54 protein-coding genes and 1 pseudogene (1 of these 55 running past the window's edge) are annotated in these 57,671 nt (G+C 52.1%); 40 read left to right on the top strand and 15 right to left on the bottom strand.

What is annotated here, in order from left to right; all coding sequences use genetic code 11:
- Positions 1-2,195 carry the 3' portion of an ATP-dependent Clp protease ATP-binding subunit ClpA gene (clpA, locus tag FDW92_RS05260; protein WP_042307424.1) on the top strand. Its footprint begins 82 nt before the window's first position, so 2,195 of the gene's 2,277 nt are visible here — the last part of the coding sequence; its start codon lies beyond the left edge, outside the window; its stop codon occupies positions 2,193-2,195.
- Positions 2,196-2,399: 204 nt separating this feature from the next.
- Here the strand turns inward: clpA and FDW92_RS05255 are convergent, their stop codons facing one another.
- Both FDW92_RS05255 and FDW92_RS05250 read right to left on the bottom strand, forming a co-directional pair.
- The gene (locus FDW92_RS05255; RefSeq protein WP_049002085.1) at positions 2,400-3,407 is read right to left on the bottom strand and encodes a tyrosine-type recombinase/integrase; all 1,008 of its coding nucleotides are present in this window, start codon (positions 3,405-3,407) and stop codon (positions 2,400-2,402) included.
- A 96-nt stretch (positions 3,408-3,503) separates the two neighbouring features.
- Positions 3,504-3,803 (bottom strand): helix-turn-helix transcriptional regulator, encoded by a 300-nt coding sequence (locus FDW92_RS05250; RefSeq protein ID WP_048234962.1) that lies wholly within the window; start codon positions 3,801-3,803, stop codon positions 3,504-3,506.
- Between the two features lie 122 nt (positions 3,804-3,925).
- Between FDW92_RS05250 and FDW92_RS05245 the strand changes: the two genes are divergently transcribed.
- From FDW92_RS05245 to FDW92_RS05225, 6 genes and pseudogenes are all read left to right on the top strand, one after another.
- Entirely contained in the window at positions 3,926-4,201 is a 276-nt protein-coding gene (locus FDW92_RS05245) for a regulatory phage cox family protein (RefSeq protein ID WP_071684349.1), read from the top strand.
- 13 nt (positions 4,202-4,214) lie between these two features.
- Complete coding sequence (locus tag FDW92_RS23035; RefSeq protein ID WP_170976156.1) at positions 4,215-4,385, top strand: hypothetical protein; 171 nt, start codon at positions 4,215-4,217, stop codon at positions 4,383-4,385.
- On the top strand, positions 4,382-4,882 hold the full coding sequence (locus FDW92_RS05240; RefSeq protein WP_029139596.1) for a hypothetical protein: 501 nt from the start codon (positions 4,382-4,384) through the stop codon (positions 4,880-4,882). The genes FDW92_RS23035 and FDW92_RS05240 overlap by 4 nt, the downstream gene beginning before the upstream one ends.
- Positions 4,883-4,948: 66 nt before the next feature.
- Entirely contained in the window at positions 4,949-5,158 is a 210-nt protein-coding gene (locus tag FDW92_RS05235) for a DUF2732 family protein (RefSeq protein ID WP_137400579.1), read from the top strand.
- Positions 5,159-5,188: 30 nt separating this feature from the next.
- Positions 5,189-5,464, top strand: a complete 276-nt coding sequence (locus FDW92_RS05230; protein ID WP_119921966.1) for a DUF5405 family protein — start codon at positions 5,189-5,191, stop codon at positions 5,462-5,464.
- A pseudogene (locus FDW92_RS05225) lies at positions 5,454-7,668 on the top strand (replication endonuclease). Before FDW92_RS05230 ends, FDW92_RS05225 begins: the two are co-directional and overlap by 11 nt.
- A gap of 181 nt (positions 7,669-7,849) precedes the next feature.
- On the opposite strand, the gene FDW92_RS05220 reads toward FDW92_RS05225, so the two are convergent.
- The 4 genes from FDW92_RS05220 to FDW92_RS05205 form a co-directional block, all read right to left on the bottom strand.
- Entirely contained in the window at positions 7,850-8,509 is a 660-nt protein-coding gene (locus FDW92_RS05220) for an HNH endonuclease (protein WP_249357156.1), read from the bottom strand.
- On the bottom strand, positions 8,506-9,741 hold the full coding sequence (locus FDW92_RS05215; RefSeq protein ID WP_137400578.1) for an AAA family ATPase: 1,236 nt from the start codon (positions 9,739-9,741) through the stop codon (positions 8,506-8,508). Before FDW92_RS05215 ends, FDW92_RS05220 begins: the two co-directional genes overlap by 4 nt.
- Before the next feature lie 434 nt (positions 9,742-10,175).
- Positions 10,176-11,192, bottom strand: coding sequence for a phage portal protein (locus FDW92_RS05210; protein ID WP_137400577.1), 1,017 nt, complete (start codon positions 11,190-11,192; stop codon positions 10,176-10,178).
- 1 nt (position 11,193) lies between these two features.
- Positions 11,194-12,963, bottom strand: a complete 1,770-nt coding sequence (locus FDW92_RS05205; protein WP_137400576.1) for a terminase ATPase subunit family protein — start codon at positions 12,961-12,963, stop codon at positions 11,194-11,196.
- Positions 12,964-13,129: 166 nt separating this feature from the next.
- Between FDW92_RS05205 and FDW92_RS05200 the strand changes: the two genes are divergently transcribed.
- The 28 genes from FDW92_RS05200 (at position 13,130) to FDW92_RS05065 (ending at position 34,857) form a co-directional block, all read left to right on the top strand.
- Complete coding sequence (locus tag FDW92_RS05200) at positions 13,130-13,984, top strand: GPO family capsid scaffolding protein (protein ID WP_137400575.1); 855 nt, start codon at positions 13,130-13,132, stop codon at positions 13,982-13,984.
- 61 nt (positions 13,985-14,045) lie between these two features.
- Positions 14,046-15,113, top strand: a complete 1,068-nt coding sequence (locus FDW92_RS05195) for a phage major capsid protein, P2 family (protein ID WP_127791805.1) — start codon at positions 14,046-14,048, stop codon at positions 15,111-15,113.
- A 3-nt stretch (positions 15,114-15,116) separates the two neighbouring features.
- Positions 15,117-15,872 (top strand): terminase endonuclease subunit, encoded by a 756-nt coding sequence (locus tag FDW92_RS05190; RefSeq protein ID WP_137400574.1) that lies wholly within the window; start codon positions 15,117-15,119, stop codon positions 15,870-15,872.
- Between the two features lie 99 nt (positions 15,873-15,971).
- Entirely contained in the window at positions 15,972-16,478 is a 507-nt protein-coding gene (locus FDW92_RS05185; RefSeq protein ID WP_137400573.1) for a head completion/stabilization protein, read from the top strand.
- Positions 16,478-16,681 carry a tail protein X gene (locus FDW92_RS05180; RefSeq protein WP_137400572.1) on the top strand — a complete coding sequence of 68 codons (204 nt, stop codon included), beginning with the start codon at positions 16,478-16,480 and terminating at the stop codon, positions 16,679-16,681. The genes FDW92_RS05185 and FDW92_RS05180 overlap by 1 nt, the downstream gene beginning before the upstream one ends.
- Positions 16,672-16,893, top strand: a complete 222-nt coding sequence (locus FDW92_RS05175; protein ID WP_016153631.1) for an HP1 family phage holin — start codon at positions 16,672-16,674, stop codon at positions 16,891-16,893. The genes FDW92_RS05180 and FDW92_RS05175 overlap by 10 nt, the downstream gene beginning before the upstream one ends.
- Positions 16,877-17,389, top strand: a complete 513-nt coding sequence (locus FDW92_RS05170; protein WP_127791799.1) for a lysozyme — start codon at positions 16,877-16,879, stop codon at positions 17,387-17,389. The genes FDW92_RS05175 and FDW92_RS05170 overlap by 17 nt, the downstream gene beginning before the upstream one ends.
- Positions 17,386-17,817 (top strand): DNZ54_00345 family protein, encoded by a 432-nt coding sequence (locus FDW92_RS05165; protein ID WP_137400571.1) that lies wholly within the window; start codon positions 17,386-17,388, stop codon positions 17,815-17,817. The genes FDW92_RS05170 and FDW92_RS05165 overlap by 4 nt, the downstream gene beginning before the upstream one ends.
- Positions 17,799-18,227: an Rz-like lysis system protein LysB gene (gene lysB, locus FDW92_RS23175; RefSeq protein ID WP_137400570.1), complete on the top strand. Its 429-nt coding sequence runs from the start codon at positions 17,799-17,801 to the stop codon at positions 18,225-18,227. Before FDW92_RS05165 ends, lysB begins: the two co-directional genes overlap by 19 nt.
- Positions 18,115-18,360 (top strand): Rz1-like lysis system protein LysC, encoded by a 246-nt coding sequence (lysC, locus tag FDW92_RS23115; protein ID WP_249357155.1) that lies wholly within the window; start codon positions 18,115-18,117, stop codon positions 18,358-18,360. Before lysB ends, lysC begins: the two co-directional genes overlap by 113 nt.
- The gene (locus tag FDW92_RS05150; protein ID WP_137400568.1) at positions 18,323-18,790 is read left to right on the top strand and encodes a phage tail protein; all 468 of its coding nucleotides are present in this window, start codon (positions 18,323-18,325) and stop codon (positions 18,788-18,790) included. The genes lysC and FDW92_RS05150 overlap by 38 nt, the downstream gene beginning before the upstream one ends.
- Positions 18,783-19,229: a phage virion morphogenesis protein gene (locus tag FDW92_RS05145; RefSeq protein ID WP_137400567.1), complete on the top strand. Its 447-nt coding sequence runs from the start codon at positions 18,783-18,785 to the stop codon at positions 19,227-19,229. The genes FDW92_RS05150 and FDW92_RS05145 overlap by 8 nt, the downstream gene beginning before the upstream one ends.
- A gap of 331 nt (positions 19,230-19,560) precedes the next feature.
- Positions 19,561-20,550 (top strand): ATP-binding protein, encoded by a 990-nt coding sequence (locus FDW92_RS05140; protein WP_137400566.1) that lies wholly within the window; start codon positions 19,561-19,563, stop codon positions 20,548-20,550.
- 18 nt (positions 20,551-20,568) lie between these two features.
- Entirely contained in the window at positions 20,569-23,025 is a 2,457-nt protein-coding gene (locus FDW92_RS05135) for a S8 family peptidase (RefSeq protein WP_137400565.1), read from the top strand.
- A gap of 266 nt (positions 23,026-23,291) precedes the next feature.
- Positions 23,292-23,933 carry a phage baseplate assembly protein V gene (locus FDW92_RS05130; RefSeq protein ID WP_137400564.1) on the top strand — a complete coding sequence of 214 codons (642 nt, stop codon included), beginning with the start codon at positions 23,292-23,294 and terminating at the stop codon, positions 23,931-23,933.
- Positions 23,930-24,280 carry a GPW/gp25 family protein gene (locus FDW92_RS05125; RefSeq protein WP_137400563.1) on the top strand — a complete coding sequence of 117 codons (351 nt, stop codon included), beginning with the start codon at positions 23,930-23,932 and terminating at the stop codon, positions 24,278-24,280. Before FDW92_RS05130 ends, FDW92_RS05125 begins: the two co-directional genes overlap by 4 nt.
- Before the next feature lie 5 nt (positions 24,281-24,285).
- Positions 24,286-25,194 (top strand): baseplate assembly protein, encoded by a 909-nt coding sequence (locus FDW92_RS05120; protein ID WP_137400562.1) that lies wholly within the window; start codon positions 24,286-24,288, stop codon positions 25,192-25,194.
- Complete coding sequence (locus tag FDW92_RS05115; protein WP_137400561.1) at positions 25,187-25,717, top strand: phage tail protein I; 531 nt, start codon at positions 25,187-25,189, stop codon at positions 25,715-25,717. Before FDW92_RS05120 ends, FDW92_RS05115 begins: the two co-directional genes overlap by 8 nt.
- Positions 25,718-25,727: 10 nt before the next feature.
- Positions 25,728-27,551 (top strand): phage tail protein, encoded by a 1,824-nt coding sequence (locus tag FDW92_RS05110; RefSeq protein WP_137400560.1) that lies wholly within the window; start codon positions 25,728-25,730, stop codon positions 27,549-27,551.
- A gap of 16 nt (positions 27,552-27,567) precedes the next feature.
- On the top strand, positions 27,568-28,104 hold the full coding sequence (locus tag FDW92_RS05105) for a tail fiber assembly protein (protein WP_135911789.1): 537 nt from the start codon (positions 27,568-27,570) through the stop codon (positions 28,102-28,104).
- 135 nt (positions 28,105-28,239) lie between these two features.
- Positions 28,240-29,433 (top strand): phage tail sheath protein, encoded by a 1,194-nt coding sequence (locus FDW92_RS05100; RefSeq protein WP_137400559.1) that lies wholly within the window; start codon positions 28,240-28,242, stop codon positions 29,431-29,433.
- A 12-nt stretch (positions 29,434-29,445) separates the two neighbouring features.
- Complete coding sequence (locus FDW92_RS05095; RefSeq protein ID WP_041327772.1) at positions 29,446-29,964, top strand: phage major tail tube protein; 519 nt, start codon at positions 29,446-29,448, stop codon at positions 29,962-29,964.
- Between the two features lie 53 nt (positions 29,965-30,017).
- Positions 30,018-30,332, top strand: coding sequence for a phage tail assembly protein (locus FDW92_RS05090; protein WP_032942881.1), 315 nt, complete (start codon positions 30,018-30,020; stop codon positions 30,330-30,332).
- A complete protein-coding gene (locus FDW92_RS05085; protein ID WP_306308100.1) occupies positions 30,329-30,487 on the top strand; it encodes a GpE family phage tail protein in 159 nt (52 codons plus the stop codon). Before FDW92_RS05090 ends, FDW92_RS05085 begins: the two co-directional genes overlap by 4 nt.
- On the top strand, positions 30,477-32,918 hold the full coding sequence (locus tag FDW92_RS05080; protein WP_137400558.1) for a phage tail tape measure protein: 2,442 nt from the start codon (positions 30,477-30,479) through the stop codon (positions 32,916-32,918). Before FDW92_RS05085 ends, FDW92_RS05080 begins: the two co-directional genes overlap by 11 nt.
- Positions 32,919-32,931: 13 nt before the next feature.
- Entirely contained in the window at positions 32,932-33,396 is a 465-nt protein-coding gene (locus FDW92_RS05075) for a phage tail protein (protein WP_041327766.1), read from the top strand.
- Positions 33,393-34,562 (top strand): phage late control D family protein, encoded by a 1,170-nt coding sequence (locus FDW92_RS05070; protein WP_137400557.1) that lies wholly within the window; start codon positions 33,393-33,395, stop codon positions 34,560-34,562. The genes FDW92_RS05075 and FDW92_RS05070 overlap by 4 nt, the downstream gene beginning before the upstream one ends.
- A gap of 73 nt (positions 34,563-34,635) precedes the next feature.
- The gene (locus tag FDW92_RS05065) at positions 34,636-34,857 is read left to right on the top strand and encodes a DNA-binding transcriptional regulator (protein WP_047090157.1); all 222 of its coding nucleotides are present in this window, start codon (positions 34,636-34,638) and stop codon (positions 34,855-34,857) included.
- 662 nt (positions 34,858-35,519) lie between these two features.
- Here FDW92_RS05065 and yegQ read toward each other — a convergent pair.
- From yegQ to FDW92_RS05025, 7 genes are all read right to left on the bottom strand, one after another.
- A complete protein-coding gene (gene yegQ, locus FDW92_RS05055) occupies positions 35,520-36,881 on the bottom strand; it encodes a tRNA 5-hydroxyuridine modification protein YegQ (RefSeq protein ID WP_042307426.1) in 1,362 nt (453 codons plus the stop codon).
- A gap of 165 nt (positions 36,882-37,046) precedes the next feature.
- Entirely contained in the window at positions 37,047-37,769 is a 723-nt protein-coding gene (gene baeR / locus FDW92_RS05050) for a two-component system response regulator BaeR (protein ID WP_019077149.1), read from the bottom strand.
- Positions 37,766-39,169: a two-component system sensor histidine kinase BaeS gene (baeS, locus tag FDW92_RS05045; protein ID WP_042307430.1), complete on the bottom strand. Its 1,404-nt coding sequence runs from the start codon at positions 39,167-39,169 to the stop codon at positions 37,766-37,768. Before baeS ends, baeR begins: the two co-directional genes overlap by 4 nt.
- Positions 39,169-40,581: an MFS transporter gene (locus FDW92_RS05040; RefSeq protein WP_042307431.1), complete on the bottom strand. Its 1,413-nt coding sequence runs from the start codon at positions 40,579-40,581 to the stop codon at positions 39,169-39,171. The genes baeS and FDW92_RS05040 overlap by 1 nt, the downstream gene beginning before the upstream one ends.
- The gene (mdtC, locus tag FDW92_RS05035; protein WP_042307433.1) at positions 40,578-43,658 is read right to left on the bottom strand and encodes a multidrug efflux RND transporter permease subunit MdtC; all 3,081 of its coding nucleotides are present in this window, start codon (positions 43,656-43,658) and stop codon (positions 40,578-40,580) included. The genes FDW92_RS05040 and mdtC overlap by 4 nt, the downstream gene beginning before the upstream one ends.
- Positions 43,659-46,781, bottom strand: coding sequence for an MdtB/MuxB family multidrug efflux RND transporter permease subunit (locus FDW92_RS05030; RefSeq protein WP_042307435.1), 3,123 nt, complete (start codon positions 46,779-46,781; stop codon positions 43,659-43,661).
- A complete protein-coding gene (locus FDW92_RS05025) occupies positions 46,781-48,028 on the bottom strand; it encodes an MdtA/MuxA family multidrug efflux RND transporter periplasmic adaptor subunit (protein ID WP_042307436.1) in 1,248 nt (415 codons plus the stop codon). The genes FDW92_RS05030 and FDW92_RS05025 overlap by 1 nt, the downstream gene beginning before the upstream one ends.
- 279 nt (positions 48,029-48,307) lie before the next feature.
- Here FDW92_RS05025 and FDW92_RS05020 point away from each other — a divergent pair, with 279 nt between their 5' ends.
- Complete coding sequence (locus FDW92_RS05020; RefSeq protein WP_137350000.1) at positions 48,308-48,367, top strand: type I toxin-antitoxin system Ibs family toxin; 60 nt, start codon at positions 48,308-48,310, stop codon at positions 48,365-48,367.
- A 99-nt stretch (positions 48,368-48,466) separates the two neighbouring features.
- Here the strand turns inward: FDW92_RS05020 and yegD are convergent, their stop codons facing one another.
- Positions 48,467-49,819 carry a molecular chaperone gene (gene yegD, locus FDW92_RS05015; RefSeq protein ID WP_042307438.1) on the bottom strand — a complete coding sequence of 451 codons (1,353 nt, stop codon included), beginning with the start codon at positions 49,817-49,819 and terminating at the stop codon, positions 48,467-48,469.
- Between the two features lie 136 nt (positions 49,820-49,955).
- Here yegD and alkA point away from each other — a divergent pair, with 136 nt between their 5' ends.
- Complete coding sequence (gene alkA / locus FDW92_RS05010) at positions 49,956-50,825, top strand: DNA-3-methyladenine glycosylase 2 (protein ID WP_042307985.1); 870 nt, start codon at positions 49,956-49,958, stop codon at positions 50,823-50,825.
- Here alkA and FDW92_RS05005 read toward each other — a convergent pair.
- Entirely contained in the window at positions 50,793-54,122 is a 3,330-nt protein-coding gene (locus FDW92_RS05005) for a diguanylate cyclase (protein ID WP_042307987.1), read from the bottom strand. The genes alkA and FDW92_RS05005 overlap by 33 nt on opposite strands.
- Before the next feature lie 315 nt (positions 54,123-54,437).
- Here FDW92_RS05005 and udk point away from each other — a divergent pair, with 315 nt between their 5' ends.
- From udk to asmA, 3 genes are all read left to right on the top strand, one after another.
- Positions 54,438-55,079 (top strand): uridine kinase, encoded by a 642-nt coding sequence (gene udk, locus FDW92_RS05000; protein ID WP_003036776.1) that lies wholly within the window; start codon positions 54,438-54,440, stop codon positions 55,077-55,079.
- 91 nt (positions 55,080-55,170) lie between these two features.
- Positions 55,171-55,752 carry a dCTP deaminase gene (dcd, locus tag FDW92_RS04995; RefSeq protein WP_003834269.1) on the top strand — a complete coding sequence of 194 codons (582 nt, stop codon included), beginning with the start codon at positions 55,171-55,173 and terminating at the stop codon, positions 55,750-55,752.
- Between the two features lie 25 nt (positions 55,753-55,777).
- Entirely contained in the window at positions 55,778-57,631 is a 1,854-nt protein-coding gene (gene asmA, locus FDW92_RS04990; protein WP_042307441.1) for an outer membrane assembly protein AsmA, read from the top strand.
- Positions 57,632-57,671: the final 40 nt, after the last annotated feature.

The following is a 57,671-nucleotide window of genomic DNA, read 5'->3' as shown; positions in this document are numbered from 1 at the left end:
AGCACTTGTTACTGGCGTTGCTCAGTAACCCATCGGCCCGCGAAGCGCTGGAAGCGTGTTCTGTGGATCTGGTGGCGCTCCGTCAGGAACTCGAAGCCTTCATTGAACAAACCACACCCGTATTGCCTGCCAGTGAAGAAGAGCGCGACACGCAGCCAACGTTGAGTTTTCAGCGTGTACTGCAACGTGCGGTCTTCCATGTTCAGTCCTCCGGGCGCAATGAAGTTACCGGCGCAAATGTTCTGGTAGCTATCTTTAGCGAGCAGGAATCTCAGGCGGCTTATCTGCTGCGTAAGCATGAAGTGAGTCGTCTGGACGTGGTGAATTTTATTTCTCATGGCACGCGCAAAGACGAACCAAGTCAGTCTTCTGACTCCGGGAATCAGCCAAATAACGAAGAGCAAGCTGGCGGGGAGGACCGTATGGAGAACTTCACGACTAACCTTAACCAGCTTGCCCGTGTGGGCGGAATTGATCCGCTCATTGGCCGGGACAAAGAGCTGGAGCGCGCCATTCAGGTACTGTGCCGTCGCAGAAAAAACAACCCGCTGTTGGTGGGGGAATCTGGCGTCGGTAAAACCGCGATTGCCGAAGGTCTTGCCTGGCGCATTGTCCAGGGCGACGTGCCGGAAGTCATGGCGGACTGCACCCTTTACTCTCTGGATATCGGGTCGCTGCTGGCGGGCACCAAATACCGCGGCGATTTTGAAAAACGCTTTAAGGCGCTGTTGAAACAGCTGGAACAGGATACCAACAGCATCCTGTTTATTGATGAGATCCACACCATTATCGGTGCGGGTGCGGCCTCGGGCGGCCAGGTGGATGCGGCTAACTTAATCAAGCCTCTGCTCTCCAGCGGTAAAATCCGTGTAATAGGTTCCACAACCTATCAGGAATTCAGCAATATTTTTGAGAAGGACCGGGCGTTAGCGCGCCGTTTCCAGAAAATTGATATCACTGAGCCGTCGGTAGAAGAGACCGTGCAGATCATCAACGGTCTGAAACCGAAATACGAAGCGCACCATGACGTTCGCTACACCGCTAAAGCGGTACGTGCAGCGGTCGAACTGGCGGTGAAATACATCAACGATCGTCATCTGCCGGATAAAGCCATTGACGTGATCGATGAAGCGGGCGCGCGTGCGCGTCTGTTACCGGTCAGCAAACGCAAGAAAACCGTTAACGTAGCCGATATTGAGTCCGTGGTGGCCCGCATCGCGCGTATCCCGGAGAAGAGCGTGTCGCAGAGCGATCGTGATACGCTGAAAAATCTGGGTAACCGTCTGAAAATGCTGGTATTCGGACAGGATAAAGCCATTGAGGCGCTGACTGAAGCGATCAAAATGAGCCGTGCCGGTCTCGGACATGAGCATAAACCTGTCGGTTCATTCCTGTTTGCCGGACCGACTGGCGTTGGTAAGACCGAAGTCACGGTGCAGCTGTCCAAAGCGCTCGGCATTGAGCTGCTGCGTTTTGATATGTCTGAGTATATGGAACGTCACACCGTCAGTCGTCTGATTGGTGCGCCTCCGGGATACGTCGGTTATGACCAGGGCGGTTTGCTGACCGACGCGGTCATTAAACACCCGCATGCGGTCCTGCTGTTGGATGAAATCGAAAAAGCGCACCCGGATGTCTTTAACCTGCTGCTGCAGGTGATGGATAACGGTACGCTGACCGACAATAATGGCCGTAAGGCGGACTTCCGTAACGTGGTGCTGGTCATGACCACCAACGCCGGGGTACGTGAGACCGAGCGTAAATCGATTGGGCTTATTCATCAGGACAACAGTACTGATGCGATGGGCGAAATCAAAAAAGTGTTTACGCCGGAATTCCGTAACCGTCTCGACAACATTATCTGGTTCGACCATCTCTCTACCGAGGTGATTCATCAGGTTGTAGATAAGTTTATTGTCGAGTTGCAGGTACAGCTGGATCAGAAAGGCGTCTCACTGGAAGTAAGCCAGGAAGCACGTAACTGGCTGGCTGAGAAAGGCTATGACCGCGCGATGGGCGCACGTCCGATGACGCGTGTTGTTCAGGACAACCTGAAAAAACCATTAGCCAACGAACTGCTGTTCGGTTCGCTTGTGGATGGTGGTCAGGTAACCGTTGAATTGGATAAAGAGAAAAATGAGCTGACCTATGGTTTCCAGAGTGCGCAAAAGCACAAGCCAGAAGCCGCACATTAATCTTTAATCACCTCATGAGCCGGGCGTAATGCCCGGTTTTTTTTCGCCTGTATGTAGTGATTTGAATTGGGGGAACTCGGCGTGTTTAACCGGCAGGCAAAAAATAAGCCTGCGTAAGGGCGTTTTTCAGGGTAGGTAACATGGGCTTTCAGCGGTGCAATGCGGGTTTGCGCGGCACGCAAGACCACTGAAAGCCATAATAAACTACCCTACTGTGGACACAGTGTGGACACTCTGGGAGTCAACACCACCACGTAGCGGATTGAGTGAAACAGCATCCTGAAGATACTCCGGGGCAAAGTGCGCATAGACCATTGTCTGCTCTATCCGTGAATGTCCCAGTATTCTCTGCAGGGTGATGATACTCCCGCCGTTAATCATAAAGTGGGTAGCAAAACTGTGACGCAATGCGTGAGTTGCTTGCCCGTCCGGTAGATCTGGTTTTACATCTTTCATTGTTCGCCTGAACTTCGGGTATGAGGCATCAGGGAACAGATAACCCTTACCCGCAATCATTACAGCTACTTCCTCAGAGATAGGGACAGTACGCGGTTTGTTCGTCTTTGTTTTAACGAACGTCACCCGATTCTGTATTACGTTCTCAGCTTTCAGTTTCGCGGCCTCACCCCATCGAGCGCCGGTACTTAAACAGAGAATCGCGATTTTCTTGTTGTCCCCGTCAAGATTGGCAAGCAACAATGTTATTTCTTCCTGCGTCAGATAGCCTGTTTCTGGTTTCTGCTCCTTGAGCTTTTTCATCCCTCTGAAAGGGTGTTCGCCAAAAAACAACTCCGCATCAATTAGCGCAGTAAACATACCACTCAGGCAGGTAAGGTCGCGGTTAATACTGGCCGGTTTTATGCCTTGCCCTCTGCGAGTCATGCTGTACTGGCTAATAAGCGCTTTGGTTATCTGGAACGCGCAAGGGTCATCAGTGATCCGGGTAAAGATTTCAATCTTACCCAAATTGGATTTTCCGTGTTCTTCATGCTTGCCTTTCAGATCCCACCAGACTTTTGTTAATTCAGACAGATGCCGCTTATCTGTCGGTTTAGCCAGCCATTCTTTATCGTGATGGTTGTATTGAGTGTGTTTCTCAAAAGCTACAGCCTCACTTTTCTTGTCAAATTTCCTGCGGATGCGCTTTCCGTTGCGCCCTGCAGGTCTGATGTCCACTTCGTATCGACCATCATCGAGCTTTTTAATAGACATAAAGCCTCCCGATGATGTTACTGCTTACTTCAATTTCCTGATTTAAATAACAAATACTCTTCGTGCATTTACTACACAAATAAGCGCCGTAAATGGTTAGCCAGTTTTCTGGTCGGAGTGGGGAGATGTTGTTGTCTGCTGCCCAAAGTGCGCGAGAGCCGGTGCAATCTGCCCAGCTTCTGGTGATATTTGTTCAGTCATAAACCAAAGGGTGTATTTGCTGAAACGAGGATGTTGAAGAATTTTCATGGCGACGTCCGTCGGGGGGATCGTTCTGCCGCTTTCATAATAGGTTAATGAGCTATAAGGAACCCCAGTAATTTCAGAGAATTGCTTCCTGTTTAGCCTCTCTGACTCACGTATGAGAGCCAGCTTTACACTGATTGCTGTTGACATGTTATCGAGATCCTCTAATAATCACGACATCTTCTACTATGTTTCAAGTTTTTCTAAGTTTCATTAAGGCACATTAGAGAACATTGAAACCCATTGGTTAGATCTAGATGAAAGGTTAACAGATGAGTAAACAAATTGTCAGTAGCAGTGATGCCGTCCCCTATCAAGAGTTTGCCAAGCTTATTGGTAAGACCCCTGCAGCAGTAAGAGGAATGATTGAAAAAGGGAAATTACCGGTAGTTGAAATGACAGATCCGCAATCGACATCAGGTCGGGCAGGAGAATACTGGGTTTACCTACCAGCCTGGAATAATGGGATGAGACTTGCCTATGAAAGTCGCCCGAAAGAAATTCGTGAAGGTTGGCTGATGTGGCTTGGTTTGGGTGGACGGGCATAAGGAGGGAAATTTAATGAAAGAGCCTCGTTGTATCGCTCAATTACTGCGTAATGAAAGCCCGCGCCCTATGACGTTCAAGATTACTCATGGTAAGGGACGTAAAGGCATCATCATCCGCACTCGTAAGCCTGGCATTATTGAGACGCTTTTCCGTTTGGTCAGAAAAAGAGGGATATGGTTATGACCGTTATGACTCTTGATGTGATCCAGAAACAGCCAGCGGCACTTCGAGGGCTGGTTGGTAAGTACCTGGCTCAGCCACGCTGGCAAGACACCTGTGATTTTTACAATCAAATGATGGAACGCGAACGACTGACAGTTTGTTTTCATGCTCAATTAAAACAGCGTCACTCTGTCATGCGCTTAGAAGAAATGGACGAAGCCGATCGCGAGCGCCTTGTCTGTGCGCTGGATGAACTGAGATTCGCATTTTGTCGGTTTCGTCAGCATGGCTCTACTAGGGCGACTTTCATTAGCCGTCTTACTGTTAGCCAAAGGCGTTCTCTTTTTCGTCATGCCGGGCTCACAGATCAAGAATTCAGTATGCCGCACTGGCGATTGAACGAGGACGACTGCTATTGGCGGGACAAACTTTTCCGTGCCTTGCGAGAGCTGTTTAGCCTTTTTGAGTACGCGCCGACCATTTTAACCTCGGTAAAACCTGAGCAGTATTTACATTAATTAATCTGGATTCGATTTATTACACGCCTTACTGCGTGGGGACTCCTTTTGTCTGGAGATAGGCAAATGCAAAAACAAAAAACAGCTCAGCGGGATGCGCTTTCGGCACTTCTGGAGCAGGCAGTAAGTGAAGCACAGCGCGACACGGCGACCCGTTTCTCTTCTCAATTTGACGGGCTTATCGCGCACATCAGTAAGTCAGAACTTAACCGCACCGAGATTATCGAGTTGTTAGGTCAAGAATCAGAAAAATTGCACAACTCAATTTTCGGGTGAGCGGGTTATCCACTTTAGAAGGAATTAAGAATGAGTATCCGTATCGATATAAATAACCAGTACGTTATTACCAGCGACCGCTATCAGTTTATTTTGCAGGAAAAGAAAATCGCTACCTCCGGGAAAAACGAAGGTAAGGAATGGCTGGATGTTGTGGGTTACTACCCAACTATCACTAAGCTCGTTTCAGGTCTTGCTTTGCATGACCTTTTAACGGGAGATGCTACCTGTTTCTCGGCGCTTGAAACTCAGATTGAGCGCGTAGCGAAGCAATGTCTGGACGCCTTCAATTCGAATGGCCGCTGAACTTCGGGGGCGTACTGCCCCTTCGCCACCGCCTCCTTTCTCGAAGCACACCGATGATACATTCGTCGGTGCTTATCCCTGGAATGCTCCACGTTCTGCAATTGGCCGTGACAGACCCCTTACACGTGGCGAATTCCGCCAGGTGCAAGGTGTTTTAGGTAAAGTTAATCGCCTGCCATATGTCTTAAAAACGCTGTTTAACTCGCGTTATGATTTCATCCGTCGTAATAAAAGCCCCCTTCATGGTTTCTATTTCCTCAAGAACACTGTCGAGCAAAGGGTGGGGCCGCGTCTTGAGCGGGTCAATCAGTTAAACGGAATGAACGAGACGGCATCTCTACTCTTCCTGAGTGAGCGCGAAAGCTATTCGCGTTTAGCAGGTATGAGTGACAAGGCTCTCAAAAAATTTGCTGCCCGTATCGCTTCGCAGCTCTATGTTGCTTATGAGGAACTTAGCGACGCTTGGGCTGATACTCACGGCGGTAAAGAGGCTCTTTTTACTGATGAGGCTCAGGCGCATTTGTATGGTCACATTGCTGGTGCAGCTCGCGCATTCAACATTACACCGATGTTCTGGAAAAAATACTGCAAAGGGCAAATCACGATCCGCCAGGCATTTTCCGCTATATCTCGTTTGATTAATGATGAGTGGTGGATTAACCAGTTTAAGGCGCAGCGTATGCGCTGGCACGAGGCATTACTGATTGCAGCCGGTGAGGTGAATAAAGACCGTTTCCCATACGCCAGCAGAACGGCGATACGCGACGTGCATTCTCGCCGCCTGGCTAATCTCGAATACCTCAAATCGTGCGAGCTGGAAAACAAAGTTACCGGTGAGCGTATCGATCTCATCAGCAAAGTCATGGGAAGCATTTCAAACCCTGAAATCCGTCGTATGGAACTGATGAACACTATCGCAGGCATTGAACGCTATGCGGCTGGTCAGGGTGACGTCGGTATGTTTATCACTATCACCACGCCATCGAAGTATCACCCTACACGTCAGGTCGGAAAGGGCGATAAAACGACGGTGCAACTTAATCACGGATGGAATGACACCGCTTTTACGCCGAAGGATGGTCAGCGGTATTTATGCCGTATCTGGAGCCTGATGCGTACAGCCTTTAAAGATAATGATTTGCAGGTCTACGGTATGCGTGTTGTAGAGCCGCATCATGACGGAACGCCGCACTGGCACATGATGCTTTTTTGCAAACCAGAGCAACGTAAACATATTACTGAAATCATGCGACGCTATGCCTTAAAGGAAGATGGCGACGAAAAGGGTGCAGCAGCACAGCGTTTTGAAGCGAAGCACCTCAATCAAGGTGGTGCAGCCGGTTACATCGCAAAATACATTGCGAAGAATATCGACGGATATGCACTTGATGGGCAAGTCGATCACGATACCGGTAAACCTCTCACTGATACTGCAGCAGCAGTAACCGCATGGGCGTCAACGTGGCGTATCCCGCAATTTAAATCTATTGGACTGCCGACGATGGGGGCATATCGTGAGCTGCGCAAATTACCTCGTGGCGTAAGCATTGCTGACGAATTTGATGAGCGAGTCGAGGCTACAAGAGCCGCAGCTGACGAGGGTGAATTTGACCTTTATATCGCGGCGCAGGGTGGGGCGAACGTACCACGTGATAGTCAGACCGTCCGTGTGGCTCGTAACGTGACTGACGAGGTCAACGCCTACGAAGAGGATATAGAGAGAGTCGTGGGCATCTACGCTCCGCACTTGGGCTCTGAGCTGATACATGTTACCCGTACAGCCGAATGGCGCATCGTTCCAAAGCTGTTGGCCGTTGAGCCTTTGACTTTAAAAAGCGGTATTGCCGCGCCTCGGAGTCCTGTCAATAACTGTGGAAAACTCACCGGTATTGATACTCCAGTTATGACACCCGCACCATCTGAGCAAGCTGCAGCGGTGTTAAATCTGATTGATAGAGGGGTTCTTGCTTGGGATGAGCCGGACGTTGTGAAGGTGCTTAAAGGCGCTTTAAAAGTTGATACACCTCAGAAAAGCCGCACCGCTCAAACCTGCTGACCAAGCACCATCAGTTAGGATAACCAAAGCGGTAAGGCAGCAGATACTGATAATTCATTTCGATTTGCTTCTGAAAGGAATTTCCCCAGAATGGTGGGAGCTCGTTGCGTTGGTTCGTGGGGTGGCAGTTGTTTATGATGGGGAATGATATTGCTATCAGGCACCAATGAAGTGGCGCGATTTTTGAAAAAACAATTTTAACAGCATCAGTATGCTTGCTTAGACATGTCATAACACCCATTTACACTATAATTTTGCATAATTAATCTTTCCAAAAATATAATTATTAGCGAGGTGCGGTTTATGGAATGCATCTCGCTAAAAATATGTTAAAAGATACCTTCTTTAAAATGATGGAGTTGTGGGGCTTCTAATATCGACCATCTTAAGAAAGCTGAAAATTCGTATTCAACTCGGAGCATGTTTTTTATTTTTTTTGATATTTCATTTTTTTCTTCTGGTAATGTATCTTCATCATCATAAGAATAAATTAACTCTAAGAATTTTCTATATTGGCGCATTAATCTCTTTTTAAGAAACACTCTTGTAAGGTCTTTATTTCCAGTGTTTGCATCATTAAAAACCTTAGATATTAGATTGGCGGTTTCTAAAGTTTTTGGATCGTCATTCATTGGGGTGATATTGACGATTTCTGCATAAGCCGTTGTCGGAAAAGTATGTTTAACAGCTCTCAATACGTCTGTTTGTTGGTCTGTACAGTCAAGAATGTTCTCGAAGTTATTTCTCTTGATGTTGTTGCAGCGCCCGCAAGCGAAAAATAAATTATTCCAGTCATATTTTTTATCATCATCGCCTTCATGAGGCCTAAAGTGTTCAACGTTTAAGACAAGTGGGTCTTTAATTTCACAAATGTAACATTTATTATAAAAGTCATGAGATAACGCTTCTATTACATCCTTTTCTCTATAGGATGTCTTTTTTTCAAGGGAGTTAGGTGCTATTTTTGATTTTTGCACAGGAAACATCATGCACCTTCCTTATTGTTTTGAAGTAATGAAATTCCTTTTAATAAAAATACAGCTGATTCATCATCTAATTTTTCTTTATATGGGAGTAGTTTTGTGACTATCTCACCTATAGCACTAAGGTCTAAGTTTGTTTCATTTATTAATGCTGATAGCCTTCTTATGTCTTTTTCAAGAGAAATTGAAACAACAGGTACACCTAGCAACCCTTCTATTATTGTTTCATAGGAAAAAATAGAAAGATCTTCAAAGTGTTGCTTTGAACTCAGATCGTATATTATAGCATCTTCTAATGAGCCAATTACGAAGGGTGAGTGTGTAGTAACGATGAATTGAATTAATGGGTAGGTTCTTGTCAAGAATGGTAATATTTTTCGTTGAAGTGAAACGTGCAGATGAGCATCTATTTCATCGATCATTACAATACCATGCAATTCACTTGGCGAAATTTTAAATGTTTCAGTTTTCATAATTAAATCTGACAGGATGTTAAATATAGCAGAATAGCCAGATGATAATGTTTGAAAAGTATATGGTTTTTTGTTTTCTTGAATTAAATAAAATTTAAAATCATCAGGTTCAAATTTAAGAGTGAATGTATCATCCTCCATTAGGTAGGCTATGTTATTTTCTAGTTGATTGAACCAGTTGTCAATAGAGTTATAAAGGGTAATGTTGTTGTCATATGTTTTGGCAAAGGATTGGCGAGTTTTTAAATTTGCTAGGTGTTGCTCGAATTTATTTCCAAGCTGCTGATTAGATATATTTATGAAATTAGATTCATCTGCTTTTTCTAATTTGTTAGCTCCGGTTGCAGGAGATATGGTCGCTTGTCTGTTAGCCTGGAAGTTAGCTATGATTGCTTTTCCGCTGTGGAGTAAAATTGATAACTCGTTCTGATCGCTATACTCTATTTGTAAACCTCCCCATGTTCTTTCTATCTCCTTTTCGTAATATTGTATTTGTGTTTGTGCTTGATGATATTGATTAGAACCTTTAGGATGTTTTTCTCTCTCTCTTAAATAGTGTTGTAAGTTTGAGTTCAGTTGTGTCATGGACTGGACATTTTTATTAATAAGATGGGTCGATATTTTGTTGTTTATCTCATTTAGGAGTGTTGTTTTTCCACAACCATTTCCTCCTGTGATGATTAAGTTTTTCCCTTGTATATTGATTACGTTATCATCTAGGGAAAAGTCAGTATTGTTGTATATTTTTGTTAAAAATTTCGTCATTATCAATTACCGTTTTAAGATTTGTTTAAAAGGTGTAGGTTACTTTACTTGTTATGATTCATCTAGTTTCAGTTGTGATTTATGTCAAAAAAATAAAAATATCTAAACATAAAAATGTCAATAGTACGCCGCGTATTTCTGCATTGATTTGCATGTATATCATTGGAAGGTTTAAGAAGGATAGGGCTAGGTATAGTGAGCACGGTACGTGGAATGCAACTGCATTAAAACCGACCCATCAAGAGGGCAGGCGAGGCGGGGATAGCACTGCGCGCCAGAGGCGGTGACAGCATTTAATTTAATGCGTCTGTGCGCGTCGTGACGGCACTGTCATGTTGCAAGTCTGCGATGGTTTCGCGATGAGATTGGATTGCGTGTGGTGGGGCTGAGGCTGTCAGGGATGAGGCCGCCCGGAGGCGGCGATTTTTGCGGGGTTATTCTGATTCGAGACTGTAATCTTTAAAGCGGATCACCTCCATCCCGAGCCAGTCGTTAATCTCTTTAAAGCGCTCCTGCAGCGGGGTCAGTTCGTTACGCACAAATACGCGCGCCACCTTCTCAACATCCCCCATTGAGCCAATATTTTCCGGCTTGCCGCCCATGAGCTGGAACGGTACGCGGTGCGCATCAAGCAGGTCAGCGGCGCTCACCCTTTTAATATTGAAAAAGTCATCTTTCGTGGCGACCTCACTCAGCGGCACAATCTTGATGCCATCCGGTTTCCCGTTGGGTGCGTAGAAAAACAGGTTTTTAAAATTCCCGAGTCCCTTTGAATCACGCATTGCAGAACGCAGCGACTCGACATCGGTGCTGCTTTGCGCTGCGTCGGTGACGTACATGATGTAACCCGCGTGCGCGCCATTCTGGTAATACTTGCGACGAAACAGGGTGGCGGATTCATTCAGCCAGGCCGAATTGAGTGCGCTCAGGTATTCCGGCATGCCGTAAAGCTCCTGATTGATATCAGGCTCCAGCAGGTGAAATACCGAGCCGGGTGAAAACTGGTGCGGGTTGTTAAAGCTCGATATGTACCAGTAAACGCCATCCTCGACGCCACGACGGGTATATTTAGCCGGTGATGTTTCCAGTTTTAAAAGCTGGCCGGTAACACTCATGCGTTTCTCAAGATAGCCGTTGGCAAAGACCAGATAATCCAGCACGAGGCGGCTGAAATCCTGACGCGACAGGAGCGGGTGTGGGATATAGGTGCTCGTCAGAATATTTCGTTTCACGTAAATCGGCGAGCTGTGATGCACGGCGGCGCGCAGGCTTTTTGCCAGACCTGAGAAGTTGACCGGCGGCTCGTACCACTTACCGTTATTGATGCACTCGACATAATCGAGGATATCGCGGCGATCCAGAACGGCGGAGGGCTCGCCAAAGGTGAACGCCTCCATTTTTTGCGGTGTGCTGGCGGTCTTTGTGGCGGGTTTCTTCTGTTGTTTTTTCATGTCAGTTAATGTCCAGAATTGACGTTGAATGCATGCCGCTACCAGCGGAAAGCGGCTCGTTTAACAGGGCGTGCATGGTTGCCCATGCGATGTCTGCGTGGCTGGCTTCTTCACTACGGCTGGCCTCATAGGTGGAGCTGCGCCCGCTGCTGGTCATGGTTTTTCGGATAGCCATAAATGACTGTGTGATGTCGGTTGCACCGGCGTCGTATTCCAGACACCCGCGTCGGATGGTGTCTTTCGCTTTCAGCACCATCGCGGTTTTCATTTCCGGCGTGTAGCGAATGGCGCGCGCCGCCGGGAAAAACGAGCGCACGAGCTGGTAAACACCCTGGCCGATGCCGGTCGCATCGATGCCGATATACTCGACGCAGTATTTTTCGGTCAGCTCGCGGATGGCCTCGGCCTGCGTCGCAAAATCCATGCCTTTCCACTGGTGACGCTCAAGGATGCGGAACTTGCCACCGGCAACCAGTGGCGGAGCCAGTACCGCACAGCCTGCACTGTCGCCGGTATGTGACGGGTCATAGCCAATCCAGACCGGACGCCAGTTAAACGGACGGTCAGTAAACGGCTCGTAGTCCTCCCACTCTTCCATCGCATCAACCATGCAGCGCTGCAGCTCCTCGAACGGGAATACCGATGCCTTGTCGTCGACAAACTCACACATGAAGAGGTTGCGGAAATCATCAGCGCTGTTTTCCTGTTTCAGCTGATCCAGATTAAACAGCGTACATCCCCCGGCGAGCGCGTCCTCGATGGTGACAATCTGCCGCCACTGACCGTCCGGGCACAGCATTCCCCCGGCCAGCGCCTTATGACTGATATCGATGTCGACACGCTCGGCGGCGCTGCTGCGCCCCCGGTTAAACAGCTCACCTGACCAGAACGGATATGCGCCATGTGCCAGCGTCGAGGGTGTTGAAAAGTAGGTGGTGCGCAGGTGCGACTGCGACGCCATCCCCGAGGCGACTTTGCGAAGTCTCTGAAAGTTGGGGATCCAGAAGATTTCATCGACATACAGGTCGCCGTTATGACTCTGCGCCGTGTTGGAATTAGTCCCGAGAAAAATCAGCTCTGCGCCATTGTTGCCGATGACAATCGGGTCGCCTGACAGGTCGACCTCGACCATGCGCGCAAAGGCGATGATGTACTTTCGGAACACGTAAGCCTGCGTCTTACTGGCCGACAAAAATATCTGGTTTTGCCCGGTTTTCAGGGCGCGCAGCAATGACTCGCGGGCAAAGTAAAACGTGGCGCCAATCTGGCGCGATTTGAGGATGTGGCGAATACGGTGCGCAATACCGGCCTTGTGCCAGTTGAGCTGATACTCAAAGGATTGATCGAAGAAAATCTCTTCGAGCTTTTCGATAGCCTCATCGCTGAAAAAATTACGTTTTGGCTTGCGGCGATCGCCTTTGTTGCGGCTGGCAATATTGGGGTTTAAATCTGCCTCATTTCCGGTCTGGCCGTAGCGGCTGACACGCGCGAGTCGTTCCATCTGGCGTGACAGAAAATCAGCGACCTTGAAGTCATGCGGCGTCAGGTCAGGCTTTGCATAAAGCTGAATCAGGCGCGCCTCAAGCGTGGATTCCACGCGGTTAAGCGGGGCGGTTTCCTCCCACCCGTCACGCTGTTTCCAGCTCTGCACGGTCGGGCGCTTGACCTGCAGCGTGTCGGCGATTTGTGGCACGGAAAACCCCTGCCAGAACAGCAGGCGCGCCTGTCGTCGCGGGTCGTGCAAAAGGGAGAGGTCAGTCGAAATGGTCATGGTTGCCTCGTGTCAGTGAATACGGGGCAAGGCTAAGGAAATCGCCGGGTATTATCGCTAACCCTCTGTTGTGTCAGGGGGTACACGTCTGCAAGCGGTGGCTGATGCGGGGCGGAGTCGGGAAACTACACCCGAACCGAAAACCCAACATCAGGACACCTGAACAATGGCAAAGAAAGTTTCTAAATGGTTTCGCATCGGCGTCGAGGGTGACACCTGCGATGGCCGTGTCATCAACGGAGATGACATTCAGGACATGGCGGATACCTTTGACCCGCGCGTCTATGGTTGCCGTATTAACCTCGAACACATCAAAAGCCTCTGGCCTGACAGTCCGTTTAAACGCTACGGCGATGTGACCGAAGTGAAAGCGGAAACCATCAGTGATGACTCTGCGCTGAACGGCAAAAAGGCGCTGTTTGCCAGGATTGCCCCGCTTGATGAACTGGTGAGCATGGTGCGTGCCGGTCAGAAGGTTTACACCTCCATGGAAATTCGCCCGAATTTCTCAAATACCGGTAAATGCTATCTGATTGGTCTCGCTGTGACCGATGACCCGGCAAGCCTCGGCACCGAATATCTTGAATTCTGCAGCCGTGCGGTGCAGAACCCGCTCGCCGGTAAAAAAGACCAGCCGGGCGACCTCTTCTCGGTGGCTTCCCTTGCTGAGCTGGAATTCGAGGATGTTCCCGAGACCATGCTCAACAGCCTGACCGATAAGGTCAAATCGATTTTCAGCCGCAAACAGGTCAGCGATGACGCCCGTCTTGCTGATGTGCATGAGGCAGTGACCGCCGTCTCTGAGCAGGTACAGACCAACCTGACCGCCACCGAAACGCGCGTCACTGAGCTGGAAACCGCCTTTGCACAGCTAAAGCAGGACGTGACCAGCCAGACCACGCAGAGCACGCAGGCGTTTAACGCCCTGAAAAGCTCCCTCGATAACACCGAAAGCTATCGCCAGCCGCGCCGCGAGAAATCGAAAGGCGGGACGGGTGACGAGCTGCTGACCAACTGCTGACAGACCTGCCGGGTGCGCGTCGCCCGGCCTGATGCCCCTTTTTAGAAAAACAGGAATAACAATGCGTAAAGATACCCGCTTTAAATTCAATGCTTACCTGTCCCGCGTAGCGGAGCTGAACGGCGTCGACACCGATGATGTGGCGAAAAAATTCACCGTTGAGCCGTCCGTGACGCAGACCCTGATGACCACCCTGCAGGCGTCATCCGCGTTTCTGACCAAAATCAATATCGTGCCGGTGGACGAGCTGAAAGGCGAAAAAGTCGGGGTCGGCGTCAACGGTACTATTGCGAGCACCACGGACACCGCCGCCGATGACGAGCGTAAGACCGCTGATTTCACTGCGCTCGAATCCAACAAATACGAGTGTGCGCAAATCAACTTTGATTTCCATATTCGTTACAAGCAGCTCGACCTGTGGGCGCGATTCCAGGACTTTCAGACCCGTATCCGTGACGCGATTATCAAGCGTCAGTCGCTCGATTTCATCATGGCCGGTTTCAACGGTATCACCCGCGCGGAGACCTCCAACCGCAAAACGAATCCGATGCTGCAGGATGTCGCGGTGGGCTGGCTGCAGAAATACCGCAATGAAGCTGCTGCGCGCGTGATGTCCAACGTCACCGATGATGACGGCAAGGTCATTTCTGATGTGATCCGCGTGGGTAAAAACGGTGACTATGAAAACCTCGATGCGCTGGTGATGGATTCGACCACCAACCTGATTGATGAGATTTATCAGGATGACCCGGAGCTCGTCGTTATCACTGGCCGTAAGCTGATGGCAGATAAATATTTTCCGCTGGTCAACAAGGCGCAGGAAAACAGCGAAACGCTGGCCGCTGACATCATCATCAGCCAGAAGCGTATCGGCAACCTGCCTGCTGTGCGTGTGCCGTATTTCCCGGCGAATGCCCTGATGGTGACGCGTCTCGATAACCTGTCGATTTACTTCATGGATGATGCACACCGCCGCGCCATCATCGAGGAGCCGAAGAAAGACCGCGTCGAAAACTACGAGTCGATGAATATTGACTATGTGGTCGAGGCTTACGCCGCCGGTTGCCTGATTGAAAACATCAAACTCGGTGACTTCACTGCACCTGCTGCACCGGAAAGCGGGGAATAAGCCATGACGAGTCCCGCAGCGCGTCACATGATGCGGGTCTCGGCCTCTGAAACTGCGCGGCGGGCTGCTGCTCCGCTGCGCAATGCAACTGCCTATGAGCAGATGCTCGTCAAGCTGGCCGCAGACTGTCGCACGTTAAAACAAATCCGCTCCAATGAACGCAAGGCAGACAAAAAGCGTGAACTGCTGCCGTTCTATCTGCCGTGGGTGTCCGGTGTCCTCAGCGCCGGAAAAGGGGGGCAGGATGACATTGTCATGACCGTCATGCTGTGGCGTCTCGATGCGGATGACATCGCCGGTGCGCTGGAGATTGCCCGCTATGCGATGACCTATGGACTGACCATGCCGACCGGCGGCCACCGGCGCACCACGCCGTATTTACTGGCCGAAGAGGTCGCCCTGTCAGCACAGCGCCTGCTCGATGCGAAACAGCCTGTCGGGCTGTCGCTCCTGCTCGACACCATCGCACTGACCGAACGGGCAGACATGCCGGATATCGTGCGCGCGAAGCTGCACAAAATTACCGGCTACGTGCTGCGTGAGGCTGGCCGTCTGACTGACGCGCTGGCGCACCTGCAGCGTGCGATCCAGTTAGAGCGAACTGTCGGTGTGAAAAAAGATATTGAACAGCTCGAGCGCGCGCTGAAACCCAAAGCAGAACCCGCACCCAAACAGAATAAACCGCGCACGCGCAAACCTGCCGCTAAACCGGCGGCACGGCGCGGGCGTCCCCCGAAAGCGGCAAAAGCCGCAGGTTAACAGAGCGCTCCCCGAGCCGGGCGGCACGCCGGTCAATGCGGGTATTGATTGCCCTGACTGCGACCGGCGTCCACCGCCCACCCATTACCCGAGGTTGTCATGACGACAGTGATTATTGAGCCAAAAAAAGAGCCGCAGGATGTGCCGGGCGTGGTGATACCACCACCGGGCGTGAGCGAGCCGGTAATAAAAAACACCTTCTTTTTTCCTGATGTGGATCCGAAGCGTGTGCGCGAGCTGATGCGTCTGGAGCAGACCGTTTCCGCGCTGCGCCTGAATGATGCGATTAAAGCCGGTATGGCTGAAACCAATGCGGAGCTTGCCCTGTGGCGGTTTGAGCAGATGGCCGCAGGGCATGACACGCTGGCCGATGTGCCTGCCGATGATATTGATGGCGAAAGCGTGCGCTGTTTCCACTATTTCCGCGCTGTCTGCGCCATGACCAGTGCCACGCTGTTTGAGCGCTATCGCGGCATCGATGCGACGGCAAAAGGCGACCGCAAGGCGGAAAGCACCGAGGCGGTTATCGATGAGCTGTGGCGGGATATGCGCTGGTCTGTGGCACGTATTCAGGACAAGCCGCGCTGTATTGTCGGTCAAATCTGATGAAGGTCAGGGCGATGCAGGGCGACACCCTCGATGCGATTTGCGCCCGGTATTACGGGCGCACTGAGGGCGTCGTTGAAACGGTGCTGCAGGCGAATCCGGGTCTGTCGGAGCTGGGCGTTATTCTGCCGCACGGCACGACAATAGAGCTGCCCGAAACTGGCAGCGCCCCGAAAACCGAAACGGTGAATTTATGGGACTGAGTGTGGAAAAAATCACGACGTTTATCGCTTACTGGCTGGCCGTGGGGCTGGCGTATTTCGGGGCAATGTCCCCTGAAAAGCTGGCGCTCTATGTGGGGAGTGCCTGCGCCATTTTTACCGCGCTGACGAATTACTGGTTTAAGCGCAAAACGTATCGCTACCTGACCTCACTCGGACTCGATAAGGAGGCTGCCCGTGAGCTCAATCATTAAACGCTGCAGTGTGGCCGCCGTGCTGGCGCTGGCCGCGCTGATGCCTGACTTTCGTCTGCTTAACACCTCGCCCGAGGGGCTGGCACTGATTGCCGACCTCGAAGGATGTCGCCTGACACCTTACCAGTGCAGCGCGGGAGTGTGGACGTCGGGCATCGGCCACACTGCCGGGGTGGTCCCTAAAGGGGATATCACCGAGCGACAGGCGGCGGAGAATCTCGTTGCCGATGTGCTTAACGTCGAGCAACGGCTCGCGGTCTGTGTGCCGGTGGATATGCCACCGCGCGTCTATGACTCGCTGGTCAGTTTTGCGTTTAACGTCGGAACCGGTGCGGCCTGCAGGTCGACGCTGGTCTCGTATATCAAACGTCATCAGTGGTGGCAGGCGTGCGACCAGCTCACCCGCTGGGTGTATGTCAACGGCACAAAAAACAAAGGGCTGGAGAACCGCCGTGCGCGGGAGCTGGCGTATTGCATGAAAGGAGTTACTCAATGAAACAACATATTACCTCACTGATTTTTGATTTCCTGCTGGCGCTGATGCTGTTTATGGGGCTGACGAACTCGCAGAGCGTGGCAGTCAATTTCGTTGCCATATGGGCGCTGTTTGGCTGTCTGGTCTGCATTGCTGCCAGCCTCGCTGGTGTGGTTGCCTATGAGCACTGGCAGGGAAACCGGCAAAAGGGTATCCCGCTGAATGATGCGTTAATGAAGGTTTTTCGTTTTGTGTTTTGTCGTAAACCTTCCCCGCTGCGTCGCTTCTGGTCGTTGCTTATTTTTGCTGGCGTTTTTGCCTGTCTGGTCGGCGCGGGATGGCTGTTTACGGCGCTGCTGTATCTGATTTGTGTTCTGGTGCTTAACGCTGTGCGTACTGCTTACCGTCAGCGCATCGAAGGGGAGGGGATGTGTCCAGATTCATTGTGATCCTTCTGGTTGCTGCGCTGGCCGGGTTGCTGTGGCTGCGACATGAAAATGAGAACTTATCCAGGTCATTTGAGAAAGCGAACCGCGTCGCCAGTGCGCAAAAGACGACAATTGGCATGCTGAAAAATCAGCTTGCCGTATCGCAGCGAATCGCCAGGGCGAATGAGGATGCGCAGGTCAGGCTCGGTGATGAGCTGGCCGTTGCCGGTAAGCAGGCGGCAAGACGGGAAGAAACCATAACGAGGCTGATGAATGAAAATGAGACGTTACGCCGCTGGTACAGCGATAAGCTGCCTGATGCTGTGCGCCGGTTGCACATCCGAACCGGCTGCGCCTCCGCCGCCCGTTGTTTACAACGCCTGCCCGAAGGTGAGCCTCTGCCCGATGCCGGGAAGCGACCCCGTCAATAACGGTGATTTGAGTGCCGATATTCGCAGGCTGGAGTATGCGCTCACCGCCTGTGCGATTAAGGTCGAAACCATCAAAGACTGTCAGGATAGAATCGATGCAGAAAATGAAAAGCCTGCGCAAAGCGCTGAATGACGCCGTCCCGCAGCTCATGAATAACCCCGAGATGATGCGCATCTTTGCCGATGAGGGGAATATCGATGCGCGTCTCACGGCCTCACTGTCCCATGAAAAGAAATACACGCTGAATGTGATTGTGTGTGACTTTGTCGGCGACCCAGACCTGATTTTTGTGCCGGTGGCGGCGTGGCTGCGAGAAAACCAGCCGGATATCTGCACGCTCGATGAGGGGCGCAAAAAGGGCTATCGATTCCAGATGGACTTAAATGACGGGGATAATGTTGATATCAGTATCAGCCTGCAACTGACTGAGCGCACCCTTGTCCGGGAAGAAAACGGCGCGTTACACGTCAGCTATGCCCCGGAGCCGCCCCTGCCGGAGCCTGTCACCCGTCCGACAGAGCTCTATATCAATGGCGTGCTGGTGAGTAAATGGGATGAGTGAATTAACGCCTTTTGATGACCAGATGGCGGGGCTTATCGGGGCATTGTCACCGGCGTCGCGGCGCAGGCTGGCCGCAGAGATAGCGAAACAACTGCGCGCTGCACAGCAGCAACGTATCAGGCAACAAAAAGCGCCGGACGGCTCACCGTATGAGAGCCGAAAACGCCAGCCGCTCAGGGCGAAAAAAGGGCGAATAAAACGGGCTATGTTTCAGAAGCTGCGAACGAGTCGCTACATGAAAGCCAGTGGCCACAATGATGCTGCTGTGGTGGAGTTTACCGGCAAAGTGCAACGTATTGCCCGGATTCACCAGTTCGGACTCAAAGACCGGCCTAACCCTCATGCTCAGGACGTGGTATACCCAGAACGCCAGTTGCTAGGATTCACACTGGCGGATAAGCAGCGTATTGAAGAGCTGGTCGCAAAGTATTTGAATTAAAGTTTTCGAACCTAGGTGTCTGAAACGATGAATTAAGATAAAGTAATGTGATGAGTTGGTGGTAATTTTTTGTTGTAAAACAATGGCTTATTGTGGTTTTGTGTTTCAGGGGTTATGTCCTTTTAGCAAGAATTGAAATACTAAACTATGAGTTGCTTTAGAGCAATTAAGGTCAATAGTATAAACTAAATTGTTGTGAGCAAAGTATGGTTGATACGAAGGGAACTGGGTGAAAAGAATGTTTTTCTGTTATATGATGAGAAACAGAAGGCTTACATGAATGGAGATGAACTCCATTGAGTAAACTTTAATATAAAATATAGGGTTTAATATGGCTAGTGCAAATCAACTAAAGTTATTAATAAAAAGTTTTATTAATAAAGATAACAGAAAGTTTCTGACGACTGTATTACAAATTGCTGCGCACGAAGCAAAAATTGGGCACGGTAATTTTGCAGATGAACTTCGGACTTTAGTTGAAAAAGCCAAATTATCTGATTTAGAATCAGAAAATAATTCATATCCTAAAATTGTATCATCAAGCACTGCTCTAATCAGTCATTCCTCCACAGACCTTTTTACTGTGAGTCATCCCACTGTTTCAATCAAAGATATAATCCTTTCTACACCTGTAAAAATGAAGGTGTTGAGATTTTTAGATGAAAATAAAAATTCTAAGAAAATAAGGCAGTTTGGGCTAATTCCTCGCCGACATTTGATGCTTTATGGACCTCCGGGAACAGGGAAGACAATGACTGCATCAGTCATTGCTCATGAGCTTTCATTCCCATTATTCACAGTAAGGATGGACTCACTTATAACTAAGTTTATGGGGGAAACATCAGTGAAACTTAGGAATATATTTGATTATATTTCACAGCATAAGGGTGTTTACCTTTTCGATGAATTTGACACCATTGGTTCTAAAAGAAGTATGATGAATGATGTGGGTGAGATTCGTCGAGTACTTAATACTTTTTTACAGTTATTAGATGACCATCGATCTGATAGTCTTATTATTACTGCAACTAATCATAAAGAAATTCTTGATAATGCGTTATACAGAAGGTTTGATGATGTTATTGAATATGACTTACCTTTGAAAGAAGGTCTTACTCAATTAATAAAATCAAGATTCATTTCCTATGAATTGCAGGTTCAGGACTTTTCACTAATAATAAAATCAGCAGATGGATTAAGTTATGCTGAGATATCAAAATCTTGTGATGATGCTATAAAACAGTCAATTATAAATAATAGTAAGTTTGTAACACAAGAATTGCTAATTAATATGCTTTTGGAAAGAAAATCATTTCATTAAAAATTAGAGTGAGACCTTATGAAGGAACATATAAAAATATCGTTAAAACAGAAACTATATGGTTTTTCTCCTATTCCACCGAAAATTGAGAAAAAAATAGTACCGGTAAATAGGAATGCTCATTTTGCAAAAATACGAGGCTCATTGCAACAAGCTTTGTCAGTCGCTGAAAAAGGAGAGCGATATTTAACAGAGTTTTTTGAAGATATTGAACCTCCAAAAAACATCGTTCTAACTTTTAAAGAAAATATAGAAATAAACGAACGTTTAGCAATAAGTAGTTTGGACTCTCATGGTATGAAATTGTTGTCGGTAAACAAAATTGACAACAAAACTATTGCCAATGTATCGGTACCTAAAGACAAACTTGATAAGTTGAAATTACTTGTCGAAGATTATGGCACAAAAGTACAGGGTAAAAAAAACAACCCCAAAAACAAAACGTTAATCGAATCTATATCTGAAATTGAATATGGAAATATTGGTTCCCTTTGGTTTAGCAATAAATCATTACCAATAGATAAAGATGAAATAATAAATGTTGAGATATGGCTTAATATTGATGGGGCAGATACTGAAAATGTGCAAGAAGAACTAAGTCGTGCATGTGAAGTAATTGGAATTACCATAGTAAACGGTTCGCTTAAATTTAAGGAGCGTGTTGTCAAGATTGTTTTAGCTTCTGTTAATCAATTAAATATATTACATTTGTCGCTACAATGTATAGCTGAAATTAGACCTGCCAACACTGTAACTCTCGATTTTCTTAACTTAGAAGCCACTGAACAATTTCAATGGTCAAATACGCTCTATCATACTTTGTCCACTAACCGAACTCCAGTTTGCATTTTAGATACTGGGGTTTCTTATGGACATCCTCTATTAACGGATTTTACTAACACTGACTGTGTCATTAGCGCGGAACCACACTGGAACCCGCTAGATCAGCAAGGTCATGGCACTGGTATTGCAGGTCTAGTAATATTTGGTGATTTAAAATATGCCTTGCAAAATTCTTCTGTAGAAATATCTGCAATTATTGAATCTGTAAAAATTTTACCCGACAGTGGCGCTAATGATCCTAGGTTATATGGGGCCATAACTAGCGATGCTGTTTATAATTTAGAATCCATTAACCCATCTAATAATAGAATATATACGATGGCCGTTACTTCGGAATATAATTTAAGAGGAGCGCCTAGTAGCTGGTCTGCTAAAATTGATGAATTATGTTCTGGAACACCTGATGATGAGACTAAACGCCTTTTTGTTATTTCTGCAGGCAATATGGCACCTCAATATATTCATGCTTACCCAGATGCAAATTTAACCAGTTCGATTGAAGATCCTGCTAATTCATACAATGCTCTGACGATTGGATATTGGGCAAGTGAAGGAAATATTCAAACTGCAGGCTATGTTCCTGTAGCTGAACTAACCGATCTTGGTCCTACCTCAACAACATCTCTTAAATGGCATAGAAGTTCACCTATAAAACCAGATGTAGTATTTGAAGGCGGAAATTACGGCTTTGATCATTCCTGTAATTTTCCCGCAGATCTTGAAGAATTAAGTTTAATGACAACTTCAAATGAAATATCTTCGGGGTTATATTTTTCTAAATTCGGTGAGACTAGCGCAGCCACTGCTCTAGCAACTAATTTCATTTCTAAAGTCTGGAGTAAATACCCTAAATATTGGCCTGAAACGATTCGAGGTTTAGTGGTTCATAGTGCTGAGTGGCCTCAAGCTATTTTTGACCGTTTTTCTCCTTATAGAAAAAAACAAGACTATGAAAACTTACTAAGAACTTCTGGGTACGGTTATCCAAACCTAGTAAAAGCTATATCTAGTGGTGATAGATCTGTCAATCTTATAATTGAAGATCAGATGCAACCGTATACTGCAGATGGTAAGTTAAATGATATGGTCTTATATACGTTACCTTGGCCATCTGATGAATTAGTAAAGTTAGGTGCGGAGAACGTAAGGCTTAGAGTCACCTTGTCTTATTTTGTTGAGCCAAACCCAGGTGAGCGTGGTTGGGGTAACAAATATAAATATAGTTCCTGTGGCCTTCGGTATGATATCAATGCCGCAGGTGAAGAATCTGCTGATTTTGTCTATAGAATAAATAAGAAATACAGAGACGAAATGGAAAGTGAAGATTTAGATTCATCTGGCGGAGATTCTGATCGTTGGATGTTGGGTCAAAAGCTTCGAGGCAGAGGATCTCTACATAGTGATGTTTGGAATGGCACTGCTGCAGAATTAGCTGATAAAAAATATATTGCAATATATCCAGTAAGTGGTTGGTGGAAGGAGCTGAAAAAGGAAAAGAGACAATCGAGTATGATTCGCTACTCATTAATAGTGTCCATTGAAACACCTTCTAATAACTTGGAACTTCATAATTTTATTGAGAATTTAGTTACTATTGACAATGAAATTGTAAATAATATTGGTTTGGAGTAATTGAGTTGTTTTCATCTTATCCCCACGAGACAGCTGTGTCTCATGGGGAGTGTGTGTTTTTCCGAATAGGAACCGTAATATTATCAGTTTATATCAAATTAGTATTCACTCAATATACGATTAAGTTCCGCTGGAATGGATATTTGACAATATCTCATTTTAGCTATGGGTAATATTTATTCATTTCTAACTAGTTCAGTGTTGTTTCATATACCACAAAACCCCGCCTGATTGCCGCTGGCCTTGCCCGGCGGCATCCTTTCCCCATGAATACTTTAAATTCCATTCAGGATATCGCCCGCGCGATCCGTAATCTTATCCGCACCGGTATTGTGACTGCAGTCAATCCCGATGAGGGGCTTTGTCGTGTGCAGACCAGCGGCATGCAAACCACCTGGTTAAACTGGCTGACCTGCCGCGCCGGTCGTTCGCGGGTCTGGTGGGCTCCCTCAGTTGGCGAACAGGTGCTGATTCTTGCTATTGGCGGCGAGCTCGATACCGCCTTTGTGCTGCCCGGTATTTTTTCTGATGACCATCCCGCGCCGTCGGCCTCGCCTGATGCCTTTCACGTTTCCTTTCCTGACGGGGCGGTTATTGAGTACGAACCTGAAATCGGGGCGCTCACGGTGAGCGGTATCAAAACCGCTGACGTTACCGCGTCGGACTCCATTACCGCAACGGTGCCGCTGGTACTGGTCAAAGCGTCCACCCGCATTACGCTCGATACCCCCGAGGTGGTCTGCACCAACAAGCTGACCACGGCCACGCTTGAGGTGCAAAAAGGCGGGAAGATGAGCGGCGACATCGAGCACGGCGGCGGTACGTTTAAATCAAACGGCGTGCAGGTGGATGACCATGACCACGGCGGCGTGAAACGGGGCGATGACAGGACGGTGGGGACAAAATGACGACGAGCTATCTGGGAATGAACCGTCATACCAGGCTCAGTATTTCTGAGGTTGAGCATATCCGGCAGAGCGTGCGCGACATTCTGGTCACGCCGGTTGGCTCGCGTGTGATGCGTCGTGAATACGGCTCGCTGCTGTCGGCGCTTATTGACCAGCCGCAGACCCCGGCGCTACGCCTGCAGATTATGGCCGCGTGCTATTCCGCGATCCAGAAGTGGGAGCCACGCGTCAGCCTGACGACCATCACCTTTGAACGCGGGGAGAATGACGGCGCGATGTATGTCGATATCACCGGCACGCGGTCGACGTCAGGCCAGCCCTTTTCTATCACCATTCCACTGAGTTAAACACTATGGCTATTGTTGACCTGAGTCTGCTCGCTGCGCCTGATGTGGTAGATGAGTTGGATTATGAAACCATTCTGGCAGAGCGAAAGGCGACGCTTGTCTCACTGTATCCCGAGGAACAGCAGGAGGCGGTCGCGCGCACGCTGACACTTGAATCTGAGCCGATGGTTAAGTTACTGCAGGAGAACGCTTACCGTGAGGTTATCTGGCGTCAGCGCGTGAATGAATCGGCGCGCGCGGTCATGCTGGCGTATGCCGCCGGTAATGACCTCGATAATATCGGCGCAAATTTCAGCGTCGGGCGTCTTGTTATCACGCCAGCCGATGAGACCACGCTGCCGCCCACACCTGCCGTTATGGAATCGGATACCGATTACCGTCTGCGCATTCAGCAGGCGTTTGAAGGAATGAGCGTGGCCGGGTCTGGCGGCGCTTATCAGTTCCATGGTCGCAGCGCTGACGGGCGGGTCGCAGATATCTCAGTGACCAGCCCGTCGCCCGCCTGTGTGACAATTTCTGTGCTGTCGCGTGAAAACAACGGTGTCGCGTCTGATGAGCTGCTCACTGTTGTCCGTAACGCGCTGAATGCCGAAGATGTCAGACCGGTCGCCGACCGTGTGACGGTACAGTCAGCCGACATTGTTGACTACCAGATAACCGCCTCGCTTTATCTCTATCCCGGTCCCGAGAGTGAACCCATTCGCGCCGCTGCCGTGAAAAAGCTGGAGGGCTATATCAGTGCGCAGCACCGCCTCGGGCGTGACATTCGTCTGTCTGCCATTTATGCCGCGCTGCATGTCGAAGGTGTCCAGCGTGTGGAGCTGACCGCGCCGGTGGCTGACCTCGTGCTCAGCAGTGCGCAGGCGTCATTTTGCACTGATTACAGCGTTGTGATCGGGGGCTCGGATGAGTGATACCCGCCTGCTGCCGGTGGGCTCGTCACCGCTTGAAGTGGCGGCGGCGCGTGCCTGCTCGGATATCGAAAACACCCCCGTCTCGCTGCGTCGTCTGTGGAGTCCTGACACCTGCCCGGCTAATTTGCTGCCGTGGCTGGCGTGGGCGTTTTCTGTCGACCGCTGGGATGAGAACTGGCCGGAGGAAACGAAGCGCGCTGTCATCCGTGATGCGTACTTTATTCACTGCCACAAAGGCACTATCGGCGCTGTTCGTCGGGTGGTGGAGCCGCTCGGCTATGTCATCAACGTCACGGAGTGGTGGGAGACCAGCGACCCGCCCGGCACATTCCGGCTTGATATCGGTGTGCTGGAAAGCGGTATTTCTGAGGAAATGTATTTTGAAATGGAGCGCCTGATTGCGGATGCGAAACCCGCGAGCCGTCACCTGATAGGTCTGAATATTATTCAGGACATTCCCGGTCATATGTTTGTCGGTGGTGTGGTGTATGACGGTGACATTATTACGGTTTACCCCGGATGAGTGAGGAATAATGAGCACGAAATTTAAAACAATTATCACTACTGCCGGTGCTGCAAAACTGGCGGCGGCCACGATGCCGGGTGGTAAAAAGGTGAACCTTACCGCGATGGCCGTCGGTGATGGCGGCGGTGTGCTGTCGGAGCCGAACGCCGGTCAGGTAAAACTCATCAATGAAGTCTGGCATCATGCGCTGAATAAAATCAGCCAGGACAACAAAAATAAAAATTATATCGTGGCAGAGCTGGTCATTCCTCCCGAGGTGGGCGGCTTCTGGATGCGTGAGCTGGGTCTGTATGATGACGCAGGCACGCTGATTGCAGTTGCCAATATGGCGGAGAGCTACAAGCCCGAGCTGGCTGAGGGCTCCGGGCGTGCGCAGACCTGTCGCATGGTGATTATTGTCAGCAGTGTCGCCTCGGTGGAGCTGTCCATTGATGCGACAACGGTGATGGCCACGCAGGATTATGTCGACGACAAACTGGCTGAGCATGAGCGGTCCCGCAACCATCCTGACGCTACGCTGAAAGAAAAAGGCTTTGTGCAGCTCAGCAACGCGACCGACAGCACGTCTGAGGCGCTCGCCGCAACGCCGAAAGCGGTTAAGGCGGCTCATGACCTTGCCTGTGGTAAATATACGGCTCAGGACGCGAGCACGGCGCAGAAAGGTATCGTTAAACTCAGCAGCGCGACCGACAGCACGTCTGAGACGCTCGCAGCGACGCCGAAAGCGGTCAAGGCGGCGTATGACCTTGCCAGTGGTAAATATACGGCTCAGGACGCGACCACGGCGCAAAAAGGTATTGTGAAACTCAGCAGCGCCACCGACAGTGAGTCTGAGTTGCTGGCCGCCACTCCAAAGGCAGTAAAAGCCGTGAATGATAATGCGAATGGCCGCGTGCCGTCGGGGCGAAAAGTAAACGGAAAGGCGCTTACCGGTGATATCAGCATCACCTCGCAGGATATTTTTGACGGGCAGGTCGTGATGATTGGTGCAAACCAGAATCTTGACAGCTATCAGACGCCGGGACTGTATGCCCAGGATGCGAATGTTAATACCAGCGCAGCACTGAATTACCCGGAGAATAATGCGGGGTCCCTGATGGTGCTTAAAAGTGCCGGAGTGACTCAGGTTTATCGGACTTACAACAGCTCGCGAATCTGGTCCCGAAGTAAATACAGCACAGGGGGATGGACGCCGTGGGCGCGTGAATACAATACGCAAAATAAGCCGGGGGCAGGTGATGTCGGTGCACTCCCGATCACCGGTGGCACGATTAATGGCGCGCTGGGAATTGGAACGGCGAACGGCCTCGGCGGTCACTCCATTGTTTTAGGCGACAGCGATACCGGCTTTAAACAGGAAGGCGATGGGATCCTGAATGTTTATGCGAACTCCGCACATGTATTCCGGTTTAACGCCAGCGTCGTTGAAAGTATAAAGCCGCTTGTTGTGCGTGGGGACTGCGTAGCAATCGGAGAATTAAAGGCGGGTAACGGCTCGGCACGCATGGCATCAGACGGGAACATTTACGGCTCCGCATGGGGCAGTCGCTGGTTGAAAGATTATCTTGTCGCCACCTTTCAACCCAAAGGGAATTTCACGCCTGCAGGTCAGGCTTACACAAAAGCAGAGTCTGACGCGCGCTACGTGCAGAATATTCGTGTCAGCGCCCCGCAGGAGCGTAAGTTTTGGGACGGGGCCGGATGGTCCAGCAATGACAGCGCGTTTGCAACTTCAATCTGGATGGTCGGCGGTAGCTCCAACGTTGGTGGTCTGTATGTCCGGTATGTTCAGAAAAATATCAACGGCACCTGGATTAATGTGACCGCTTAAAATTGTGGAGGATAAAATGCAGCATCTTAAAAACCTGAAAATTTACACGCCGGATGATGAATACAGCCTGTTTCTGATGAAAGAGCATAGCGCCGAATTTTTTATTTCTGAGGATGGTCGTGACTGGTATGAATCTCAGGCCAGTTTCTCACCCGACACGCTGAAAGTGGCCTATGACGAGGCCGGTATTATTCGCAGTATCAGCAAGGACGTTTCAAGTATTTACCCGCGAGATTTTAGTGTCGTTGAAGTTGATATTACCGTGAAAAATCAGAACGTAGATATTTCGGGTGGGTGGGTATTCAGCGAGGGGGAAATTAAGCCACGCCAGTATTCACCGGTCGAATTGTGTAAGCAGGCGGAAGCACAAAAAGCGGAATTACTGGCTGCCGCTGCGACTGAAATCGCCCCGTTGCAGGATGCCGCTGATTTAGGCGAAGCAACGGAAGATGAAAACGCACTTTTACTCGCATGGAAAAAGTATCGCGTCATGCTCAACAGGGTAAAACCCGAAGATGCACCCGATATCACATGGCCGGAACAGCCAGCATAACCAGTGTAATTCAGGCGGGCGGTTGCCCGCGCTTTCCTGCCTCCGGTTGTGCCAGACCTTATCCAACCCTGACAAATAGCCCGCCATCACCACACAACAGAAAATACACTCACCCTTAACCACGGAGTTAAACGGATGAGTGATTTTCATCATGGCGTAGAGGTCATCGAGATTAACGATGGCGTGCGTACCATTTCCACCGTCTCAACGGCCATCATCGGCATGGTCTGCACGGCCAGCGATGCTGACGAAAAGACATTTCCCCTCAATGAGCCGGTGCTCATTACCAACGTACAAAGTGCTATCGGCAAGGCGGGAAAAAAGGGGACGCTGTCGACGTCCCTGCAGGCCATCGCTGACCAGTGTAAGCCGGTCATTGTGGCCGTGCGCGTGGCCGAAGGTGCAGAAGACCCGGATGACCCGGAGGCCGGGAAGAAACAAACCATTTCCAACATCATCGGCACGACCGATGAAAACGGCAAATACACCGGCCTGAAAGCGCTGCTGGCGGCGCAGACCGTCACCGGCGTGAAGCCACGCATTCTCGGCGTGCCGGGTCTTGATCCGCAGGAAGTGGCGACGGCGCTCGCGTCCACCTGCCAGAGCCTGCGCGCCTTTGGCTATGTCAGTGCGTGGGGCTGCAAAACCATTTCTGACGCCATCGACTACCGCGAGAATTTCAGCCAGCGTGAGCTGATGGTTATCTTCCCTGATTTTCTGGCATGGGACACCACGGCGAATGAGACTGCGACAGCCTGGGCAACGGCGCGCGCGCTCGGTCTGCGTGCCAAAATTGACCAGACAGTCGGCTGGCATAAAACCCTCTCAAACGTCGGCGTGAATGGCGTCACCGGCGTCAGTGCCTCGGTATCATGGGATTTGCAGGAGTCCGCGACCGACGCCAACCTGCTTAACAAAGCCGGTGTTACGACGCTTATCCGCAATGACGGTTTCAAGTTTTGGGGAAACCGCACCTGCTCAGATGACCCGCTTTTCCTGTATGAGAACTACACCCGCACCGCGCAGGTACTGGCCGACACGATGGCGGAGGCGCACGCGTGGGCGATGGATAAACCCATCACCCCGACCCTCATTCGCGACATCGTATCGGGTATCAATGCCAAATTCCGCGAGCTGAAAAATAACGGGTATATCGTTGACGGCTCCTGCTGGTATGACCCGGAGTCGAACGAGACCGCGACCCTGAAAGTCGGGAAGCTGTATATCGATTACGACTACACCCCCGTCCCGCCGCTGGAGAACCTGACCCTGCGCCAGCGCATCACCGATACCTATCTGGCGAACCTGTCGGATGCGGTCAACAGCTAAGGAGCCAGGAACATGGCGTTACCCCGCAAACTTAAATATCTGAATATGTTCAACGATGGCCTCAGCTACATGGGCGTTGTTGAATCTGTCACCCTGCCAAAGCTGACCCGCAAGCTGGAGAAATATCGCGGAGGCGGGATGCCGGGCGCGGTATCAATTGACCTCGGCCTCGATGACGACGCGCTGTCGCTGGAATGGACGCTCGGCGGTCTGCCTGACGTTGAACTGTGGGCGCAGTATGCCTCGCCGGGGGCTGACAGTGTGCCGCTGCGCTTTACCGGCTCTTTCCAGCGTGATGACACCGGCGCGATTTCTGCCGTCGAGGTGGTGATGCGTGGCCGTCACAAAGAATATGACGGCGGTGAGAACAAGCAGGGCGAAAGCGGCACGACCAAAATGTCGACCGAGTGCGCCTATTACCAGCTCACGATTGATGGCCGCGAAGTCATCGAGATTGACGTCGTTAACATGGTGCTGAAAGTCGACGGCGTCGACCGTCTGGCAGAGCACCGCAGGGCGATTGGCCTGTAATCCCTTACCCGGTCAGTGAGGCTGGCCGGTCACTTTTCCTGATGAGAATACCCATGAAAAATATCAATGAAACTGCCGTTGCTGACACTGAAACCGTTAATCCGAATGTGGTGATTTTTGACACTCCGCTGATGCGCGGTGAGCAGAAAATTGAACAGGTCACGCTGACCAAACCGAATGCCGGAACCCTGCGCGGGGTGTCGCTGGCCTCGCTGGCGAATTCTGACGTTGATGCGCTGATTAAAGTGCTGCCACGCATGACGTATCCCGCCCTGACCGAGCACGAGGTCACGCGTCTCGATGCGTCTGATCTGATTTCGCTGGCCGGGAAGGTGGTCGGTTTTTTGTCGCCTGCTTCGGGTCGCTGACCTTTCCGAAAAACCTGTCGGTCGATGACCTGATGGCGGATATCGCGGTGATTTTCCACTGGCCGCCATCAGAGTTACATTCCCTGAGCGTGACCGAGCTCCTGACATGGCGCGACAAGGCGCTGCAACGAAGCGGAAACCATCATGAGCAATAACGTCAGAATCGAGGTGCTGCTGAATGCCGTCGACCGGGCGAGCCGCCCGCTAAAAGCGATCCAGAACGCCAGTAAATCCCTGTCCGGTGATATCCGCACGTCACAGAAAAGCCTGCGCGAGCTGAATGCGCAGGCATCCCGTATCGACGGATTCCGAAAAGCCAGCGCACAGCTTGCCGTGACCGGTCACGCGCTTGATAAAGCGAAACAGGAAGCCGAAGCACTCGCCACGCAGTTTAAAAACACGGAGCGCCCGACGCGTGCGCAGGCGCAGGTGCTTGAATCCGCGAAGCGTGCCGCCGAAGGGCTGCAGACGAAATACAACAGTCTCACGGAGTCGGTAAAGCGCCAGCAGCGCGAGCTCGGTGCGGCGGGAATTAATACCCGTAATCTGGCAAATGATGAGCGGGGGCTTAAATCCCGTATCAGTGAAACCACCGCGCAGCTCAACCGTCAGCGCGAGGCACTGGCGAAAGTCAGCGCACAGCAGGCGAAGTTAAGCCGGGTGAAAGAACGTTATCAGGCCGGTACATCACTGGCCGGTAACGCGGCGGCGGCGGGCGCTGCCGGTGTCGGTATTGCGACGGCGGGAACGATGGCCGGGGTTAAGCTGCTGACGCCGGGCTATGAGTTTGCGCAGAAGAACTCAGAGCTGCAGGCGGTGCTCGGTGTCGATAAACAGTCACCCGAAATGCAGGCGCTGCGCAAACAGGCGCGCCAGCTCGGGGACAATACGGCGGCCTCTGCCGATGATGCGGCGGGGGCGCAGATTATTATCGCCAAAAGTGGCGGGGATGCGGCGGCCATTCAGGCGGCGACGCCGGTGACGCTGAATATGGCGCTGTCCAACAAGCGCACGATGGAAGAGAACGCCGCGCTGCTGACCGGGATGAAATCAGCGTTTCAGCTTTCAAACGACAAGGTCGCGCATATTGGTGATGTTCTCTCGATGACGATGAACAAAACCGCCGCCGACTTTGACGGGATGAGCGATGCGCTGACCTATGCCGCGCCGGTGGCGAAAAATGCCGGGGTAAGTATCGAGGAAACCGCCGCGATGGTGGGGGCACTGCACGACTCCAAAATCACCGGCTCGATGGCGGGAACGGGAAGCCGTGCCGTCATGAGTCGCCTGCAGGCACCGACCGGCAAAGCCTACGATGCTATCAAAGAGCTCGGGGTGAAAACCTCTGACAGCAAGGGCAACACGCGTCCGATATTTTCCATCCTGAAAGAAATGCAGCGCAGTTTTGAGAAAAATAATCTCGGGACGGGTCAGCGCGCGGAATACATGAAAACCATTTTCGGGGAGGAAGCCAGCTCGGCGGCCGCTGTGCTGATGACGGCGGCCTCAACCGGCAAGCTCGGTAAGCTCACCGCCGCGTTTAAAGCCTCGGACGGCAAGACTGAGGAGCTGGTTAAGGTTATGCAGGATAACCTCGGCGGCGACTTCAAAGAATTTCAGTCAGCCTATGAGGCGGTCGGGACCGACCTGTTTGACCAGCAGGAGGGCTCACTGCGTAAGCTGACGCAGACGGCCACGCAGTATGTGCTCAGGCTTGACGGCTGGATCCAGAAAAATAAGGGGCTGGCGACCACCCTCGGCGTGGTGGTCGGAGGTGCGCTGGCGCTGACTGGTGTGATGGGCGGGATTGGCCTGATTGCCTGGCCGGTGGTGATGGGGATAAATGCCATCATTGCGGTGGCTGGCGTGCTCGGGGTGGTTTTCAGTACGGTCGGCGGCGCGATTGTCACGGCCATTGGCGCAATCAGCCTGCCGGTGCTGGCGGTTGCCGGGGCGGTGGTGGCCGGGGCGCTGCTCATCCGTAAATACTGGGAGCCGATTGGCGCATTTTTCTCGGGGGTGGTGGAGGGGCTGAAATCCGCCTTTGCCCCGGTGGGGGCGATTTTTACCCCGCTCGCGCCGGTGTTTGATGCCATTGCGGAAAAGCTGGGCGTTGTCTGCCAGTGGTTTAAAGACCTGCTTGCGCCGGTGAAAGCCACGCAGGACACGCTCGACAGTTGCAAAAATGTCGGCGTGGCGTTTGGTCAGGCGCTGGCTGATGCGCTGATGACGCCGCTCAACCTGTTTAACAGCCTGAGCGGCAAGGTTGACTGGCTGCTGGAGAAACTCGGCGTTATCAAAAAAGAATCGACCGACCTCGACCAGACTGCAGCCAAAGCGGATAAGGCTTCACCGGGTGGCGGGTATATCCCTGCGACAGCGAGTTATGGCGGGTATCAGGCGTATCAGCCGGTCACTGCGCCTGCAGGTCGCTCTTATATCGACCAGAGCAAAAGCGAATACAACATCACCCTGCAGGGTGGCGTTGCGCCGGGTGGTGACCTTGACCGCCAGCTCCGCGACGCCGTCGACAAACTTGACCGCGAAAAGCGCGCGCGTCAGCGATCCAACATGAGACTCGACTGAGAGAGGGGGCAAAATGTTAATGGTGCTGGGCTTTTTTGTGTTTGAACGGCGCACCCTGCCGCATCAGTCGATGCAGTATTCGAAGGACTACCGGTGGGTGTCCAATGACCGTATCGGCAAACGACCGGCTTATCAGTTTCTCGGGGAGGGGGAAACCTCGCGCACCCTGTCGGGGACGCTTTACCCTGAAATCACCGGCGGGCGTCTGTCGTTGCAGGCGATTGAGCTGATGGCCGACGAGGGGCGTGCGTGGCCACTGATTGACGGAACCGGCATGATCCACGGGATGTACGTTATCGATAAAGTGACTCATAACCACACCGAGCTTTTCAGCGACGGCGCAGCGAGAAAAATCGAGTTCACTCTGTCCCTGAAACGTGTCGACGAGTCGCTAGCGGCCATGTATGGCGACCTGAAAACGCAGGCGGATAATCTGGTCACGTCTGCCGGTGAATGGGCGGGAGGGCTGGCAGGATGATAACGGGAATGAATATTCAGGCCGGGGCGCGTGTTGCCCCTGCGTATATGCTCACGCTGGACGGGGAGGATATCACGCAGAATTTCAGCGACCGGCTTATCGGTCTGACCATGACCGACAATCGCGGATTCGAGGCTGACCAGCTCGATATCGCGCTCGATGATACCGACGGGCTGGTCGAGCTGCCGCCGCGCGGGGCATCACTGACGCTGTGGCTGGGCTGGCAGGGCTCCGCACTGATCAACAAGGGGAGTTTCACGGTCGATGAAATCGAGCATCGGGGTGCGCCTGATACACTGACCATCCGGGGACGTAGCGCCGATTTTCGCGGCTCGCTAAACTCGCGGGGCGAGCAGTCATGGCACGACACCACGCTCGGGGTGATTGTGGAGACCATCGCGCAGCGTAATAAGCTGACGGCCAGTGTTGCTGACGCCATGAAAGCCATTGCCATTCCCCATATCGATCAGACGCAGGAATCCGACGCGGCGTTTTTGTCCCGACTTGCTGAGCGTAACGGTGCATCCGTGTCGGTGAAAGCCGGGAAATTATTATTCCTTAAAGCCGGTAGTGCGATGACGGCCAGTGGTAAGCCGATCCCTCAAATGACTGTCGAGCGTGGCGACGGCGACCGCCATCAGTTCGCCATTGCAGATCGGGAGGCTTACACCGGCGTGACGGCGAAATGGCTACACACCAGAGACCCTAAACCACAAAAGCAAAAGGTAAAGCTCAAACGTAAACCCAAAGAGCAGCACCTGCGCGCGCTGCAGCACCCGAAAGCCGCTAAAACATCGATAAAGGCTAAGAAGAAAAAAGAGCAGGAAGCGCGGGAAGGTGAGTACATGGCCGGAGAGTCGGACAACGTTCTTGAGCTCACGACCATCTATGCCACAAAGGCGCAGGCCATGCGCGCGGCTCAGGCAAAGTGGGACAAGATACAGCGGGGCGTGGCGGAGTTTTCCATTACGCTTGCCACTGGCCGGGCTGATTTATTTCCCGAAACGCCGGTGGCCGTGAAAGGCTTTAAGCGCGTGATAGACGAACAGGCGTGGATAATCAGCCGTGTGGTGCACAGTCTAAACGGGAGTGGCTTCACGACGGGCTTAGAGCTTGAGGTTAAGGTTTCTGATGTGGAGTATGAGAGCGAGGAAATAGCGCAGTAATTTTATATATATTTGTTTTATAAGGATAAAATGAGTAAAATCACTGTATTGAAAACGCTCAGAGGTGCTCATCATGTTTCACTGCCCGAAATGCCATTACGCCGCTCACGCCCGCACGAGTCGCTATTTTTCTGATACCACAAAAGAGCGGTATCATCAGTGCACTAACATCAACTGCAGTTGTACTTTTGTCACGACTGAAACCGTTGAGCGCTTCATCGTTTCGCCGGGGGAAGTCGTACCGGCTCCGCCGCACCCGACGATGACCGGTCAGCATCAAATGCCCTGGCTGTGAACCAAAAGAAAACCCCGCAAATGCGGGGTTTTCTGTATTTTCGCGATTAGACATCGTCCGGTAGTTCGCGTATCGCTTTACGTATGTTTGATTCTGCGTCGTCAAGTTCACTTATAGCCCTGTTGATATCTGAACGGCCATTCTCTACCTTGGAGCGTGTACGCTTCAAAACGGTCATGGCGTCATCAATTGCACTTAGAGCCCGCTTTAATCTTCTCTTGGTATCCATCTTTGCCAATTCCTTGTTTTCATAGATATTTCACAATATTTAATGAGAATACATTGGTATTAATCGAAAATAAGTGTCTGGTATCTCATTTATACAACCTGAAAAAATGATTTGTGAGGGCTTCTTCCTGTCTGATGTGGCATTACTTTTTAGTTCAGGTGACGAAGGGGTAAGCCTCGCATAAGCGAGGCTTTTAGTATCGATGTGGTCAATGCGTGGACATTGGAAGAAATAAATCCATTTATTTCAGTACATTACAGGCAAAAAATAAGCCTGCGTAAGGGAGATTACGCAGGCTAAGGAGGTGGTTCCTGGTACAGCTAGCATTTATGGGTTATGTTTTTCAGCGGGTGGGATAATACCCTTAATGAACGAAACGGTATGTGATCGATTTCTAAGAATCTTCCGAACGCTGAAAAATAACCGTAATTAACTACTTAGCATGCGGGTTGCGCGTGGACTCACCGGCAAAATTACGCATTAACAAGGCATAATTCAGATCGATATCCTCAGGTACCGGCATCCACACGGTGTAGCCATCGCCCGGAGCAACCGGCATGGCTTCGCCTTTCGCGTTTTCCATCTGCTCAAGGGTAAAGTTGATATTGCCCTGTGGGGTCATCAATTCCAGGCTGTCGCCGACGGTAAATTTGTTTTTCACCAGCACGGCTGCCAGTTCGCCTTTACGTTCGCCGGTAAATTCGCCAACAAACTGCTGACGCTCTGACACAGAGAAGCCGTATTCGTAGTTCTGATAGTCGTCATGCGTATGGCGGCGCAGGAACCCTTCGGTGTAACCGCGATGCGCCAGACCTTCCAGCGTTTCCAGCAGTTGCGGGTCGAACGGTTTGCCAGCAGCGGCATCATCAATTGCTTTGCGATAAACCTGCGCGGTACGTGCGCAGTAATAGTATGACTTGGTACGGCCTTCGATCTTCAGCGAATGCACGCCCATTTGCGTCAGACGCTCAACGTGGGCAATGGCACGCAAATCTTTCGAGTTCATGATGTAAGTGCCGTGTTCGTCTTCGAACGCGGTCATGTACTCACCTGGTCGCTGGGCTTCTTCAATCATAAAGACTTTATCTGTCGGCGCGCCAATACCCAATGTGGGTTCGACGTTTTGTACCGGGATCGGCTCGTACTTATGTACGATATTGCCCACCACGTCTTCTTTCCCTTCCTGCACGTTGTATTCCCAGCGGCAGGCATTGGTACAGGTGCCCTGGTTCGGGTCGCGCTTGTTGATGTAACCAGAGAGCAGGCAGCGCCCGGAATAGGCCATGCACAATGCACCGTGAACGAAGATCTCAATCTCCATATCGGGCACCTGGGTACGGATCTCTTCAATTTCTTCCAGCGACAGTTCGCGAGACAAGATCACGCGGGTCAGCCCCATCTGCTTCCAGAATTTGACCGTCGCCCAGTTAACGGCATTAGCCTGCACCGACAGGTGAATATCCATGTCAGGGAAGTTCTCGCGCACCAGCATAATCAGACCCGGGTCCGACATGATCAGCGCATCCGGCCCCATTTCCACCACCGGTTTCAGATCACGAATGAAGGTTTTCAGCTTGGCATTGTGCGGGGCGATGTTAACCACCACATAGAATTTTTTACCCAGTTCATGGGCTTCATTAATGCCGCGCTGCAGGTTTTCGTGGTTGAATTCGTTGTTGCGTACGCGCAGTGAATAACGCGGTTGGCCCGCATACACAGCATCTGCGCCATAGGCGAAAGCGTAACGCATATTTTTCAGCGTTCCCGCCGGGGAAAGGAGTTCCGGTTTAAACATAATTATCTCGTTCTGATGACAGGTCAGACTCGCCTCACTTAATGAGGCGGTTAGGGGAGTGCCCCCATATTAAGGGCGGGCATTGTAGCGCTGAGGGGCGGGCAGGTAAAGTCATTGTGCTGGTGGTTGCTTCGCCTTACCCGATATCATTTGTACTATCGCTGATTACGCAATTCGGCACGCATCGGCTTCCCAGCGATACCCTACGCCATACACCGCGCGAATGAAGGACTGCTCTGCATCCAGCGACTCCAGCTTACGTCGCAGGTTCTTAATGTGGCTGTCGATGGTGCGGTCGGTAACGACGCGGTAGTCGTCATACAGATGATTGAGCAACTGCTCGCGGGAGAACACTTTTCCCGGCTCGTGTGACAGCGTTTTGAGTAAGCGAAATTCCGCAGGCGTTAAGTCGAGCATTTTCCCCCGCCACGACGCCTGAAAACGACCTTCGTCGACGATCAACGGGCTGTCTGCATCCATTTGTTGCAGTTCGCGCTGTGGCTTGCAACGGCGCAGGATCGTCTTCACGCGAGCAACGACTTCGCGCGGGCTGTAGGGTTTACAAATATAATCATCCGCACCAATCTCCAGTCCCAGCAGACGGTCAATCTCTTCGATTTTTGCGGTTACCATCATGATGGGAACTTCAGAGAAACGGCGAATTTCCCGACACAGTGTCAGGCCATCGGTGCCGGGCAGCATCAGATCCAACAAGATCAGATCGGGCGGCGTTTGACGTACGTAAGGCAGGACCAGATCGCCATGGCTGATGAGCGTAGGCGCGTAGCTTGCCGCCCGCAGATAGTCAATAAGCAGTTGTCCCAGCTTGGGTTCGTCTTCCACGATCAGAATACGCGGCGTGTTTTCATCAATGGGTAACTCTGTCATACATCTCTCTGTAAATCGCGTTCGAGCGGTAGCTCTACTGTAATGCTAACCCCGCCAAAAGGCGAATGAGCGGCGCGGATCAGGCCATTATGCGCCTGTACAATATTGACGCAAATCGCCAACCCCAAGCCGGAACCACCGCTGGCTCGGTTACGCGAGCCTTCAGTGCGATAAAACCGTTCAAACAGCTTCTGCAACTGCTCTTCACTCACGCCGGGAGCGGAATCAGCGAAGGTTAATAACACCATTCGTTCACGTTGTTCAGCGCTGATATGCAGCCCGCCGCCGTTGTCGGTGTAGCGCAAGCTGTTTTCCAGCAGATTGTTGAACAGCTGCATCAGACGATCCCTGTCGCCAAATACCGTCATACTGTCCGGGAGAGAAAGTTGTATCGTCAATCCCCGGCTGGCAAAGCGTTCACGAAATGCACCGCTTGCCACTTCCAGCAGGGGAATAAGATCCAGCGATGTTTTCTGGTAGGCCAGCGCGCCTTCATCGGACATGGAGAGCTGATGAAGATCGTCCACCAGTTTGGTGAGCGTTGCGACTTCGGCCTGTAAAGAGGTCACGGAGTCGGGGGTAAACTGGCGTACGCCATCCTGAATAGCTTCCAGCTCGCCGCGTAGCACCGCCAACGGCGTACGCAGTTCGTGAGAAATATCGGCCATAAAATCACGCCGCATCTGCTGGTTTTTTTCCAGCGTACTGGCAAGCTGGTTGAAATCTTGCGCCAGTTTGCCCAGCTCATCGGTACTGGTCGGCGCAACGCGGGTGGTGAAATCGCCTGCAGCCAGTTTATGCGTGCCTTCCACCAGTCGTTTGACCGGGGCCAACAGGCCGCGCGCCAGCGTAAATGTTGCCAGCGCCGCCAGAATCGTGGAGAGCGCGACGATAAGCCAACTGGAGCGTCTTTGCTGCATGTCGAAATTGATATCCGTATTTCGCGTTAAGCGCTCTACGGGAGAAGCAATCACGGCACCCACTTCGCTACCGTTGACGCGGATAGGATGGCGCATACCGTCGTGAGGGACCGGAGCGCGCGGACCGACCAACACGCGAGCGTTTTGATCAACAACCCAAAACTGGGTACGCCAGCCGTGCGGCGGCATGCCGGGACCGGGTTTATCATCGTCGTTGTCGTGTTCAAAAGAGCGCAGGATCTGAAAAACAAAGCGATCGTTATTGCGTAAGAACCGCCAGTTGCCATGCTGCTCATACTGCTCGCTCAACGCGTCGCTGAGCATTTGCAGACGCTGCTCGTTACCGTGTTTGATATAGTCAATAAAACCACGTTCGAAGCTAATGCGTACGGCCCAGTGCATACTGATCAGCAACACAATGCAGGTGGCGAAAATCGCCAGAAACAGTTTGCCGGTGATACCGGGCCGCCAGAACTTCATCAGGTGCTCCTTTTGCGCCGTGAGATCACCGCGTTAGTTTGCGTGTCGTTCGGCACGCGGGCAAAAATAATGGCGGGCAGAGCAATAATGAATGCAATGCACAGCCAGGTATACATAAAGACGGTATGCGTACTGCCGCTGTCGATAGCGATATGCTGCTGACCAAACATGCCTAGCAACAGGCCAGCGATAGTCACCCCGATACTCATCGACAATTGCATGATCATCGACAGCAGGCTGTTGCCGCTGCTGGCAAGATCGTCTGGCAGGTCTTTAAGTGTAAGGGTATTCATGGATGAAAAACGCGTTGAGTTGACCATTCCCTGTAAGAACAGCACAAAGGGCAGGGCGTAATACCAGCCGAGCAGCGCGGTGGTCATCAGCAACAGGCTGACCAGAGACAGGCCAAGCGTTGTAGTGACCAGTACGCGGCGGTAGCCAAAGCGGTTAACGACCTGTACCACGATGCGCTTCATGCCCATACTGCCGAGCACCATCGGGACCATCATCAGCCCGGCATGAAAAGGTGAAAAACCGAGTCCAATCTGTAAAAACACTGGCGTCATAAACGGCAGCATACCGCTGCCGATACGTCCGGCAAAACTGCCGAGCAGACCTAACGAGAAGGTTGGTGTGTGAAACAGATTCAGACTAAACAGCGCGCGTGGATTACGATGGGCGTGTTTCAGATATAGCGCAATAGCCAACGCCCCGCAGATAACCAGCACCGCCAGCGTGATACCGGAGATGCCGGTTCCTTTACTGCCATCGAGCGCCAGCGTTAGCACCGCCATGCCGACCGCCAGCATCGCGAATCCCGAAAGATCGAAGCGTCGCGTTTGCATGGTGTAGTTGGGCATCAGCATTAACGTTGCTATCGCGCCGACAATGCCAACCGGAATGTTCAGCAAAAATATCCAGTGCCAGGAGGCATACTCAACCAGAACGCCGCCTAACGCCGGACCCAGCAATGGGCCAATCTGGCCGGGTAACGTGACAAACGTCATCGCCGCCATATATTGCTCACGCGGGACGATTTTCATCACCGTTAGTCTGCCAACCGGCACCATCATCGCGCCACCAACGCCTTGTAAGACGCGCGCCATCACCAGCTCGTTGAGCGTGCTGGACCAGGCGCAAAACAGCGAGCCAAGCGTAAACAGGATGATGGCGGTGAAGAAGATATTGCGCACGCCAACTTTGTCCGCCAGCCATCCGCTGGCGGGCAGCATTACGGCAACGGTTAATACATATGACACAATGACCATATGCATATGTAACGGGCTTTCTCCGAGGCTGGCGGCCATCGAAGGAAGCGCGGTATTGACGATGGTGGTATCCAGCGACTGCATAAAAAAGCCGAATGCCACAATCCAAAGTTGCCAGCGGGTGCTGTCGGGAAGTTCTGTCATAACTCTGCTACCGGTTTGCTATTTTTACGTGAAAAACGCAGACGCAGACGGTCGAAAAAGAGATAGACCACGGGTGTGGTGTACAGCGTCAGGAGTTGACTTACCACCAGCCCGCCGACGATGGTGATCCCCAAAGGCTGGCGCAGTTCGGAGCCATCACCTGCTGATAACACAAGCGGCAGCGCGCCAAACAGCGCAGCCAGCGTGGTCATCATTATTGGGCGAAAGCGTAACAGGCAAGCCTGGAAAATGGCTTCCTCCGGTGGCAACTTACCGTTTCTTTGCGCTTCCAACGCAAAATCGACCATCATGATGGCGTTTTTCTTCACAATGCCAATTAATAGCATGATCCCTATCAGGGCTATTAGGCTGAACGGGGCATTGAACAGCTCCAGCGCCAGTAAAGCCCCAACGCCCGCTGAAGGCAGTGTGGAAAGAATAGTCAGCGGGTGAACATAACTTTCATACAACATGCCCAACACGATGTAGACCGTTGCGATGGCGGCGATAATCAGGATCACCTGCGAGTTCATGGTGTCCTGAAAGACCTGTGCCGTACCGGCAAAACTGCCGCGAACCGTCGAGGGAACGCCAAGCTGGGTCATCGTTCTGTTGATGGCCTCCGTCGCTTCAGAAAGTGAAGAACCTGTCGGCAGGTTAAACGACACCGTTGACGCGGCGGACAAGCCCTGATGATTCACCGACAGCGGGGCATTCGCCGGTTGCCATTTGGCAAAGTACGATAACGGGATCGCCTTACCGTCATTGTTGATGACGAACATTTTGTCCAGCGCGCTGATGTCCTGGGTGTAACGTCGATCAACCTCCATCACCACTTTGTACTGGTTCATCGGTTGATAAATTGTCGAAATCTGCCGTTGTCCGAAAGCGTTATTCAACAGGCTGTTGGCGGCGGCAACATCGATTCCCAGACGCGACATGGTGTCGCGATCGTAAATCAGATTCATCTCCGCGCCATTGTCCTGTTGATCGGAGTTGACATCCGCCAGTTGGGGCAGGGCGGCTAACGCCTTGCGAATTTTAGGTTCCCATTCACGTAGCGCCGCCAGATCGTCGGACAGCAGTGTGTACTGATAGCTGGCGTTGGCCTGGCGTCCACCGACGCGAATATCCTGCACCGCCATCAGAAACAGATTCGCGCCCGGCTCTTTGGCCAGCGCGACGCGCAGGCGGTCGATCACCTGTTGAGCGCTTTCACGGCGTTCATCGCGTGGTTTGAGGGTAATAAACATCATCCCGCTATTGACCCGGGAACCACCGGTGAAGCCAGTGACGTTATTCACCGCCGGATCGTCGCGGATGATCTGCATAAAGTCTTGCAGTTTGCCGCGCATCGCCTGGAAAGAGATGCTTTGGTCAGCCTGGATCCCGCCCATCAATACGCCTGTATCCTGCTCAGGGAAGAAGGTTTTTGGGATGGAAATGTAGAGCCAAATGTTCAGCGCAATGGTGCCGAGTAATACCACGCCCACCAGCCGCGTATGGCGCAGCACCCATTTAAGCGATGTGCCGTAGCCCTGTTGCAGCGCCACTAACACGCGACCAAATCCCCGCTTACGCGTTTGTTCGCGCGGGGCGCTGGATTTGAGCATCCAGCCACACATCATTGGCGTTAATGTCAGTGACACCAGCAGGGAAATGCCGATTGCCACCGACAGCGTGACGGCAAATTCGCGCAGCAATCGCCCCGGCAGGCCGCCCATCAGCAACAGCGGTAGGAATACCGCGACCAGCGACAGGCTCATGGAGAGAACCGTAAAGCCCACCTCGCGCGTGCCCTGTAGCGCGGCCTGAAGTGGTTTCATTCCCGCCTCGAGGTGGCGGGCTATGTTTTCCAGTACCACGATGGCGTCATCGACGACAAAACCCGTGGCAATGGTTAGCGCCATTAACGACAGGTTGTTCAGGCTGAATCCGCACAAATACATGGCGGCAAATGTGCCGATTAGCGAGACCGGAACCGCGACGGCGGGGATGAGGGTTGCGCGTCCGGAACGCAGAAAGACAAAGACCACCAGGATAACCAGCGCCACGGAGATAATCAGCGTCTGTTCAACTTCCTCCAGCGAGGCGCGAATGGTCGGCGATCGGTCCTGGGCGATTTGCAGATCGATAGCGGCCGGGACCAGGGTTTGTAATTCCGGCAATTTGGCCCGGATGCTGTCTACCGTCTGAATGATATTGGCTTCCGGCAGCTTGCGGATCATCAGCAGGATGGCCGGTTTGGCATTGGTCATCCCCGCGTTGCGCACGTCCTGTACCGAGTCGCTCACAGACGCAACGTCACCTAACCGCACCGCAGCGCCGTTATTGTAGTGGATGATAATCGGTTGGTATTCGGCTGCCGTTTTCAGCTCATCGTTGGTTTGTACCTGCCAACGATGGGTTTCACTCTCGATAGCTCCCTGCGGTTTACGCACGTTGGCGTTGTCGATTGCGCTACGCACGTCGTCCAGCGATACGCCCTGGTTAAACAGCGCTTGTGGGTTGAGTCCTACGCGCACGGCAGGCAGAGAACTTCCTCCCACGTCCACGTCACCCACGCCGTCGATTTGCGCGATGGTTTGCGCCAGTTGGGTCGACGCAAAATCGTACAGTTCACCCTGGGAATACGTATCAGAAGTGAGCGTCAGGATCATGATCGGCGCGTCGGAAGGGTTAGCTTTGCGGTACGTTGGGCGACTGGGCATTCCGCTAGGCAGCAGGCTTTGTGCGGCGTTGATTGCGGCCTGAACGTCTCGCGCAGCGCCGTTGATGTCACGGTCGAATTTAAATTCGAGAATGATGCGTGTGCTGCCAAGCGAGCTGCTTGAGGTCATTTCGTTCACGCCCGCGATGCGGCCCAGAGAGCGTTCCAGCGGGGTGGCGACAGAGGAGGCCATCGTTTCGGGAGACGCGCCGGGTAATGAGGCGCTGACCATAATCACCGGGAAATCCACCTGCGGCAGCGGGGCCACCGGCAGCAGACGAAAACCCAGTATGCCGCACAGAGTGATGGCCACAGAAATGAGAATAGTCGCCACCGGACGATGAATGAAAAGCGCGAAAAATTTCATTTACGCTTCCTCTTCCTGACGTGGGAAGCGGCTTTTCACATACAGCGATAAACGGTCAAACAGCAGATAAATCACTGGGGTGGTGAACAGGGTTAATACCTGGCTTACCAGCAGACCGCCGACCATGCCAATCCCTAATGGACGGCGTAACTCTGCGCCCACGCCGGTGCTTAACATCAGGGGCAATGCGCCCAGCAGCGCCGCCAGCGTGGTCATCAGGATCGGGCGAAAACGCAGCAGACAGGCCTGGAAGATAGCTTCACGCGGCGCCATACCCTGTTCGCGCTCTGCGGCCAGGGCAAAGTCGATCATCATGATGGCGTTTTTCTTGACGATACCGATGAGCAAAATAATGCCGATAATCGCAATGACGTCCAGTTCGCTGCCGGCAATCATTAACGCCAGCAGTGCGCCAACGCCCGCCGTGGGCAGCGTGGAGAGAATGGTTATCGGGTGAATAAAGCTTTCATACAGCACGCCGAGTACGATATACATCGCGACAACCGCCGCCACAATCAGCCAGATAGTGTTACCCAGCGCGGCCTGGAAGGCCAACGTACTGCCCTGAAACTGGGTGGTAATGTTCGCTGGCAGGTTAAGCGTTTTTTCGGCATCCAGAATCGCCTGTACCGCATCGCCCAATGAATAGTCGTCTGGCACATTGAACGAGATGGTTGTCACCGGAAACTGATCGAGATGGTTAATCGACAGCGGAGCAAAACGCTGTTCAATGCTGGCGATAGCGCTGAGCGGCACCACGCCGCCGTCGCTACTGGTCAGACGAATAGTCTCCATAGCCGCAAGCCCTGGCGTCGTGTCGGTGTCATGTTCTAACACGACGCGATACTGGTTTGCCTGCGTATAGATGGTTGAAATCAGGCGTTGGCCGAAGGCGTTGTACAGGGCGTTATCGACATCTGCCATGCTGATACCTAAACGGCTGGCGCTGTCGCGATTGACGTTCACATAGGCTACCAGCCCTTTGTCCTGCCAGTCACTGCTGACATCAGACACCTGCGGTAGCTGTTGTAGCTTTTCCAACAGTTGGGGAACCCAGGTGCTGAGCGCATCCAGGGAGGTTGCTTGCAGCGTGAATTGATATTGCGTCCGGCTGACCTGAGTATCAATCGTCAGGTCTTGCGTAGGCTGCAGATAGAGGTCGACGCCGGGAACGTTGTTTACTGCCTCTTGTAACCGCGCGATCACTTTCTGCACGCGATCATCGCGTTCATCCAGTGGCTTAAGGTTGATTTGCATACGTGCGCTGTTTAATGCCGGATTGGTGCCGTCCACGCCAACAAAAGCGGTCAGGCTCTCAACCGCCGGATCTTGCAGGATGACATCTGAGACCTGACGCTGACGCTGGGCCATGCTGGCAAACGAGCTGGACTGCGGTGCCTGCAGCGTGCCCTGGATGATACCGTTATCCTGTATCGGGAAGAAGCCTTTTGGAATAAAGACCCACAGCATGACGCTTAGCGCCAGCGTGCCAAGCGCCACGCTGAGCGTCAGCCACGGATGGTTAAGCACTTTAGCCAGCCAGTGCCCGTACCCGGCGATAATGCGATCAAACATCCGTTCCGAGGCGCGCGAGAAGCGGTTCTGTTTACGTAACGATGCCTGACTGAGCATGCGGGCGCACATCATCGGCGTGAGGGTGAGCGACACTACCGCAGAAATCAGTATCGCCACGGCCAGCGTTACGGCAAACTCGCGGAACAATCGCCCGACAATATCGCCCATAAACAACAGTGGGATCAGCACGGCGATCAGCGAAAATGTCAGAGAGATGATGGTAAAACCAATCTCGCCCGCACCTTTCAGGGCGGCGGTCAGCGGTTTTTCGCCTTTTTCGATATAACGTGAAATGTTCTCAATCACCACGATGGCGTCATCCACCACAAAGCCGGTGGCGATGGTTAGCGCCATTAAGGTCAGGTTATTGATAGAGAAATCAAGAAAAACCATTACCGCGAAGGTGCCGATTAGCGACAGCGGCACAGCGACCGCGGGTATAATCGTTGCCGGGATATTGCGCAGAAACAGGTAGATAATCATAACAACCAGCGCAATCGCCAGCATCAGCTCAAACTGGGTGTCGGCTACGGATGCACGAATATTGGTTGTACGATCGGAAAGCACGCTGACCTTTACTGATTTAGGCAGGCTTTCAGTGAGCTGCGGCAACATTTGGCGGATGCTGTCAGCAGTGGAAATGATGTTTGCCCCCGGCTGGCGCTGAACATTCATCACAATGGCTTGTTGCTTATTGGCCCATGCGCCCAGCCAGCTATTTTCTGCCCCTTGCTCAACGTTTGCGACATCGCCCAGACGAACCGGCGCGCCGTTTTTATAGGCAATAATAAGCTGACGATATTCATCCGCAGACTGCATCTGGTCGTTAGCTGAGAGCGTGACGGCACGCGTTGGGCCATCAAGACTGCCTTTAGCCGAGTTGACGTTGGCGCCGGTAATGGCCGTACGGATGGTTTCGCTGGTCAGACCGAGCGCGGCAATGGCCTGCGCATTAAGCTTCACGCGAACAGCCGGACGTTGCCCACCGGAAAGCGTCACCAGACCCACGCCCGAAACCTGAGAGATTTTCTGGGCGACGCGGGTTTCGACCATATCTTCCACCTGCGTCATCGGCATCGCGCTGGAGGTGACAGCCAGCGTCATGATCGGTGGATCCGCCGGGTTTACTTTACTGTAGACCGGCGGGTTAGGCAGATCGCCCGGTAATAAATTGGTGGCGGCATTAATGGCGGCCTGAACTTCCTGCTCGGCGACATCCAGCGGGAGCGTCAGTTGAAACTGCAACGTGACGACCGAAGCGCCGCCGGAGCTTTGCGAGGACATCTGTTTTAAGCCGGACATTTGTCCAAACTGACGCTCAAGCGGCGCGGTTACCGCCGAAGTCATAACGTCCGGGCTGGCGCCGGGGTAGAGCGTTACGACCTGAATTGTGGGGTAATCCACTTCTGGTAAAGCGGCGATCGGCAGGAAACGATAACCAATAATACCTGCCAATAAAATGGCGACCATCAGCAGCGTGGTGGCGACGGGGCGCAGAATAAACAGGCGCGAGGGGCCGCCTGAGTTGCCAGGAGGTAACACCTGCATCAGGAGTTAGCTCCTTTTTTTCCGTAGCCGCGCGGCGTAGTTTTTTCGTCTGTTACAGAGGTGTCGTGCGCCTCTACGACTTCAACTTTGGCCCCTTCCGTCAGGCGGTCAATACCGTCGGTCACTACGCGATCGCCCACGGACAGTCCGGCGGTAATCACCACTTTCTGGCTATCCTGGATACCCGGTTTAACCAGGTGTTTACTGACGTTATTGTCGCTGTTCAGCACCCAGACAAAGTGACCTTCATTACCCATTTGCAGGGCAGCAGTGGGGATGACAACAGCATTTTGTTCCGTGTCGACCAGCATGCGGGCATTAACGAACTGATTTGGGAATAAGGCATCATCCTGATTGTTAAACCGGGCCTTAACTTTGATGGTTCCGGTAGTTGCGTCGATTTGATTGTCGAGGCTCAGCAGGACGCCTTCGCTGAGTTTTTGCGAATTAGTACGGTCCCAGGCTTCGACCTTCAGCGGGTTCCCCGATTTTTGCGCCCGCAACACGGTGGCGATGTCGTTTTCGGGTAAGGTGAATATCAAGTCGATGGGGTGGGTTTGTGTAATGACGACGATGCCGGTGGTATCACCGCTGGAAATCTGGTTGCCAACATCCACCTGTTTCAGACCGACCCGTCCATCGACAGGCGCGGTTATACGGCTCCAGTCGAGCTGCAATTGGGCGCTGGCGACGCTGGCTTCATCCGCTTTGATTGTCCCTAACGTCTCATTTACCAGCGCCTGTTGGGCATCCAGCTCTTGGCGGGAGACCAGATTGGTTTTTACCAACTGCTGATAACGCGCAAGATCGCGACGGGCATTCGCCAGCGTGGCTTTATCTTTTGCCAGTTGCCCCTGCGCCTGAGCCAGAGCAACTTTAAATTGGCTGGGGTCTATCTCTGCCAGCAAGTCGCCGGCTTTTACCTGTTGCCCTTCCGCGAAGTGTAACGCGATGAGCTGGCCATCTACCCGGCTTCGCACCGTAGCGGTATTGGCGGCAGTAATAGTGCCTAGCCCCGTCAGATAACGTGGAACGGCTTCCTCGGTGGCGGTGGCGGCCTGAACGGGAGCCAACGGCCCGGAACGCATACCACGACGCCCAGCTCCTGGCGAGTGCTGCGCTGGTTTGGTCGCGCCGGGTGCGGTGCCCTGGGGTTCACTGCGGCTTTGCCAGAACCAGAATGCGGCGATGGCGGTCACGACGATCACAGTTGCTATCACCCAGCGGGATTTGTTACTGCCTTTCATTGTTATGGGTTTCTCATCCTGAAACGATTCGCGGAATGATACTAGTTTAGCCAGCGAACAAGGGAGAAAAATGGAGGAATTATGAAACACTGTCGGGATTCGTCTGAATGCTGATGCGGCTTTGCGAGGCGTTACGCAACATTTAGCGCTGAAAACGGCGAACAAGAAATAGTGCGTTAGAGTGCGTTCAACGCAAAAAGGAGGTAAGCCAGAGATTTCAGCGGGACGCTGAAACGGGAAAGCCCCTCCCGAGGAAGGGGCCAGAATAAGGAAAGGGTTATGATGAAGCACGTCATCATACTGGTGATATTCTTAGTCATTAGCTTCGCGGCTTACTAAGACACCAGGGGGAGGGGAAACCCTCCCTAACCCTCACTCCTGAAAATAAGCCACAGCAACGGTGATGTCAATATGCACACCTTTCAGCTTGCGAGCGGCTTAGCGGAAAACAACCTCAGCCCAGCGGGCCAATCCAGCGGTAACGGAACCGAAATCATCGCCACCGGCAATTGGGATGCCCGGGAGCTGCTCTGCGAGAGCTTTTTTGATCAACGGCGAACGCGCGCTGCCGCCGGTCAGGTAAATCACGTCCGGTTTTTCCTGCGCGTTTTCCAGCGCCAGTTGCACCTGCTCGAGAATACGCGCCAGAGGCTGATTGAGCGCAGCTTCCAGTCCGTGTTGACTGATATCGGTGGCCAGCGTTTCGCTGATAAACGGTAGCGCCGCCGTAACTATGCTCTGGTCGGACAGCGCGATTTTGCTCTCTTCTGCGCTGCGCACCAGGCGGTAACTCAGACGCTCGCGCCAGACTTTGAGTAACAGCGCGACTTTATCGGCTTCCCGGGCGTCACGTACAAGATCGTTTAATAAGCGTCCGTTGGCACTACTGTAGAACTCACTTTGCGCGGGGACATCGTTAATCGCGACCGCGTTCCACCAGGGCAGAATAGGTAAGGCGATGCCTTTTTCCGTTTCTCCACCCATGCCGAGGAGCGGCATCAAGTGTTTAAAGGCCAGTGCAATATCCAGATCGTTCCCGCCTACGCGGCAGCCGCTGTGCCCCAGCAGGCTGTTTTCGCGATCGGCGCGTTGATGCCATTGTGGTCCCATTAGCAACAATGAACAGTCGGTTGTACCCCCGCCAATGTCCACGACCAATACGCGTTTTTCTTCCTGCAGCGTGGCTTCGTAATCCAGACCAGCTGCTACCGGTTCGTACTGAAAGACGACATCCTGAAAACCAGCGCGTTTTGCCGCACGTTCAAGGATACCTTGCGCCTGAATATTGGCGTCATCGCCACCTAAACCCTGAAAGTTGATTGGGCGACCAATAACGGCCTGGGTGATGGCTTCCGGCAACTGGCTTTGTGCCTGATTACGAATATGCAGCATCATGGCACAGACCAGATCCTCAAACAGCGCAACCTGCTGCGGTTTCAGACCGCTGGCACCGAGAAAGGATTTTGGTGATTTAACGAAGTACACCTCTTCCGGATCGTCAATATAGTGACCCAGCGAAGCCAGACCGAACTGCACGCTGTTGGCATTAACATCGATATCTTCTTCGCGGTTATAGCGCATCGCACGGCGCAGTAACGCCTGCGTTTCATCATCCGTGGTTGGAACGTCGTGATGCCGATACAGCCATTCACTGACCGCTTCGCGTGTTGGCGCACAAAGCATTGAGGGCAGAAGCGTGCTGTTATTTTCCATTTTGAGCAACTGTGGCTGCCCGTCTCGCATAACGGCCACTGAACAGTTTGCCGTACCGTAGTCAAAACCAATAAACACCGTAAAAATCCCCATGCCAGTGAAGAAGGGGCGTGACTTTAACGAAATGTTGACGTCCCGACAACTGGAATATGAAAGCAAGGCGTATCGTTTGAATACCGTTTATGCTGTAGGTTTGCTGGAAAAGGAAAATGCAATGTTCACGCTGAGTTGGCAACCGCCTTACGACTGGCCCTGGATGCTGGGGTTCCTGGCCGCCCGTGCGGTGGAAGGGGTAGAAACCGTGGGGGATCTGCGTTATGTCAGAAGCCTGTCCGTCGGGAATCATCGTGGTCTGGTGCGCGTGATACCGGATCTACACACCCATCAACTACACGTGACGTTGAGTCAGGGGCTACAGCCGGTTGCCGCAGAGTGTCTGGCTAAAATGACACGTTTATTCGATCTTACCTGTTGCCCGCAGCAAATAGCCAGCGCGCTGGGAAGCCTTGGAGCAGCGCGTCCGGGACTGCGTTTGCCGGGCAGTGTCGATGCTTTTGAACAAGGAGTACGAGCGATTTTAGGGCAGTTAGTCAGCGTGGCTATGGCGGCGAAACTGACGGCGAAAGTGGCGCATACTTATGGGCAAACGCTGGAGGATGCCCCAGAGTATGTGTGTTTCCCTACCCCTGAAGCGCTCGCTGATGCTGAACCATTACACCTGAAAGCGTTAGGGATGCCGCTCAAACGCGCTGAAGCGTTAATTCATCTGGCTCGCGCGACGCTGGATGGAACGCTTGCGACGCAAGCGCCTGCCGATATCGAGCAAGGCGTCAAACATCTGCAAACGTTCCCCGGAATAGGGCGCTGGACCGCCAACTACTTTGCGCTGCGGGGCTGGCAGGCGAAAGATGTTTTTCTGCCGGATGACTATCTGATTAAACAACGTTTTGCCGGCATGACGCCCGCCCAGATACGGCGGTATGCAGAGCGCTGGAAACCCTGGCGCTCCTATGCGTTATTACATATCTGGTATACGGATGGCTGGCAGCCGTCAGTTGATGGCGAAATTACTGGTATTCAGTAGCAGATCCAGCGGTTGGGCGTCGGCAATGATATCGCCATAAATCATATCAATCCCGATGCCAGAAAGCGCATCCATGATCAGCGGCAACTGCACCGGGCCGGCGATGGTTTTAATGTCCAGACGCTGAGCATGGCCCTGGATAATGGACACCCACATTTCGTCAATCACGTTACCGTGGGCGCTGGCACTTAGCTCGCTGTCGAGCAGCAGGTAATCAACCATGCGATACTTCAGGTTGTCAAACAGCTCTAAATCGCGACCGACATGACTTAAAATAATTCGACATCCGCACTGACGCAGTCGATGTAATGTGGATATAGCCTGCGTTGGGTTTGTTTTTATCACGTTAGACGGAACGGTCAGGTGCAGCAGTCGTGGTGGTAACGGACTTCTTTGCAGTTGCCCCAGCAGCTCGTCAACAAGTTCTGTATTCAGCAGCCCGGCGGCGGAAAGGGGCAGGGCAATGCTGAGTCCCTTACTGGCGACGGCCGGGGCAGCACTCTGGAAGAACTCGGTGAATACCCGGCGGTCAAGCGCCTGATTTAATGTAGGATCGACCAGCCCGGCACGGAAAGCGTGTTCTTCAATAATCTCCCCTTCAGCTGTCCCTAAACGCAGCGAGAGGAGCCAGAAGCTAAACGTCTCTGGTATACGCGGGGAGGCCACGCCCCTGGCGATGATTAACATTGGATTGTGCGTAATGGTGTGTCTTTGTTCATCCAATGACAGTTGGCTTCGCGCAGCATGAGCCTCGCTTTGCTGGGGTTCATACACGCAGACTCGCCCACGCCCACTGTTCTTCGCCGCATAACAGGCAATATCCGCCTGAGACATGACGTCGCTGGCGACATGGTTTTTTTCATCAATGAGCGTAATCCCCGCACTGGCGCCAATACGGTGCAAGCGGCCTTCCCACATGAAATGATAATCGTTGATGGCGCTGATGATGCGACCTGAGATAAAGCGGGCGCTTTCGATATTACAATCCGGCAGCAACAGACCAAACTCGTCGCCGCCAAGGCGCGCCAGCATATCGCTGGAACGCAGCATGCTTAGCATCAGTGAAGAGAGTTCGCGTAGCAGGGCATCGCCTGCGGCGTGACCGGCGCTATCGTTTACGGCTTTAAAACGATCGAGATCGATAAAAACCAAAGCATGCTGTTGGTGCGTGTCGTGAACCGTATGCAGTAACTGCTTTAGATGATTTTCGAAGCTGACGCGGTTTGCCAACTGCGTCAGATCGTCATGCGAGGCGCTATAGCTAAGCTGGCGCAGCATTTTACGTGATTCGGTGACATCCTGAATCACCAGCACCGAGCCAATGCTGCCGCCATCGAGAGTACTAAGGGGGGTGATGCTGTACTGAATGTCATAACTGCTGCCGTTGCGACAATGCAGAACGACTTCCTGCTCGATGGCCGTACGCGACATGTCAGCACTGTAGATATTTTCCATCAGCGGACCGTTGTCGCCGAAAGTAATACGTAGTACCGTCAGCAGCGGAATGCCGATGGCGCTTTCCTGCTGCCAGCCGCTCATTTTCTCTGCGACCGGATTCATAAAGGTCACGTTCATATCAACATCAATACAAATCACCGCTTCGCCAATCGAATCCAGCGTAATGTGCAGACGTTCTTTTTCCTGATACAACGCTTCGTTAAGCTGCTTCACCTCGGTCATATCCATATTGATGCCAAGGAAGCGTTCAACTTCACCGTCTTTATTCAGTACCCGGTTTGCCAGTGAGCGGATATGCCGCACGCCATCTTTGACCGCAATACGAAACTCGAGCTTAAAGGGGGCCCGTGCGGCCAGCGAATCGCGAATGACATTTTTAGCATGTTCACGATCTTCGGGCACAACGCAGTCATACCAGACTTGCCAGCTGGGTTTGATATGCGCAGGGACTTCATACAAATCAAACATGCGCTTATCCCAACTGATTACGTCAGGCTGTAGCTCCCATTCCCAGATGCCAATTCCCCCGGCTTCGTTGGCGAGGGTAATGCGCTCCATCAGCCGCTTGTTAATCCACTCGGTATGCTTCAGATCGTTAATATCCTCAACCTGCGCAATAAAGTAGAGGGGGGTATTGTCGCTATGACGCACCAACGAAACGGCCAGCAAGGCCCAGACGACATCACCGGAGCGCGTGTAATAACGTTTTTCCATGGAGTAGCTGTTGATTTCTCCGCGTGCCAGCATATCCAGCTGTTCGAGATCATTGTTCAGATCTTCCGGCCAGGTTAATTGCTGGAAGGTTAGCGAACGTAGCTCATCCTGGCTGTAACCCAGAAACTGGCACAACGCTTTATTCGCCTGGAGCCATTGCCCTTCGGTCCCCACCAGCGCCATACCAATCGCGGAATATTCCATGGCATTGCGAAAGCGCGATTCGCTTTCAGAGATATGTTTGCGTTCGGCCCGAAACGCGTACATCACCATCGTCATCATATTGGCCGGCAGCAGGATCATCAAAAACGGCAGCCACGGCAGGCTGGTCATCAAGTTGGGTTTGGGGATGTAGAGCAGAGAAGGGTCTGCGGCCAACATCATCGAGACCATCATCACGGTGCTGAGGAAAATTAAAAATGCCTCCATTCGCGGCAGGCGAACAGCGCTCCACATCAACAGGACGATAACGCAGGTAAAAGGCCATGGAAGATACATCATGGACAGCCAACTGAACGTCAAGGTCACCAGAAGTGTGATGACGGTTTCCAGCAGTAACCGCGGGTCGCGGTGGCGGAGCAAATAATGTGGCTTAAACAGCAAACCTAACGGCACCAGCGCCAGCGCGCCGATGGATTCTGACAGGACCCAAATAAGAAAAGTATTTAACGAGGTTTCCTTTGGCAGCAATAACCACAGTAACAAGCCGCCCAACACAGGGGGAACCACGGCGCTGCCAAATGCCAGGCGCGCCCAGTCGTTAAGATTTTGTAAGGGGTTGTACCAGGGCAGCAGTTTCCGCAATAGCATTGCGCCAACGACAGCCTCAATAATGTTGATGGCCGTATAGGTGAAGCTCAGCGATTCACCGGGGAAGAAGAGTAAGGACGCGCCGATATTACCAAATGAACAAGCCAGCGCGATTCCCGGCCACATCTTTCCCGCATGACGGTAAAAAGCCACCATCATGATTGACGTTGGGAACCAAAGCGGGGCCAGTTGCGCACCGAAACGTGACAGTTCCAGCGAGAATAGCGTAAAAATGAAAGCCACCAGACCTAAACTGGCCATGCGCAGTAGAGGATGAGGTAAGGTAACTAAAACATGTTGGGATTGTTTACTCATTACCACTCTACCCAAATAGCCGATGTCGTCCGGGAGATATGCCGGATACATCATGTTTAATCTGCGATTATGCTAGTACAAACAATTTACAATTTATACGCCAGCTGCTCATAAATTAACACTCTCAAGCTATTAATTCCTAAGGCTGATAGATAAATTTAGCACCTGCTTTAAAACTGATCATTTTAATTTGCGACAAGGAAAGCATTGGTGCAGGCTGGACTGGCATCGCGCCGCTGAAATCCCTATAATTGCCGCGTTTGGCGTTTCGACGCCGCCCTTCCTTACATCCAGGTTAATCAGGTCGCTAAATTTATGACTGATCAGTCCCATCAGTGCGTCATTATCGGCATCGCCGGCGCATCGGCTTCCGGCAAGAGTCTTATTGCCAGCACGCTTTATCGCGAATTACGTGAACAAGTCGGTGACGAACATATTGGCGTTATTCCCGAAGACAGCTATTACAAAGATCAAAGCCATCTGTCGATGGAAGAACGTGTAAAAACCAACTACGACCATCCGAACGCGATGGATCACAGTCTGCTGTTTCAACATCTACAAACGCTTAAACGCGGAAGCGCCATTGAACTCCCCGTTTACAGCTATGTTGAGCATACGCGCACGCAAGACACTATTCATATCGAACCCAAGAAAGTGATCATCCTGGAAGGCATTCTGCTGCTGACAGACGCGCGTTTGCGTGACGAGATGAACTTCTCTATTTTTGTTGATACGCCGCTGGATATTTGCCTGATGCGCCGTATTAAACGGGATGTGAACGAGCGTGGTCGTTCTATGGATTCGGTGATGGCGCAATACCAAAAAACCGTACGTCCAATGTTCCTGCAATTTATTGAGCCTTCAAAACAATACGCCGACATCATCGTGCCGCGCGGGGGTAAAAACCGCATCGCCATCGATATTCTGAAGGCTAAAATCAGCCAGTTCTTTGAATAAGTTCAGCGAATTGTGTACCGTTCAGTGATAACCTGGTTCACCCTTAACGCACCTGGCATTAAGGGGTTGAAGCACGAAAGGAGAAAGTGCCATGCGTTTATGTGACCGAGATATTGAAGCCTGGTTGGATGAAGGTCGCCTGTCGATCACTCCACGCCCTCCTGTCGAGCGAATCAATGGCGCCACGGTAGATGTGCGTCTTGGTAACAAATTCCGTACGTTCCGCGGTCATACGGCGGCGTATATCGATTTGAGTGGACCGAAAGATGAAGTCAGCGCCGCGCTGGATCGTGTAATGAGCGATGAAATCGTCCTCAAGGACGGCGAGGCATTTTTCCTGCATCCGGGTGAACTTGCGCTGGCGGTGACGTTCGAATCCGTGACGTTGCCTTCCGATCTCGTCGGTTGGTTAGATGGACGTTCTTCATTAGCGCGTCTGGGACTGATGGTACACGTTACCGCACACCGTATCGATCCGGGCTGGTCAGGGTGCATCGTACTGGAATTCTACAACTCCGGAAAATTACCGCTGGCCCTGCGCCCAGGCATGCCGATTGGCGCGTTGAGTTTCGAACCGCTTTCCGGTCCGGCTGCGCGACCTTACAACCGTCGTCAGGATGCAAAGTATCGCGATCAGCAGGGCGCTGTTGCCAGCCGGATCGATAAAGACTGAATGTTTTCAGTCCATTGGGGATAGCATGAGACGATTTCTGACAACGCTGATGATCCTGCTGGTCGTGCTGGTGGCCGGTTTTTCTGCGTTAGTACTGTTGGTGAATCCGAATGATTTCCGTGCGTATATGGTCAAGCAGGTTGCTGTGCGTAGCGGATATCAGCTGCAGTTGGATGGTCCTCTGCGTTGGCACGTATGGCCTCAGCTGAGCATCCTCTCGGGACGCATGGTGTTAACCGCAGAAGGTGCCAGTGAACCCCTGATTCGTGCCGACAATATGCGTCTCGACGTCGCGTTGTGGCCGTTGTTGAGTCATCAGCTCAGCGTGAAGCAGGTGATGCTCAAGGGGGCTGTGATTCAACTGACCCCGCAAACTGAGGCGGTGCGTGGACAAGATGCGCCCGTTGCTCCCAAAGACAATACATTGCCCGATCTGGCGGAAGACAAAGGATGGTCGTTTGATATCGCCAGTCTGCGCGTGGCCGACAGCGTTCTGGTATTCCAGCATGAAGACGACGAGCAGGTTACGGTTCGCGATATTCGTCTGGAGATGGAACAGGATAGCCAACACCGTGGTACGTTTGATTTCTCCGGGCGCGTGAACCGCGATCAGCGTGACCTTGCGTTATCCTTAAACGGCACCGTCGATGCCTCCGACTACCCGCATAATTTGTCCGCTAATATTGAGCAGTTAAGCTGGCAACTACAGGGGGCCGATTTGCCGTCGCAGGGAATTAAAGGTGAGGGGCAACTTCAGGCACAGTGGCTGGAAGAGAAAAAACAGCTCGCGTTTAGCCAAATTCATTTGACCGCTAACGACAGCTCTCTCGCCGGGCAAGCCCAGGTGTCGTTGTTAGATAAACCCGAATGGCTCGTCGACCTGAAATTTGGTCAGCTCAATCTGGACAATCTGATTGTGCAACGCGATGCCGTGGCAGCGACAAACGGTGAGGTGCAGCAAGGCCAGGGTCAGGCGACGCTGGCGCGTCCCGTCATTGCTTCGCAGGTTGATGCCGTCTCTTACCAGGGACTCAAGGGATTCTCGGCAGACATCACGTTACAGGCTGACAAGGTATTGTGGCGTAAAATGGCGTTTGAGAATGTCTCGGCAAAAATAGACAACCAGTTTGGTTTACTGAAGGTCGTGCAACTGGAAGGGAAAAATGACGGTGGACATGTTTCGCTTCCCGGTACGTTGGACGCCAGAAAAGATGAGCCGCGAGCAGTCTTTCATCCGCGACTGGAAGGTGTAGAAATTGGCACAATCCTGAAAGCCTTCAACTACCCCATCGCGCTGACCGGTAAGCTGTCACTGGCGGGAGATTTTTCCGGCTCGGATATTGACGCCCAGGCGTTTCGTCATAGCTGGCAAGGCCAGGCCCATGTCGAAATGAGCGATACGCGAATGGAAGGGATGAACTTCCAGCAGATGATACAACAAGCCGTAGAACGCAGCGGCGGTGATGTTAAATCACAGCAAAACCTGGATAACGTCACCCGACTGGATCGCTTTGTAACCGATCTGACGCTGGATAACGGCGAGCTTACGCTGGATAACATGGCCGGTGAGTCTGCGATGCTTGCGCTGACGGGCAAGGGGACGTTAGATCTGGTGAAGCAGAATTGCGACACGCAGTTTAACATTCGCGTGCTGGGCGGCTGGGATGGCGAAAGCAAGCTGATTAAGTTCCTGAAAGCCACGCCGGTTCCTCTCAGGGTTTATGGCCAGTGGCAGGCGCTGAACTATAACTTGCAGGTTGATCAGCTGTTGCGTAAGCATCTGCAGGATGAAGCGAAACGTCGTCTGAACGATTGGGCCGATCGCAATAAAGACTCCCGCAACGGTAAAGATGTTAAGAAGTTGCTGGATAAACTCTGATTCAAATTGCCGGATGGCGGCTGATGCGCCATCCGGCGGG

Origin of the sequence: Citrobacter sp. wls706, from assembly GCF_005281305.1 — a bacterium.
Taxonomy (GTDB): Bacteria; Pseudomonadota; Gammaproteobacteria; order Enterobacterales; family Enterobacteriaceae; genus Citrobacter; species Citrobacter werkmanii.
Note: the sequence above shows the minus strand (reverse complement) of the source record. Positions and strands in the feature narration are given on the sequence as shown.

Bases quoted from the DNA above. Each gene is read 5' to 3' on its own strand.
- FDW92_RS05255 (WP_049002085.1), bottom strand. From the start codon at position 3,407: ATGTCTATTAAAAAGCTCGATGATGGTCGATACGAAGTGGACATCAGA.
- FDW92_RS05250 (WP_048234962.1), bottom strand. From the start codon at position 3,803: ATGTCAACAGCAATCAGTGTAAAGCTGGCTCTCATACGTGAGTCAGAG.
- FDW92_RS05245 (WP_071684349.1), top strand. From the start codon at position 3,926: ATGAGTAAACAAATTGTCAGTAGCAGTGATGCCGTCCCCTATCAAGAG.
- FDW92_RS23035 (WP_170976156.1), top strand. From the start codon at position 4,215: ATGAAAGAGCCTCGTTGTATCGCTCAATTACTGCGTAATGAAAGCCCG.
- FDW92_RS05240 (WP_029139596.1), top strand. From the start codon at position 4,382: ATGACCGTTATGACTCTTGATGTGATCCAGAAACAGCCAGCGGCACTT.
- FDW92_RS05235 (WP_137400579.1), top strand. From the start codon at position 4,949: ATGCAAAAACAAAAAACAGCTCAGCGGGATGCGCTTTCGGCACTTCTG.
- FDW92_RS05230 (WP_119921966.1), top strand. From the start codon at position 5,189: ATGAGTATCCGTATCGATATAAATAACCAGTACGTTATTACCAGCGAC.
- FDW92_RS05220 (WP_249357156.1), bottom strand. From the start codon at position 8,509: ATGATGTTTCCTGTGCAAAAATCAAAAATAGCACCTAACTCCCTTGAA.
- FDW92_RS05215 (WP_137400578.1), bottom strand. From the start codon at position 9,741: ATGACGAAATTTTTAACAAAAATATACAACAATACTGACTTTTCCCTA.
- FDW92_RS05210 (WP_137400577.1), bottom strand. From the start codon at position 11,192: ATGAAAAAACAACAGAAGAAACCCGCCACAAAGACCGCCAGCACACCG.
- FDW92_RS05205 (WP_137400576.1), bottom strand. From the start codon at position 12,963: ATGACCATTTCGACTGACCTCTCCCTTTTGCACGACCCGCGACGACAG.
- FDW92_RS05200 (WP_137400575.1), top strand. From the start codon at position 13,130: ATGGCAAAGAAAGTTTCTAAATGGTTTCGCATCGGCGTCGAGGGTGAC.
- FDW92_RS05195 (WP_127791805.1), top strand. From the start codon at position 14,046: ATGCGTAAAGATACCCGCTTTAAATTCAATGCTTACCTGTCCCGCGTA.
- FDW92_RS05190 (WP_137400574.1), top strand. From the start codon at position 15,117: ATGACGAGTCCCGCAGCGCGTCACATGATGCGGGTCTCGGCCTCTGAA.
- FDW92_RS05185 (WP_137400573.1), top strand. From the start codon at position 15,972: ATGACGACAGTGATTATTGAGCCAAAAAAAGAGCCGCAGGATGTGCCG.
- FDW92_RS05180 (WP_137400572.1), top strand. From the start codon at position 16,478: ATGAAGGTCAGGGCGATGCAGGGCGACACCCTCGATGCGATTTGCGCC.
- FDW92_RS05175 (WP_016153631.1), top strand. From the start codon at position 16,672: ATGGGACTGAGTGTGGAAAAAATCACGACGTTTATCGCTTACTGGCTG.
- FDW92_RS05165 (WP_137400571.1), top strand. From the start codon at position 17,386: ATGAAACAACATATTACCTCACTGATTTTTGATTTCCTGCTGGCGCTG.
- lysC (WP_249357155.1), top strand. From the start codon at position 18,115: ATGCTGTGCGCCGGTTGCACATCCGAACCGGCTGCGCCTCCGCCGCCC.
- FDW92_RS05150 (WP_137400568.1), top strand. From the start codon at position 18,323: ATGCAGAAAATGAAAAGCCTGCGCAAAGCGCTGAATGACGCCGTCCCG.
- FDW92_RS05145 (WP_137400567.1), top strand. From the start codon at position 18,783: ATGAGTGAATTAACGCCTTTTGATGACCAGATGGCGGGGCTTATCGGG.
- FDW92_RS05140 (WP_137400566.1), top strand. From the start codon at position 19,561: ATGGCTAGTGCAAATCAACTAAAGTTATTAATAAAAAGTTTTATTAAT.
- FDW92_RS05135 (WP_137400565.1), top strand. From the start codon at position 20,569: ATGAAGGAACATATAAAAATATCGTTAAAACAGAAACTATATGGTTTT.
- FDW92_RS05130 (WP_137400564.1), top strand. From the start codon at position 23,292: ATGAATACTTTAAATTCCATTCAGGATATCGCCCGCGCGATCCGTAAT.
- FDW92_RS05125 (WP_137400563.1), top strand. From the start codon at position 23,930: ATGACGACGAGCTATCTGGGAATGAACCGTCATACCAGGCTCAGTATT.
- FDW92_RS05120 (WP_137400562.1), top strand. From the start codon at position 24,286: ATGGCTATTGTTGACCTGAGTCTGCTCGCTGCGCCTGATGTGGTAGAT.
- FDW92_RS05115 (WP_137400561.1), top strand. From the start codon at position 25,187: ATGAGTGATACCCGCCTGCTGCCGGTGGGCTCGTCACCGCTTGAAGTG.
- FDW92_RS05110 (WP_137400560.1), top strand. From the start codon at position 25,728: ATGAGCACGAAATTTAAAACAATTATCACTACTGCCGGTGCTGCAAAA.
- FDW92_RS05105 (WP_135911789.1), top strand. From the start codon at position 27,568: ATGCAGCATCTTAAAAACCTGAAAATTTACACGCCGGATGATGAATAC.
- FDW92_RS05100 (WP_137400559.1), top strand. From the start codon at position 28,240: ATGAGTGATTTTCATCATGGCGTAGAGGTCATCGAGATTAACGATGGC.
- FDW92_RS05095 (WP_041327772.1), top strand. From the start codon at position 29,446: ATGGCGTTACCCCGCAAACTTAAATATCTGAATATGTTCAACGATGGC.
- FDW92_RS05090 (WP_032942881.1), top strand. From the start codon at position 30,018: ATGAAAAATATCAATGAAACTGCCGTTGCTGACACTGAAACCGTTAAT.
- FDW92_RS05080 (WP_137400558.1), top strand. From the start codon at position 30,477: ATGAGCAATAACGTCAGAATCGAGGTGCTGCTGAATGCCGTCGACCGG.
- FDW92_RS05075 (WP_041327766.1), top strand. From the start codon at position 32,932: ATGTTAATGGTGCTGGGCTTTTTTGTGTTTGAACGGCGCACCCTGCCG.
- FDW92_RS05070 (WP_137400557.1), top strand. From the start codon at position 33,393: ATGATAACGGGAATGAATATTCAGGCCGGGGCGCGTGTTGCCCCTGCG.
- FDW92_RS05065 (WP_047090157.1), top strand. From the start codon at position 34,636: ATGTTTCACTGCCCGAAATGCCATTACGCCGCTCACGCCCGCACGAGT.
- yegQ (WP_042307426.1), bottom strand. From the start codon at position 36,881: ATGTTTAAACCGGAACTCCTTTCCCCGGCGGGAACGCTGAAAAATATG.
- baeR (WP_019077149.1), bottom strand. From the start codon at position 37,769: ATGACAGAGTTACCCATTGATGAAAACACGCCGCGTATTCTGATCGTG.
- baeS (WP_042307430.1), bottom strand. From the start codon at position 39,169: ATGAAGTTCTGGCGGCCCGGTATCACCGGCAAACTGTTTCTGGCGATT.
- FDW92_RS05040 (WP_042307431.1), bottom strand. From the start codon at position 40,581: ATGACAGAACTTCCCGACAGCACCCGCTGGCAACTTTGGATTGTGGCA.
- mdtC (WP_042307433.1), bottom strand. From the start codon at position 43,658: ATGAAATTTTTCGCGCTTTTCATTCATCGTCCGGTGGCGACTATTCTC.
- FDW92_RS05030 (WP_042307435.1), bottom strand. From the start codon at position 46,781: ATGCAGGTGTTACCTCCTGGCAACTCAGGCGGCCCCTCGCGCCTGTTT.
- FDW92_RS05025 (WP_042307436.1), bottom strand. From the start codon at position 48,028: ATGAAAGGCAGTAACAAATCCCGCTGGGTGATAGCAACTGTGATCGTC.
- alkA (WP_042307985.1), top strand. From the start codon at position 49,956: ATGTTCACGCTGAGTTGGCAACCGCCTTACGACTGGCCCTGGATGCTG.
- FDW92_RS05005 (WP_042307987.1), bottom strand. From the start codon at position 54,122: ATGAGTAAACAATCCCAACATGTTTTAGTTACCTTACCTCATCCTCTA.
- udk (WP_003036776.1), top strand. From the start codon at position 54,438: ATGACTGATCAGTCCCATCAGTGCGTCATTATCGGCATCGCCGGCGCA.
- dcd (WP_003834269.1), top strand. From the start codon at position 55,171: ATGCGTTTATGTGACCGAGATATTGAAGCCTGGTTGGATGAAGGTCGC.
- asmA (WP_042307441.1), top strand. From the start codon at position 55,778: ATGAGACGATTTCTGACAACGCTGATGATCCTGCTGGTCGTGCTGGTG.